General features: G+C 57.2%; 57 protein-coding genes and 2 tRNA genes (1 of these 59 running past the window's edge). 34 read left to right on the top strand and 25 right to left on the bottom strand.

Features of this window, described 5'->3' with window-relative positions; translation table 11 throughout:
• From lptB to BLU78_RS11820, 9 genes are all read left to right on the top strand, one after another.
• Positions 1-783 carry the 3' portion of an LPS export ABC transporter ATP-binding protein gene (lptB, locus tag BLU78_RS11860; protein ID WP_010265847.1) on the top strand. Its footprint begins 12 nt before the window's first position, so 783 of the gene's 795 nt are visible here — the last part of the coding sequence; its start codon lies off the left edge, out of view; its stop codon occupies positions 781-783.
• A gap of 3 nt (positions 784-786) precedes the next feature.
• Complete coding sequence (aroA, locus tag BLU78_RS11855; RefSeq protein ID WP_010265849.1) at positions 787-2,031, top strand: 3-phosphoshikimate 1-carboxyvinyltransferase; 1,245 nt, start codon at positions 787-789, stop codon at positions 2,029-2,031.
• A gap of 12 nt (positions 2,032-2,043) precedes the next feature.
• Entirely contained in the window at positions 2,044-3,018 is a 975-nt protein-coding gene (locus BLU78_RS11850) for a chorismate synthase (RefSeq protein WP_010265851.1), read from the top strand.
• A complete protein-coding gene (prmC, locus tag BLU78_RS11845) occupies positions 3,018-3,857 on the top strand; it encodes a peptide chain release factor N(5)-glutamine methyltransferase (RefSeq protein WP_010265853.1) in 840 nt (279 codons plus the stop codon). Before BLU78_RS11850 ends, prmC begins: the two co-directional genes overlap by 1 nt.
• A complete protein-coding gene (locus BLU78_RS11840; protein WP_010265856.1) occupies positions 3,839-4,351 on the top strand; it encodes a regulatory protein RecX in 513 nt (170 codons plus the stop codon). The genes prmC and BLU78_RS11840 overlap by 19 nt, the downstream gene beginning before the upstream one ends.
• Complete coding sequence (locus BLU78_RS11835) at positions 4,336-6,063, top strand: M23 family metallopeptidase (protein WP_010265859.1); 1,728 nt, start codon at positions 4,336-4,338, stop codon at positions 6,061-6,063. The genes BLU78_RS11840 and BLU78_RS11835 overlap by 16 nt, the downstream gene beginning before the upstream one ends.
• Positions 6,064-6,119: 56 nt before the next feature.
• A complete protein-coding gene (locus BLU78_RS11830; protein WP_010265862.1) occupies positions 6,120-6,500 on the top strand; it encodes a response regulator in 381 nt (126 codons plus the stop codon).
• 199 nt (positions 6,501-6,699) lie between these two features.
• Positions 6,700-8,682, top strand: coding sequence for a sensor histidine kinase (locus tag BLU78_RS11825; RefSeq protein ID WP_010265865.1), 1,983 nt, complete (start codon positions 6,700-6,702; stop codon positions 8,680-8,682).
• The gene (locus BLU78_RS11820; protein WP_010265867.1) at positions 8,679-10,004 is read left to right on the top strand and encodes a sensor histidine kinase; all 1,326 of its coding nucleotides are present in this window, start codon (positions 8,679-8,681) and stop codon (positions 10,002-10,004) included. The genes BLU78_RS11825 and BLU78_RS11820 overlap by 4 nt, the downstream gene beginning before the upstream one ends.
• Positions 10,005-10,054: 50 nt before the next feature.
• Here BLU78_RS11820 and BLU78_RS11815 read toward each other — a convergent pair.
• Positions 10,055-10,128 (bottom strand) — tRNA-Arg (locus BLU78_RS11815).
• Positions 10,129-10,349: 221 nt separating this feature from the next.
• Between BLU78_RS11815 and BLU78_RS11810 the strand changes: the two genes are divergently transcribed.
• The 8 genes from BLU78_RS11810 to BLU78_RS11775 all read left to right on the top strand — a co-directional run bounded on the left by BLU78_RS11810 (position 10,350) and on the right by BLU78_RS11775 (position 18,350).
• The gene (locus tag BLU78_RS11810) at positions 10,350-10,907 is read left to right on the top strand and encodes a 30S ribosomal protein S16 (RefSeq protein ID WP_074712110.1); all 558 of its coding nucleotides are present in this window, start codon (positions 10,350-10,352) and stop codon (positions 10,905-10,907) included.
• Positions 10,908-11,029: 122 nt separating this feature from the next.
• Positions 11,030-11,545, top strand: a complete 516-nt coding sequence (gene rimM / locus BLU78_RS11805; protein WP_010265870.1) for a ribosome maturation factor RimM — start codon at positions 11,030-11,032, stop codon at positions 11,543-11,545.
• A 1-nt stretch (position 11,546) separates the two neighbouring features.
• Positions 11,547-12,749, top strand: a complete 1,203-nt coding sequence (gene mnmA, locus BLU78_RS11800) for a tRNA 2-thiouridine(34) synthase MnmA (RefSeq protein ID WP_010265871.1) — start codon at positions 11,547-11,549, stop codon at positions 12,747-12,749.
• Positions 12,750-13,019: 270 nt separating this feature from the next.
• Positions 13,020-13,259 (top strand): helix-turn-helix domain-containing protein, encoded by a 240-nt coding sequence (locus BLU78_RS11795; RefSeq protein WP_010265872.1) that lies wholly within the window; start codon positions 13,020-13,022, stop codon positions 13,257-13,259.
• Positions 13,260-13,271: 12 nt separating this feature from the next.
• Positions 13,272-14,087 carry an endonuclease/exonuclease/phosphatase family protein gene (locus BLU78_RS11790; RefSeq protein WP_010265873.1) on the top strand — a complete coding sequence of 272 codons (816 nt, stop codon included), beginning with the start codon at positions 13,272-13,274 and terminating at the stop codon, positions 14,085-14,087.
• Positions 14,088-14,250: 163 nt separating this feature from the next.
• Complete coding sequence (gene ppdK, locus BLU78_RS11785) at positions 14,251-16,980, top strand: pyruvate, phosphate dikinase (protein ID WP_010265875.1); 2,730 nt, start codon at positions 14,251-14,253, stop codon at positions 16,978-16,980.
• A 183-nt stretch (positions 16,981-17,163) separates the two neighbouring features.
• Positions 17,164-17,625 (top strand): outer membrane beta-barrel protein, encoded by a 462-nt coding sequence (locus BLU78_RS11780; protein WP_010265877.1) that lies wholly within the window; start codon positions 17,164-17,166, stop codon positions 17,623-17,625.
• Between the two features lie 209 nt (positions 17,626-17,834).
• Positions 17,835-18,350, top strand: a complete 516-nt coding sequence (locus BLU78_RS11775; RefSeq protein ID WP_026020841.1) for an outer membrane beta-barrel protein — start codon at positions 17,835-17,837, stop codon at positions 18,348-18,350.
• Between the two features lie 101 nt (positions 18,351-18,451).
• On the opposite strand, the gene BLU78_RS11770 is transcribed toward BLU78_RS11775, so the two are convergent.
• From BLU78_RS11770 to BLU78_RS11750, 5 genes are read right to left on the bottom strand one after another with little or no spacing between them, the layout of a single operon-like run.
• A complete protein-coding gene (locus BLU78_RS11770; RefSeq protein WP_231290995.1) occupies positions 18,452-18,973 on the bottom strand; it encodes a hypothetical protein in 522 nt (173 codons plus the stop codon).
• Positions 18,966-19,268: a TRL-like family protein gene (locus tag BLU78_RS11765; protein WP_010265882.1), complete on the bottom strand. Its 303-nt coding sequence runs from the start codon at positions 19,266-19,268 to the stop codon at positions 18,966-18,968. The genes BLU78_RS11770 and BLU78_RS11765 overlap by 8 nt, the downstream gene beginning before the upstream one ends.
• Positions 19,269-19,275: 7 nt before the next feature.
• A complete protein-coding gene (def, locus tag BLU78_RS11760) occupies positions 19,276-19,821 on the bottom strand; it encodes a peptide deformylase (protein ID WP_010265883.1) in 546 nt (181 codons plus the stop codon).
• A complete protein-coding gene (gene ruvX, locus BLU78_RS11755; protein WP_010265884.1) occupies positions 19,818-20,231 on the bottom strand; it encodes a Holliday junction resolvase RuvX in 414 nt (137 codons plus the stop codon). The genes def and ruvX overlap by 4 nt, the downstream gene beginning before the upstream one ends.
• Position 20,232: 1 nt before the next feature.
• Positions 20,233-21,777 (bottom strand): glycine--tRNA ligase, encoded by a 1,545-nt coding sequence (locus BLU78_RS11750; protein ID WP_010265887.1) that lies wholly within the window; start codon positions 21,775-21,777, stop codon positions 20,233-20,235.
• Between the two features lie 338 nt (positions 21,778-22,115).
• Here BLU78_RS11750 and BLU78_RS11745 point away from each other — a divergent pair, with 338 nt between their 5' ends.
• Complete coding sequence (locus BLU78_RS11745) at positions 22,116-23,390, top strand: BACON domain-containing protein (RefSeq protein WP_231290997.1); 1,275 nt, start codon at positions 22,116-22,118, stop codon at positions 23,388-23,390.
• A 72-nt stretch (positions 23,391-23,462) separates the two neighbouring features.
• Here BLU78_RS11745 and BLU78_RS11740 read toward each other — a convergent pair whose 3' ends face one another.
• The 4 genes from BLU78_RS11740 to BLU78_RS11725 are packed head-to-tail and all read right to left on the bottom strand — an operon-like array spanning position 23,463 to position 26,424.
• The gene (locus BLU78_RS11740) at positions 23,463-24,101 is read right to left on the bottom strand and encodes a JAB domain-containing protein (RefSeq protein ID WP_026020842.1); all 639 of its coding nucleotides are present in this window, start codon (positions 24,099-24,101) and stop codon (positions 23,463-23,465) included.
• A complete protein-coding gene (gene rnc / locus BLU78_RS11735; RefSeq protein ID WP_010265891.1) occupies positions 24,082-24,858 on the bottom strand; it encodes a ribonuclease III in 777 nt (258 codons plus the stop codon). Before rnc ends, BLU78_RS11740 begins: the two co-directional genes overlap by 20 nt.
• Before the next feature lie 35 nt (positions 24,859-24,893).
• The gene (fabF, locus tag BLU78_RS11730; protein ID WP_010265893.1) at positions 24,894-26,141 is read right to left on the bottom strand and encodes a beta-ketoacyl-ACP synthase II; all 1,248 of its coding nucleotides are present in this window, start codon (positions 26,139-26,141) and stop codon (positions 24,894-24,896) included.
• A 46-nt stretch (positions 26,142-26,187) separates the two neighbouring features.
• Complete coding sequence (locus tag BLU78_RS11725) at positions 26,188-26,424, bottom strand: acyl carrier protein (RefSeq protein ID WP_010265895.1); 237 nt, start codon at positions 26,422-26,424, stop codon at positions 26,188-26,190.
• Positions 26,425-26,602: 178 nt separating this feature from the next.
• Between BLU78_RS11725 and pepE the strand changes: the two genes are divergently transcribed.
• The 4 genes from pepE to BLU78_RS11705 all read left to right on the top strand — a co-directional run bounded on the left by pepE (position 26,603) and on the right by BLU78_RS11705 (position 29,881).
• The gene (pepE, locus tag BLU78_RS11720) at positions 26,603-27,304 is read left to right on the top strand and encodes a dipeptidase PepE (protein WP_010265897.1); all 702 of its coding nucleotides are present in this window, start codon (positions 26,603-26,605) and stop codon (positions 27,302-27,304) included.
• 20 nt (positions 27,305-27,324) lie between these two features.
• Positions 27,325-28,167, top strand: coding sequence for a prephenate dehydrogenase (locus BLU78_RS11715; RefSeq protein WP_010265899.1), 843 nt, complete (start codon positions 27,325-27,327; stop codon positions 28,165-28,167).
• Complete coding sequence (locus BLU78_RS11710) at positions 28,167-28,532, top strand: YraN family protein (protein ID WP_010265903.1); 366 nt, start codon at positions 28,167-28,169, stop codon at positions 28,530-28,532. Before BLU78_RS11715 ends, BLU78_RS11710 begins: the two co-directional genes overlap by 1 nt.
• Before the next feature lie 122 nt (positions 28,533-28,654).
• Positions 28,655-29,881, top strand: a complete 1,227-nt coding sequence (locus tag BLU78_RS11705; RefSeq protein WP_010265905.1) for a 3-deoxy-D-manno-octulosonic acid transferase — start codon at positions 28,655-28,657, stop codon at positions 29,879-29,881.
• A 78-nt stretch (positions 29,882-29,959) separates the two neighbouring features.
• Here BLU78_RS11705 and BLU78_RS11700 read toward each other — a convergent pair whose 3' ends face one another.
• Positions 29,960-31,237, bottom strand: a complete 1,278-nt coding sequence (locus BLU78_RS11700) for a histidine-type phosphatase (protein ID WP_010265906.1) — start codon at positions 31,235-31,237, stop codon at positions 29,960-29,962.
• Positions 31,231-32,517: an L-cysteine desulfidase family protein gene (locus BLU78_RS11695; RefSeq protein ID WP_010265907.1), complete on the bottom strand. Its 1,287-nt coding sequence runs from the start codon at positions 32,515-32,517 to the stop codon at positions 31,231-31,233. The genes BLU78_RS11700 and BLU78_RS11695 overlap by 7 nt, the downstream gene beginning before the upstream one ends.
• A gap of 103 nt (positions 32,518-32,620) precedes the next feature.
• Between BLU78_RS11695 and BLU78_RS11690 the strand changes: the two genes are divergently transcribed.
• Positions 32,621-33,202, top strand: a complete 582-nt coding sequence (locus tag BLU78_RS11690; RefSeq protein WP_010265908.1) for an NUDIX hydrolase — start codon at positions 32,621-32,623, stop codon at positions 33,200-33,202.
• A gap of 46 nt (positions 33,203-33,248) precedes the next feature.
• Here the strand turns inward: BLU78_RS11690 and BLU78_RS11685 are convergent, their stop codons facing one another.
• Both BLU78_RS11685 and BLU78_RS11680 read right to left on the bottom strand, forming a co-directional pair.
• Positions 33,249-33,926 (bottom strand): nitroreductase family protein, encoded by a 678-nt coding sequence (locus tag BLU78_RS11685; protein WP_010265909.1) that lies wholly within the window; start codon positions 33,924-33,926, stop codon positions 33,249-33,251.
• Between the two features lie 58 nt (positions 33,927-33,984).
• On the bottom strand, positions 33,985-34,452 hold the full coding sequence (locus BLU78_RS11680; RefSeq protein ID WP_010265910.1) for an HRDC domain-containing protein: 468 nt from the start codon (positions 34,450-34,452) through the stop codon (positions 33,985-33,987).
• 98 nt (positions 34,453-34,550) lie between these two features.
• Between BLU78_RS11680 and BLU78_RS11675 the strand changes: the two genes are divergently transcribed.
• Positions 34,551-35,405: a 4Fe-4S binding protein gene (locus tag BLU78_RS11675; RefSeq protein WP_010265912.1), complete on the top strand. Its 855-nt coding sequence runs from the start codon at positions 34,551-34,553 to the stop codon at positions 35,403-35,405.
• Between the two features lie 3 nt (positions 35,406-35,408).
• Positions 35,409-35,849 (top strand): GNAT family N-acetyltransferase, encoded by a 441-nt coding sequence (locus tag BLU78_RS11670; RefSeq protein ID WP_010265913.1) that lies wholly within the window; start codon positions 35,409-35,411, stop codon positions 35,847-35,849.
• Here the strand turns inward: BLU78_RS11670 and BLU78_RS11665 are convergent.
• From BLU78_RS11665 to BLU78_RS11650, 4 genes are all read right to left on the bottom strand, one after another.
• On the bottom strand, positions 35,846-36,427 hold the full coding sequence (locus BLU78_RS11665) for a LutC/YkgG family protein (RefSeq protein WP_010265914.1): 582 nt from the start codon (positions 36,425-36,427) through the stop codon (positions 35,846-35,848). The two genes, BLU78_RS11670 and BLU78_RS11665, sit on opposite strands and share 4 nt — an antisense overlap.
• A 147-nt stretch (positions 36,428-36,574) precedes the next feature.
• Positions 36,575-37,939 carry a lactate utilization protein B gene (locus BLU78_RS11660; RefSeq protein WP_010265915.1) on the bottom strand — a complete coding sequence of 455 codons (1,365 nt, stop codon included), beginning with the start codon at positions 37,937-37,939 and terminating at the stop codon, positions 36,575-36,577.
• Positions 37,936-38,676: a (Fe-S)-binding protein gene (locus BLU78_RS11655; RefSeq protein WP_010265917.1), complete on the bottom strand. Its 741-nt coding sequence runs from the start codon at positions 38,674-38,676 to the stop codon at positions 37,936-37,938. The genes BLU78_RS11660 and BLU78_RS11655 overlap by 4 nt, the downstream gene beginning before the upstream one ends.
• Positions 38,677-38,818: 142 nt before the next feature.
• The gene (locus BLU78_RS11650) at positions 38,819-39,256 is read right to left on the bottom strand and encodes an Hsp20/alpha crystallin family protein (protein WP_010265919.1); all 438 of its coding nucleotides are present in this window, start codon (positions 39,254-39,256) and stop codon (positions 38,819-38,821) included.
• Positions 39,257-39,450: 194 nt separating this feature from the next.
• Between BLU78_RS11650 and BLU78_RS11645 the strand changes: the two genes are divergently transcribed.
• The gene (locus BLU78_RS11645; RefSeq protein WP_010265921.1) at positions 39,451-39,975 is read left to right on the top strand and encodes a GNAT family N-acetyltransferase; all 525 of its coding nucleotides are present in this window, start codon (positions 39,451-39,453) and stop codon (positions 39,973-39,975) included.
• Between the two features lie 238 nt (positions 39,976-40,213).
• On the opposite strand, the gene BLU78_RS11640 is transcribed toward BLU78_RS11645, so the two are convergent.
• Positions 40,214-40,648, bottom strand: a complete 435-nt coding sequence (locus BLU78_RS11640; RefSeq protein ID WP_010265923.1) for a hypothetical protein — start codon at positions 40,646-40,648, stop codon at positions 40,214-40,216.
• A gap of 102 nt (positions 40,649-40,750) precedes the next feature.
• Between BLU78_RS11640 and BLU78_RS11635 the strand changes: the two genes are divergently transcribed.
• Entirely contained in the window at positions 40,751-41,758 is a 1,008-nt protein-coding gene (locus BLU78_RS11635; RefSeq protein WP_010265925.1) for a DUF1848 domain-containing protein, read from the top strand.
• Between the two features lie 7 nt (positions 41,759-41,765).
• On the opposite strand, the gene dinB is transcribed toward BLU78_RS11635, so the two are convergent.
• Positions 41,766-42,827 carry a DNA polymerase IV gene (gene dinB / locus BLU78_RS11630; RefSeq protein WP_010265928.1) on the bottom strand — a complete coding sequence of 354 codons (1,062 nt, stop codon included), beginning with the start codon at positions 42,825-42,827 and terminating at the stop codon, positions 41,766-41,768.
• A gap of 321 nt (positions 42,828-43,148) precedes the next feature.
• Between dinB and BLU78_RS11625 the strand changes: the two genes are divergently transcribed.
• From BLU78_RS11625 to BLU78_RS11595, 7 genes are all read left to right on the top strand, one after another.
• Positions 43,149-44,396: a site-specific integrase gene (locus BLU78_RS11625; protein WP_026020843.1), complete on the top strand. Its 1,248-nt coding sequence runs from the start codon at positions 43,149-43,151 to the stop codon at positions 44,394-44,396.
• A complete protein-coding gene (locus BLU78_RS14365) occupies positions 44,380-44,640 on the top strand; it encodes a helix-turn-helix domain-containing protein (protein ID WP_074712108.1) in 261 nt (86 codons plus the stop codon). The genes BLU78_RS11625 and BLU78_RS14365 overlap by 17 nt, the downstream gene beginning before the upstream one ends.
• 761 nt (positions 44,641-45,401) lie before the next feature.
• Positions 45,402-46,268 carry a PD-(D/E)XK nuclease family protein gene (locus tag BLU78_RS11615; RefSeq protein ID WP_010265934.1) on the top strand — a complete coding sequence of 289 codons (867 nt, stop codon included), beginning with the start codon at positions 45,402-45,404 and terminating at the stop codon, positions 46,266-46,268.
• Positions 46,265-46,867 carry a hypothetical protein gene (locus tag BLU78_RS11610; RefSeq protein ID WP_010265937.1) on the top strand — a complete coding sequence of 201 codons (603 nt, stop codon included), beginning with the start codon at positions 46,265-46,267 and terminating at the stop codon, positions 46,865-46,867. Before BLU78_RS11615 ends, BLU78_RS11610 begins: the two co-directional genes overlap by 4 nt.
• A gap of 7 nt (positions 46,868-46,874) precedes the next feature.
• Positions 46,875-47,327: a hypothetical protein gene (locus BLU78_RS11605; protein WP_010265940.1), complete on the top strand. Its 453-nt coding sequence runs from the start codon at positions 46,875-46,877 to the stop codon at positions 47,325-47,327.
• A 167-nt stretch (positions 47,328-47,494) separates the two neighbouring features.
• Positions 47,495-48,646, top strand: a complete 1,152-nt coding sequence (locus BLU78_RS11600) for a DNA-methyltransferase (RefSeq protein WP_010265943.1) — start codon at positions 47,495-47,497, stop codon at positions 48,644-48,646.
• Between the two features lie 10 nt (positions 48,647-48,656).
• Positions 48,657-49,613 (top strand): CfrBI family restriction endonuclease, encoded by a 957-nt coding sequence (locus tag BLU78_RS11595; protein WP_081504117.1) that lies wholly within the window; start codon positions 48,657-48,659, stop codon positions 49,611-49,613.
• Here BLU78_RS11595 and BLU78_RS11590 read toward each other — a convergent pair.
• The 5 genes from BLU78_RS11590 to BLU78_RS11570 form a co-directional block, all read right to left on the bottom strand.
• Positions 49,610-50,080: a DUF6642 family protein gene (locus tag BLU78_RS11590; protein ID WP_315969158.1), complete on the bottom strand. Its 471-nt coding sequence runs from the start codon at positions 50,078-50,080 to the stop codon at positions 49,610-49,612. The genes BLU78_RS11595 and BLU78_RS11590 overlap by 4 nt on opposite strands.
• Positions 50,077-50,979, bottom strand: a complete 903-nt coding sequence (locus BLU78_RS11585) for a tyrosine-type recombinase/integrase (protein ID WP_010265946.1) — start codon at positions 50,977-50,979, stop codon at positions 50,077-50,079. Before BLU78_RS11585 ends, BLU78_RS11590 begins: the two co-directional genes overlap by 4 nt.
• Before the next feature lie 175 nt (positions 50,980-51,154).
• A tRNA-Phe gene (locus BLU78_RS11580) sits at positions 51,155-51,227 on the bottom strand.
• A gap of 198 nt (positions 51,228-51,425) precedes the next feature.
• Positions 51,426-52,904 carry a RagB/SusD family nutrient uptake outer membrane protein gene (locus BLU78_RS11575; protein ID WP_010265947.1) on the bottom strand — a complete coding sequence of 493 codons (1,479 nt, stop codon included), beginning with the start codon at positions 52,902-52,904 and terminating at the stop codon, positions 51,426-51,428.
• Positions 52,905-52,940: 36 nt separating this feature from the next.
• Positions 52,941-55,967 (bottom strand): SusC/RagA family TonB-linked outer membrane protein, encoded by a 3,027-nt coding sequence (locus BLU78_RS11570; RefSeq protein ID WP_026020845.1) that lies wholly within the window; start codon positions 55,965-55,967, stop codon positions 52,941-52,943.
• Between the last annotated feature and the right edge of the window lie 63 nt (positions 55,968-56,030).

Raw genomic sequence — 56,030 nt, 5'->3', positions numbered from 1 at the left:
ACCAGTGAACTCGTAAAAAAATACAAGGCCCGCACGGTCGTGGACCATGTGTCGATCGACGTCAACCAGGGCGAGATCGTCGGACTGCTGGGCCCCAACGGAGCCGGCAAGACCACTACGTTCTACATGATCGTGGGACTCATCAAACCCAACGAGGGACGCATTTTCCTCGAGAGCGACGAAGGACAGACCACCGAGCTGACCGACTACCCGGTCTACCGCCGCGCCCAGCTGGGCGTGGGCTATCTGGCCCAGGAGGCGTCGGTGTTCCGCCGCCTCTCGGTCGAAGACAACATCCGCGCGGTGCTCGAGATGACCTCCTATTCGAAAGAGTACCAGGCCGAACGGGTCGAGGCGCTGATCGAGGAGTTCCGCCTGCAGAAAGTGCGCAAGAGCCTCGGCATCCAGCTCTCGGGCGGCGAGCGCCGACGCACGGAGATCGCCCGCGCGGTAGCCATCAACCCGGCCTTCATCCTTTTGGACGAACCGTTCGCCGGCGTGGACCCGATCGCCGTGGAGGATATCCAGTCGATCGTGGCGACGCTCAAACACAAGAACATCGGCGTAATCATCACCGACCACAACGTCGACGAGACGCTGGCCATCACCGACCGCACCTACCTGCTCTATGAGGGCAAGATTCTGAAAACCGGTACGGCCGAGGAGCTGGCCGCCGACCCGATGGTCCGCAAGGTCTACCTCGGGCAGCATTTCGAGCTCAAAAAGAGCCACCAACTGACACAGGAGATGAAAAACCGCATAGGACAGGAGACAAAAGAGTAATTTATGGACAAAACGGCTGGCCCGGGCCGTGTCAAAGGCACACTGACACCGCCCTGTTCGAAAAGTTATGCCCAGCGCGCCCTCGCGGCGGCGCTGCTCTCGGAAGAGGTCTCGGTATTGCGCAACCTCGAATTCTGCGACGACACCCGCTCGGCCCTGCGCTGCATCGAGGCGCTGGGCGCCCGGGTCCGCCAGGCAGACCCCACGACGCTCTCCATCGAGGGCGGGCTCGCCCCCAGGGTCAGCCGGCTCAACGTCGGCGAATCGGGGCTCGCGACACGCCTTTTCACCCCCTTGGCATCGCTCTGCTCCACGCCCATCGTTATCGAGGGGCGCGACTCGCTGCTGCGCCGCCCGATGGGGATGATGCTCGAACCCCTGCGCCGGCTGGGCGTACAGGTCCGTGACAACGACGGCTTCCTGCCGATCGAGGTCTGCGGCCCGATCCGCGGCGGGGAGGTCGAAGTCGACGGATCGGTCTCGTCGCAGTTCATCACGGGGCTGCTGCTGGCCCTGCCCAAAGCCAAACAAGACACGACGCTGCGCGTACAGGGCGCGGTGTCGACACCTTATTTAGATATGACGCTCGACACGGCGGCCCGTTTCGGCGTGGAGATCAGCCAGCGCGACTACGAGGAGTTCTACATCCCGGGACGCCAGCACTACCGCTCGACCTATTTCAGCATCGAAGGCGACTGGAGCGCCGCGGCCATGCTGCTGGTGGCGGGCGCCACGGCGGGAGAGATCACCGTGCGCAACGTCTCGATGCTCTCCAAGCAGGCCGACACGGCCATCTGCACGGCGCTGGTGCGCGCCGGCGCGGCGGTCATCAACGAACCGGAATCGGTGACGGTCCAGCACCGTCCGCTGCACGCTTTCGAGTTCGACGCCACCAACTGCCCCGACCTCTTTCCGGCGCTCGCCGCACTTGCCGCGGCGGCCGACGGCGTGAGCGAGATCCGCGGCACCTCGCGTCTCGAATACAAGGAGTGCAACCGCGCCGAGGCCATCCGCGACGAATACGCCAAGCTGGGCATCGAAGTCGACACCTCGGAGGAGGACCTGATGCGCATACGCGGCGGGCAGGTGCACGGAGCGCGCACGCGGAGCCACGGCGATCACCGCATGGCCATGTCGCTGGCCGTCGCAGCGCTGCGCTCGGACGGCGAAATCACCATCGAGGGAGCCGAGAGCGTCGCCAAAAGCTATCCCGGATTTTTCGAGGACCTCGAACTCATCCGGTATTAAACCCCGTTGCCCATGAACCAATTCGGACAAAATTTCCGGCTCACCGTCTGGGGTGAGTCGCACGGGACGCAGATCGGCGTCTCGATGGACGGCGTTCCGGCCGGAATCCCCCTTTCGGAGGCGGATTTCGCCGAGGACCTCGCACGCCGCCGCAGCGGAGCCCCCGGAACTACGCCGCGCCGCGAACCCGACCTGCCGCAAATCGTCTCGGGCATCTACAACGGCCATACGACAGGCGCTCCGCTGACCGTCGAATTCGCCAACACCAATACCCGGTCGCAGGACTATTCCAACGTCGTGCGCCACTACCGGCCCTCGCACGCCGACCTGGTGGCCCACCACAAATTCGGCGGGTTCAACGACCCGCGCGGCGGAGGCCATTTCTCGGCCCGCCTGACGCTGGGGCTGGTCGCCGCAGGGGTCGTCGCCAAGAAGCTGCTGCCGGCGGACGTGCGTTTCGCCACGCGGCTCACCGAAATCGGCGGATGCACCGATCCGGCCCGTTTCGACGAAGTGCTGCGCGCGGCGACGGCCGACCGCGATTCGGTGGGCGGCATTGTCGAATGCCGCGTGCAGGGCGTTCCGCTGGGATTGGGAGAGCCGTTCTTCGACTCGGCGGAGAGCATGATCGCCCACCTGCTGTTTGCCGTTCCGGCGGTCAAAGGGGTGGAATTCGGCAGCGGATTCGCGGGCGCACGCCTGCGCGGTTCCGAAAACAACGACTGCTTCACGGATGCCGCAGGCGCCACCGTGACGAACCATGCCGGCGGCATCAACGGCGGCATCACGAACGGCAACGAAATCGTGGTCCGCGCGGCGCTGAAACCCACGCCGAGCATCAGCCGCGAACAGATAACCTATAACCAGGACACCGACCGGGTGGAGCCGCTCGAAATCCGCGGCCGCCACGACGTCTGCGTCGCCCTGCGCGGCGCGGTGGTCGTCGAAGCCGCCGTAGCCATCGCCCTGGCCAACTTCATCCGCTGATGACCCGCCGCGAGACCGTCGACCGCCTGACCGCACGCCTCGTGCCCCTTTACGGGGAGCGCGAAGCCCGCGCGATCGCCCGCAACGCCGTCGCGGAACTCGCCGGACTCCCGCTGTCGGCCCTGCTGACCGACCCCGGAGCGGAACTCGCCGCAGAAGGGCTGGCGGAAGCGGAGGCACAGCTCATCGCCGGAAAACCCTTGCAATATGTCGTCGGACACACCGAATTCTGCGGCCACCGTTTCGCCGTGCGCGAAGGAGTGCTGATTCCGCGTCCCGAGACCGAGGAGCTGGTCGACCGTATCCTGCGCAGCGAACGCGGAAGCAGGAGGATGCTGGACGTGGGAACGGGAAGCGGCTGCATCGCGGCGTCGCTGGCGCTGGGACTTCCCGAAGCGGAGGTCTTCGCCGCCGATATTTCGGACGAAGCGCTGGCCGTCGCCGCAGAGAATTTCCGGACGCTCGACGCCCGGGTCACGCTCCGCAAGGCCGACGCGCTGAACGGACTGGCGGAGGTCTTTCCGGAGCGTTTCGACGTGATCGTCTCGAATCCGCCCTACGTTCCCGAAAGCGACCGCGCGGAGATGCACCCCAACGTCCGCGACCACGAACCCGCCCTGGCGCTGTTCGTCCCGGACGACGACCGCATCCGCTTCTACCGCGCCATCGCGCAGGCCGGGCGTCACATGCTCGCCCCCGGCGGACGGCTCTGGTTCGAGATTTACGAGCACGCCGCGGACGAGGTCGCCCGCATGCTCGGCGACGAACAATATACCGATATCACGGTCTGCAAGGACCTTTTCGATAAACCCCGCATGGTATGCAGCCGGCTGAACTGAAAAAGAGACGCGACAAGACCCCCGATCAGGCGCTCGCCGCGCTGATGCGGCTCTGCGCCCGGGCCGAGAAGTCGGAGAGCGACGCCCGGCGGCTGATGCGCGGCTGGGGACTGGCCGACCGGGATGCCGAACAGGTGCTCGGGAAACTCGTCCGCGACCGCTTCATCGACGACGGCCGCTATGCCGAAGCCTTCGTGCGCGAAAAACTGCGGCTGAGCGGCTGGGGCGCGTACAAAATCCGCACGGCGCTGCAACGCAAAGGCATCCGCAAAGAGCTGATCGACGCGGCATTGGCGCAGGCTGGGGGTACGGACATGGGCGAACGCCTCGCGCAGATGCTCGCCCGCAAGGCGCGGACGGTGAAGGCCGCCACGCCCTATGATTTGAAAACCAAGTTGATACGCTACGGGCTTTCGCTCGGATACGAATACGAAGCGGTGATCGAAGCCGCGTCGGCAATGGAGAGAGAGACAGATACATGCGAAGATTTTTAACCGTTCTGCTGTTTGCCGCGATCGGCCCGGGGGCACAGGCCCAGCGGCTCGATCCCGGCGATTACATTTACCCCATACGCGACGTGGCGCGGCTCTACGCGGCCAACTTCGGCGAGATGCGCCCGGCGCATTTCCACGCAGGCGTCGACATCAAAACCGACGGTGCGGAGGGCAAGCCCCTCGTGGCCGTGGCCGACGGTTACGTTTCGCGCGTGAGCCTTACGGCGGGCGGCTATGGCAGGGCCGTCTATCTCACGCTGCGCAACGGCACGACGGCCGTTTACGGCCACTTGCAGCGTTTCCGCGACGACATCGAGGAGCACGTCCGGCAGGAGCGCACGGCCCGCCGGGCGAACAGCGTCAACCTCTGGTTCGGCCCCGAAGCGTGGCCCGTGAAGCAGGGCGACGTAATCGGATTCTCGGGCAACAGCGGTTCGTCGATGGGTCCGCACCTCCATTTCGAGATCCGCGACACCCCGACCCAGCGGCTCTACAACATCGTCCGCGAGGGCGTCATCCGCCCCGAGGACAACCTCCCGCCCCGCATCATGCGTCTGCATTACGTCGAGGTCGACACCCTGCAAGGCGTTCCGGTCCGCAGCCGCATGGAGAGCTATGCCGTGGTCCGCGAGGCCGAAGGACGCTACCGCCTGACGCGCGAGGAACCCGTCGGCGTGGGGCGCAAGGGGTATTTCGTGGCCGAGGTCACCGACCGCCGCAACGGCGTGCACAACACGTTCGGCATCTGGCGCATCACGGCTTCGGTTGACGGCGTCCCCTATTTCGAATACCGCATGGACGGCTTCACCCACGACCTGTCGCGCTGCTGCGACGCCGTGAGCTGCTATCCGCTCCAACTCGACTCGCGCAACGAGGCGATCCGCCTGGCCCGGCTGGCCGGTTCGCCCGACTGTTTCTATCCCACAATGGAGGAGCACGGCGTGGTACGCACGGACGAAGGGCAGCTGCGGCGCATCCGTATCGAGGCCGAAGACGACTGCGGCAACCGCTCGGCGCTGGAATTTACGGTCCGCGGACGCTCGGAGAGTTTCCGGGCGGAAGCCGACACGGCAGCCGTCGCCATCTATCCCGACCGGACCTCGCTCGTGCAGGTCGGCCGCGAGGCCCGGGCCAGCATCCCCGAAGGGGCGCTCTACGAACCGATATTCGTGAAACCCGAACGCCGGGAGGCCCCGCAGGCCGATTCGGGCGTCGTGGTGCTTTCGCCCGCCTACCGCTTCCTCAACCCCGACACGCCGTTGCGGCATCCCGCAGCAGTCACCATCCGTACCCGCGTGCCGCGACCGCTGCAACTGCAAACCGTGCTGGCCGTGCGCAACCGCAAAGGCCGGCTGTCCAGCATCGGAGGTTCCTATGCGAACGGCGCCGTGACGGCCACGACCTACGCCACGGGCGACCTGGCCGTGGTGGCCGATACGCTGCCGCCTTCGATCCGCCCCCTCTTCGCCGAGGGCGCCGACCTCTCGAAGTCCGAAAGCCTGCGCTTCCGCGTCGCCGACAATTTCTCGGGCATCGCCTCGTGGACGCTGCGCATCGACGGCGAATGGGTCCCCTGCGACCGTTTCCCCATGAAGGGCACGCTCGTCCATTTCTTCGGCAATCCGGCGCAGCGGCGCAAACACGAGGTGCAGCTTTCGGTGAGGGACGGATGCGGCAATACGGCACATTTCAAGGGCATATTTTACCGGTAATGAGCGCGGATTGCAAAATATTTCCTATATTTGCGCTAAGAGCAATTTCTACAAACATGACTGACAACAATACATCAGAACGTAAACCGCTGATACTGATTGCGGAAGATGTCGAAAGCAACTACAAGCTGCTGGAAATAATCCTCAAAAAAGAGTATAACCTGCTGTGGGCCAAGAACGGTAAGGAGGCGGTAGAGTACGCTCTCGCAGAGCATCCCGACGCCGTACTGATGGATATCAAAATGCCCGTGATGGACGGCATCGAAGCCCTGAAGGAGATTCGCCGCCACACGACCGAACTGCCCGTCATCATGCAGACGGCCTATGCATTCGACACCGACCGGCGCATCGCCGAGGAGGCCGGCTGCAACGGATTCATCACCAAGCCCGTCATGCCGCGCGAACTGAAAATGTATCTCGACAAATATCTCAAATAGCGGCTTCGACAAGCCGTTTTCCCGAAAAGCAGGCCGGAAATTTGTCCGGTCTGTTTTTTTTAGTACTTTAGCATCCGCAAAAGCGTCGTTCCTGCAAATGTATTTTTCCCGGCACATATTCTTCGTAATATGCGTCCTGATGTGCTCCGCCCCGGGTGCTCGGGCGCAACATCAATTATCCGACAGCCTGCAACAGGCGTTGGCCCACACAGCCGATCCCGAAGACCGGGTGCAACTGCTTCTCAACCTGAAAGATATCAACGAGGATTCGAACCTCAACCTGGCTTATTCGATCCAGCTCTTCCGCGAGGCGGCCGCCACCGGCGACACCTACGCCATGGCCGTAGCCGCGGTGCCCGTCGTTGCGCAGTATGCCCCCTACCCCGAAAAAGAGGACTCGCTCCGCTACTACATCTCGAAACTGCGGGAAATGACTCCCGGGACTCCCGAGGAGGGTATGGACGCTCTCGCCGAAATGAGCGACGGATTCTACCGCCTGCGCAGCGAATACAACCGGGAAGAGGCGCTGCGGCTGGCACACGCCATCCGCAGGTGGTGCGACGACGACGCGGCACACCCGGACAACGTTTTCCACCAAGTGAAGCGGCTCATGCTGAAAGGCCATGCCGGAGCGACGATCGATTACTACGAAAAAGGCATAAGGCATGCCTTCATTCCTCAGACCCGATTCTGGGAGGAGGCTTTCGAACTCATCCGGCAGATGCCCGACCAGATCGTCCGCCACAACTTCGCCAATCTGGTCTACTATGTCCTCAGCGGCGCCTACAACCAGGCCAGACGCTACGACAAACAGGAGAAGCTGACCTCCGATTATGTCGACATGCTCGACGCCTACTATGCCGCCGAGGAGCGTCTGGGCCGACGCCCCTATCTTTACCGGGACAACAGCTATGTGAATCCTTTCCGGCAGCTGATCCGCTGCACGCTCAACATCAAACGCGACGACCTGGCGGAGATGCATTTCAAACAGTTTCGCCGGCGCATGATGAACGCTGACGGAGAGAACCTGCTGCGCAACAAGACCTACCTCTATGAATTGGGCTATCTCTGGAAAGGCATCCGGGGCGACTATGCACAGAGCATCCTCTACTGCGATTCGCTGATCACGATGATCGGTCAGGGCAAAGGCTATTTCCGCATGAATCCCTCGAAGATCTACCAGGTCCACCGCGACCGGAGCCTGATGCTGGCGCGCGCAGGCCGGTACGAGGAGTCATACGCCGCTTACGAACGCACACGGGAGATACAGGACTCGATCTTCAACGCCGGACAGCTCGAACGGAGCGAAACCATCCGCCTGCGTCACGACATGGACCGTCTGAAACTCGCCGAGACCCGCGCCGTGATCCGCAACCGCACGGCGGCGCTCATCTCGTTCATCGCTTTCGGCATCCTGCTGCTCGGCACGGGCGTCTACCTCGCCGTCGCACTGCGCCGCAACCGCCGTCTGCAGGCCGACATCGCCCGCCACGCCCTCAAAGCGCAGGAAAGCGAACGCATGAAATCGATCTTCGTCAACACGATCTGCTGCCGCATCGGGCCGCCGCTGAAAGCCATCGACCGCACGGCACATACGGTAATGACCACCGAAGCCCCCGTCGCCGACCGGAGGCCGTTGCTCGAAGAGATCCGGGAAAATACCGACCTGCTGCTCTCGACGCTCGACAACATGCTCGAAGCCGCCAGCCTCGACAGCCTGACCGAAAGGCTCCGGGTGGAACCGGTGGATATCGACCGGCTGTGCCGTGCGGAATTGATCGCGGTCCGCCGTCTCCGGCAAGGACAGGATATCGAATACACGATCGAAACCCCGGGAGAGGCGTGCATCGTCCCGACGCATCCCAAATACTTCGCGCTGGTGGTCCGTGCCCTGCTCGACAACGCCCGCAAATTCACCAGCAAAGGACGCATCTCGCTCAGCTACGAGACCGACGCCGCGGCCAACGAACTCCGCGTACGGATCACCGACACCGGCTGCGGAGTCCCTCCCGGACGCCGGGAAGAGCTGTTCGGCCCGCTGGCCGACCCTTCGTCCGAATCGCGCGGCCTGAGCCTCGCGCTCTGCCGCATGATCGCCGAACACCTCGCGGGTTCGATACGCCTCGATGCAGGCTATACGAAAGGGGCGCGGTTCATCTTCACCGTTCCGTTGAAACCATGACCGGATTCATTCGCCATACCCTCGCCGCAGCGGCATTGCTGCTGCTGGCCCTGACGGCCGGACCGCATCCGACAGCCGCACAGCCATGGGCTCCCCGGGACGGAGGCAATCCCTACGGCGGAACCCCGGGAATGCACCTCTTCCTGCCCAGCCGGTTCATCGAATCGATCCGCCGGGACCGGCTGACCATGGCCCGCATCCGCAATTACCGGGAAGCCTACCGCAAGGCCGCCGACAGCGGCGCATACGACCGGGCGCTCGCCTACGCCGACTCGCTGGTCCACATGGCCGAATACCACCGCATACCGGGGGTGACCTTCACGGGCGGCTACCTGAAACGCGCCCGGATGCTCCATCTCCTGCAACGCGACGCCGAAGCCTGCGCGACTTTCGACCGCGCCGTGGCGGTGCAGGATTCGGTCATGCACCTCGAGCAGAGCCAGACGCTACGCGAAATGCAGTCTTCGTATGAACTGGACCGGCTGGAACTCGACAAGGCGCTGCTCACCGCCCACCACCACAAGAGGGCCCTCATCTCACTGGCCCTGCTGATCTCGGCGATCGGAGCGGGAATCGGGTTCATCTACGCCGGGAACCGCCGCACCCAGCGGCTTCAGCGCGAACTGCTGCAACAGATGCAGCAGGTGCACGAAAGCGAGGTCAAAAAGGCGGATTTCATCAACTCGATATGCCACGAGGTGCGCACGCCGCTCAACAGCATCACGGGGTTCTCGGAACTGCTCTCCACCGAGGAGGTGCCGCCCGAGGCCCACGCTCAATACTGCGAAATCATCCAGGAGAGCCGCCGCCAGCTGCGCTATCTGTTCGACGACCTGCTGGAAGTCTCCTATCTCGAGAACCTCACCGAGCCGTTGCAGCGTGATTATCTGGACATCTGCGCCTTGTGCCGCACGCAGCTGCGGGTGATGAAGGTCCGTTACCCCAAGGCGGGTGTGGCTTACGCCGACGGGATTCCCGTGGAGCCGATCGCGGCGATTTCGAGCGAGAAATACCTCACGATCCTCCTCATGGCGCTGCTGGGCAATGCGCAGAAGTTCACCCGCCTGGGAGAGGTTCGACTCGAATGCAGCCGGGACGAAGAGCACTTCAGCATCACCGTCACGGACTCCGGATGCGGCATTCCGTCCGAGCAATACGACCATGTCTTCGAACGTTTCACCAAGCTCGACACCTTCAGCCAGGGTAACGGACTGGGGCTGTACCTCTGCCGCCTGATCGTCCGCCACCTGGGCGGCGAAATCCATATCGACCCCGACTACACCGGCGGCACACGCGTAGTGACGACCCTGCCTCGCAAATAACGGATACGAAAAACGGGATGCCCAAAAGGACATCCCGTTGAAAACCGACGTGATTCCGGAGCGGTTCGAACGCTCGACCCACAGCTTAGAAGGCTGTTGCTCTATCCAACTGAGCTACGGAACCAACATGCACGGCATATAAACGATGCGAATTGCGGGTGCAAAGATAGGAAAAAGTTTTTCATTTTCCATCGACATCCGACATTCAAACCGTAAATTTACAGTCTCAAAATACGGATTTTTACAGCATTTATTTTGCCGGGCGGAATATTTTCCCTACATTTGCAGGCTTAAAAGCCCGAATGGGTGAGCGTTTTAATAACTTATAACAAAATTTTATAGCAAATGGCTGTTAAAATTCGTCTGGCACGTCACGGTAAGAAAGGTTATGCTTTCTATCACATCGTTGCCGCAGATAGCAGAGCGCCACGTGATGGTAAATTCATCGAAAAGTTGGGTACCTACAACCCCAACACGAATCCTGCTACGATTGATCTGGACTTCGTGAAAGCCCTGGATTGGTTACAGAAAGGCGCACAACCTACGGATACTTGTCGGGCTATTCTCTCGTACAAGGGCGTAATGTACAAGAAACACCTGCTTGGCGGCGTTGCCAAAGGTGCGTTCACCGAGGCAGAAGCCGAAGCCCGCTTCAACAAGTGGCTGGAAGCCAAAGCCGCCAAGATCGAGGCCAAGACCAACAAGCTGTCGACCGACGCCAAGTCGGCCGAGAAGGCTCGTCTGGCTGCCGAGGCCAAGATCAAAGAGGAGCGCGCTGCCGCAATCGCCGAGAAGAAGGCTGCCGCAGAGGCCGCTGCCCGCGAGGCTGCTGCCGAAGCCGCTGCCGAGACTGCCGAGGCTCCCGCAGAGGAGGCCGCTCCGGAAGCTCCCGCCGCCGAATAAGGCGCCGCGAGTGAGGGGAAGGGCGCAGCAAGTGTTTCCTGCTCCGATAAAAACGGTAAACTTCCCCTTGGGACGGTTTACCGTTTTTTTTGTATTTTTACACCGTAATTCACAACCCTATTATGATCGTTCCTGCTGGCAGAATCAATAAACTATTCGGCACCGAGGGCGGGGTGATGCTCTCGCTCTACCCCGTTTTTCCCGACGACTTCACGACCGACATCCCGCTGCGGGTCACCATCGACGCACTGGAGGTCCCGCTCTGGTGCGAGCGTTTCGAACGCCGCGGTCAGTCGGGAGCCACCGCCACGTTCGCCGATTTCGACACCGAGCGCCGCGTACAGGAGTTGCTGGGACTGGAGTTCCGCATCGAGCTGGAGGATGATGACGAGGACGACGAGTTCTATCTCGAGGACCTGATCGGCTTTGCCGTGGAGGCCGAGGAGACAGGGGCGCCGGAAAAATTCAAAGGAACGATCTCGGACTATTACGACAGCGACGCCAATCCGCTGTTCGAACTGGAGACCGGCGGACGGCGGATACTGGTGCCCGCCGCCGAGGAATTTATCGCACACATCGACTTCGAAGGCCGCACGATGCACCTCGTGCTCCCCGAAGGACTTTTGACATTGGAATAGAATGGCACGGGTGGTAATCGGACTTTCGGGCGGCGTCGATTCGTCGGTGGCGGCCTGGCTGCTGAAACAGCAGGGACACGAGGTCATCGGCCTGTTCATGATCAATTGGCACGACACCACGGGCACGCTCGAGGGCGACTGTCCGTGGCACGACGACCGGGTCTTCGCCGAACTGGTGGCCAAGAAGCTGGACATCGCCCTGCACGTGGTCGACCTCTCGGACGAATACCGCAAACGTGTGGTCGAGTATATGTTCGCCGAATACGAACGGGGGCGCACGCCCAATCCCGACGTGCTGTGCAACCGCGAGATCAAATTCGACGTTTTCCTGCGCGAAGCGTTGAAACTCGGGGCCGACTACGTCGCCACGGGCCACTACTGCCGCAAGGCGGAGGTGACGCTGCCCGACGGCCGCACGGTCTATAAACTGCTGGCCGGCAGCGATCCCAACAAGGACCAGAGCTATTTTCTCTGCCAGCTCTCGCAGGAACAGCTGCGCTATGCGCTGTTCCCCGTCGGGGATTTGCTGAAGCCCGAAGTACGGCGCATCGCCGCCGAGCAGCATCTCGCCACGGCCAAGCGCAAGGATTCGCAGGGCATCTGCTTCGTCGGCAAGGTCGACCTGCCGACCTTTCTCCAGCAGAAACTCACCCCCAAGCGGGGCAATGTGCACGAAATACTCCCCTCCTGGCCTAAATTCCGCCGGGAAGCCGCTCCTGCCGACGGTTCCGAACCCTCGGACGAACTGTTGGCGGCATTGGCCGAACCGTGGCACTACACCGTGCGCGACGGCAAGAAAATCGGCGAACACAACGGCGCCCATTTCTACACCGTCGGCCAGCGCAAGGGCCTCGGCATCGGAGGACGCAAGGAGTCGCTGTTCATCCTCTCGACGGACGTGGCGCAGAACGTGATCTACGTCGGCGAGGGCGACGCACACCCGGGGTTGTGGCGCCCGGCGCTGTACATCGCCCCGGAGGAGGTGCACTGGGTCAACCCCTCGCGCGAGATGGCGTCCGGCGCGAGCGCCCGGTTCTCCGTGCGCATCCGCTACCGTCAGCCGTTGCAGGGAGCGACGCTCCACATGCGTCCGAACGGCGTGTACATCCTCTTCGACGAGCCCCAGCGGGGCATCACCCCGGGGCAGTTCGCCGCGTGGTATGACGGCGACGAACTGGTCGGCTCGGGGGTAATCCAGGCGTAAAACGCCGGATTTAAAAGCGGTACACGGGTATTAGAATCATATCCGGTTCCGCGCTTCCAACGTACAATCTTTTTCCACCTTTAACAAGCGTCATTGCGAGGCATCGCAGATGCCGCGGCAATCTGAAGGGAACTTACAACACCGCAGATTGCCGCGTCGCTACGCTCCTCGCAATGACAAATATTAAACGCCAACCTATACATAGGCGAATTTAAGTTATAACTAAATCTTTCCGTTGGCATAATTTTTAGTTTTACATCATCTAAACAGATGCTTGTGAAACCGAAAAGTGCATTCGACAAATACGTCAGCGCAGCCGTCCGCAAGGAGCGGATGGCTCAGCGTGTTTCGCAGGCAACATTGGCATACGGAATCGGAGTGAGCGACGGGTTCATCAGTCAGGTAGAGAGCCCCAAAAGTCCTTCGAAATACAACCTCAATCACATCAACGAAATCGCCAAGTTTCTGGGCTGCTCGCCCCGCGATTTCATGCCCGAAAAGCCACTCTAAACCGGCAGAAGTATGTGGCGCCTGCTGATCATTTTTAATTTTTCATGCTTCATTTTTAATTGCACTACCTACGGGCGGCAACCCATAGGAATCGCCTATTACGACGTGGACCGCCTCTACGACACCGTCCCGGCGCTTTTCTACGACGATTCCGACTACACGCCCGAAGGCCGCCTGCGGTGGACCCCGGAGCGTTACACGCGCAAGATACGCAACACGGCCGCCGTTATCGACTCGATGGCCCTGCCGATCGTGGCCCTGTGGGGCGTGGAGAACGAACAGGTCGTGCGCGACCTCGCCGCGGCCTGCCGGGGCGACTACTCCTACCTCCACCGCACGCTCAATTCGCTCGACGGAATGGATTTTGCGTTGCTTTATTACGGAGACCTTTTCTACCCCACCTACGACGAATCGGGACGCCGCTACCTCTATGTCGAGGGCGAGCTGGGGCGCGACACGGTGGGACTGGTGCTGTGCTCCGACCCGCGCACGGCCCGGTGGCTCATCGGCGACCTGCGCGAAGAACGCCCGCATGCGAAACTGCTCGTCATGGGCCGCACGGAATCACTTTTCACAACCGATCACGGGCTCCGCGACAGAACCCTGCGGGCCGAAAAAGCCGGGCGCGGCAACGTCCGGAGCGCCCGGAAATGGCGGATGCGCGACCGTATCTGGGCCGACACGGCGCTGCAAACTTCCGAAGGCGACGTTTTTGCACGCCGCTATCTGGTTGACCAAAAGAGCGGTAACCCACTCACAACCTACTCCCGAGGGGTCTACCGGGGCGGTTACGGATATTCCCTCCCGGTGTTTGTATACATCCGGTAGATTTTTTTGGAAATTTCGAAAAGTTTTCGTATTTTCGCAATCCCTCGGACGAAAATAAAATTTCGTGTTGCGGTCGCGGCGGCGTTACCGCTATTTTTAGGTTCCGGGGAAACGCGTTCGAAAAAAATTTATATACACATACCAATTAAAAAATCAAAAAACTATGGCAGACGTAAAACGGGTCTATACCTTCGGAAACAAAGAGGCCGAAGGAAACGGCAAAATGCGTGAACTGCTCGGCGGCAAGGGTGCCAACCTTGCGGAGATGAACCTGATCGGCATCCCCGTCCCCCCGGGATTCACCATCACCACGGAAGTGTGTGCGGAGTACTACAAACACGGCAAGGAGGCCGTCATCGAACTGCTCCGCCCCGAAGTCGAGAAGGCGATGAAGAACATCGAGAACCTGACCGGCATGAAATTCGGCGACAAGGAGATGCCGCTGCTCGTTTCCGTCCGCTCCGGAGCCCGCGCTTCGATGCCCGGCATGATGGACACCATCCTCAACCTGGGCATGAACGACCAGGCCGTGGAGGCCGTGTCCAAGCGTACGGGCAACCCGCGTTTCGCATGGGACTCGTACCGTCGTTTCGTACAGATGTACGGCGACGTGGTGCTGGGCATGAAGCCCGTCTCGAAAGAGGATCACGACCCGTTCGAGGTAATCATCGAGGAACAGAAGGAGAAGAAGGGCGTCAAGAACGACACCGACCTGACGACCGACGACCTGAAGGAACTGGTGAAAAACTTCAAAGCCGCCGTGAAGAAGCAGACCGGCGAGGATTTCCCGAGTAATCCGTGGGATCAGCTCTGGGGAGCCGTCTGCGCCGTGTTCGGTTCGTGGATGAACGAACGCGCCATCCTCTACCGCAAGCTCAACAACATCCCCGCCGAATGGGGCACGGCCGTATCGGTACAGGCCATGGTATTCGGCAACATGGGTTCGAACTCCGCAACGGGCGTAGCTTTCTCGCGCGACGCCGCGACGGGTGAGAACCTCTTCAACGGCGAGTACCTCATCAACGCTCAGGGCGAGGACGTGGTAGCCGGCATCCGCACCCCGCAGCAGATCACGATCGAGGGTTCGAAACGCTGGGCCGTAGCCCAGAAGGTCTCGGAAGAGGACCGCAAGGCGAAATTCCCCTCGCTCGAAGAGGTGATGCCCGAGGTTTACAAGGAGCTGTTCGACATCCAGCACCACCTGGAGCAGTACTTTACCGACATGCAGGACATCGAGTTCACCATTCAGGACGGCAAGCTCTGGATGCTGCAGTGCCGCAACGGCAAGCGCACGGGCGCCGCGATGGTCAAGATCGCCATGGACATGCTCCGCGAAGGGCTGATCGATGAGAAGACCGCCGTGCTGCGCTGCGAGCCCGCGAAGCTCGACGAGCTGCTCCACCCCGTCTTCGACAAGAAGGCCATCTCCAACGCACAGGTCATCACCAAGGGTCTGCCCGCATCGCCGGGCGCCGCGACGGGTCCCGTGGTGTTCTTCGCCGAGGATGCCGAGAAAGTGCTCGAGAAGAGCGGTACGCGCGCCATCCTGGTACGTATCGAGACCTCGCCCGAGGACCTGAAAGGCATGCTCGACGCGGCAGGTATCCTGACCGCACGCGGCGGTATGACCTCGCACGCAGCCGTCGTGGCCCGCGGCATGGGCAAATGCTGCGTATCGGGCGCCGGCGAACTGCAAATCGACTACAAGGCCCGCACGATCCAGGTCAACGGATTCACGGTCAAAGAGGGCGACTGGATTTCGCTCAACGGCTCGACGGGCGAGGTTTACCTCGGCCAGGTAGCCACCCAGGCCGCCGACCTGAGCGGCGATTTCGGCAAGCTGATGGAACTCGCCGGCAAATACTCCGTCATGAAGGTCCGCGCCAACGCCGACACCCCGAAGGACGCCGCACAGGCATTCTCGTTCGGCGCCGAGGGCATCGGCCTCTGCCGCACGGAGCACATGTTCTTCGAGGGCGACCGCATCAAAGCGTTCCGCGAAATGATCCTCGCCGACGATGAAGCCGGACGCCGCGTGGCGCTGGCCAAGCTGCTGCCGATCCAGCGCGGAGACTTCGAAGGTCTGTTCAAGGCCATGAACGGATTCCCCGTGACCGTCCGCCTGCTCGACCCGCCCCTGCACGAGTTCGTGCCCCACGATGAGAAAGGCCAGAAAGAGATGGCCGCCGAAATGGGCGTGCCCCTCGCAAAGATCGTCGCCAAGGTCGAGTCGCTGGCCGAGTTCAACCCCATGCTGGGACACCGCGGCTGCCGCCTGGGCAACACCTATCCCGAGATTACCGAGATGCAGGCCCGCGCCATCATCGAGGCTGCCATGAACGTCAAAGCTTCGGGCATGCCCGTGCACGTGGAGATCATGGTGCCGCTGGTGGGCAACCACAAGGAGCTGCGCTACCAGAAGAACATCATCGACGCAACGGCCGAGCAGGTATTCTCGGAGCGCAACGACAAGATCGACTACATGGTCGGCACGATGATCGAAGTTCCCCGCGCCGCCGTGACGGCCAACCAGATCGCCGAGGTCGCCGAGTTCTTCTCGTTCGGTACGAACGACCTGACGCAGATGACCCTCGGATTCTCGCGCGACGACATCGCCAAGTTCCTGCCCGTCTACCTGGATAAAGGCATCCTGAAGAACGACCCGTTCCAGATCCTCGACCAGAACGGCGTAGGCCAGCTGATCCGCGAAGCCGTATTCAAGGGCCGCGGCAAGCGTCCGACGCTCAAATGCGGCATCTGCGGCGAGCACGGAGGCGAGCCTTCGTCGGTGGAATTCTGCCACTATGCAGGTCTGAACTACGTGAGCTGTTCGCCCTTCCGCGTGCCCATCGCACGTCTGGCGGCCGCACACGCAGCGCTCAACCAGAAATAACATCCCCGGCGCCGGAAACGGCCCGCTAAAGCCCCGAAAGCCCGCAGCAGCCATGCCGCGGGCTTTCATTTCATCGGTAAAAAACACCGGTTCGTTGAATATGTTTGGCCGTAACGGGAAAATTTTCTATTTTTGTTTGGAAAACAGTTTGAATAACGTTTATTCAATATAAAAAACGGAAAAATGAAAAAGATTTTATTTACGGCGATCGTGGCACTGTTCGCAGTATCGGCAGTGTCGGCGCAGGACAAAGGCAACTGGGCGCTGGGCCCCCGCATGAACATCTACACCAACACGGGTGACGCCGTGGTAGGTTTGGGAGCATTCGGCCGTTACAGCATCTCGGACAACTGGCGTATCGAACCGTCGCTGACGGCTCTGCTGCACAGCGGATGCTCGATCGACATCAGTATCGATGCCCAGTATCTCTTCCACCTGGGCGAAGGCTGGAGCGTCTACCCCGCAGTGGGTTTCACGGCCAACGACATCGGCAAATGGGCCGCAGGTCTGAACATCGGCGGCGGTTTCGACTTCGAAGTGGCCCGCAACTGGGACCTCTCGGCCGGTCTGAAATGGCAGCCCATGTTCGACGACTGGCGCAAGAATCCCGTAGTCATCAGCATCGGCGCAGCCTACAAGTTCTAAAACGGCTCGTCCGGATAAAACGAATCCCGGAAACCAAGATGGTTTCCGGGATTTTTCGTATCCGCAGACACCGGCCATCAAGTCCATCCACCTCGGCACGTGTATTGTACGTCCTCAGAAAAACAAAAAAACAGCCACGGGGTTAATGCCCCGGCAGAAACGATAAATAACCAATTCGTCACTCATGTATAATTTTTAATTGAACAACCATGAAAAAAATTCTTCTTATCGCTCTCGCAGCCTTGTTTGCCTGGACGGCATCGGCGCAGAACAACAACTACCGCAACGCCGCCAATTACCGCGCGGGCACCGCCAACCGCACGGGCAGCGACTACCGCAGCGCGGTAGGTCCGCGTGTGAACTTCTACACCAACACAGACGACGCCTCGGTCGGAATCGGCGCTTACTACCGCTACAGCTTCAACGAGCATTGGCGTATCGAACCGTCGATCTACGTGCTGACCGATAAAGACAGCTCGGTAGACATCAATTTCGACGCCCACTACGTATTCCGCATCGCCGACTGGTGGGGCGTATTCCCGCAGGTGGGCGTCGTGGCCAACGACATCCAGGACTGGGCCGTGGGCATGAGCGTCGGCGTCGGCTTCGACTTCAATATCGCACACCGCTGGAACATATCCCCGGGTCTCAAGTACGAGCCGATGTTCAAAAGCGGCCGCGACAACCCGCTGGTAGTCTATGTAGGCGCCGCATATAGGTTCTGACCACATATCCACCCACCCGTCACGAAAAAGCGAGCCCCCTCACGGGAGCTCGCTTTTACCGTTCCGTCGCGGGAAAATACCCGCCTTCCGGAAGCTCGCCCTTACTGCTCATTGATACGGATCATCTCGAAGATCCGGTACCCGACCGGCGCGTAACTGCGCCATGCCGCACGTTTGGCCCGGTATACGTAGGGCCATCCACCGGCATAGAGCGTCACCTCGGGTACGACCCCTTCGTCGAAGAATCCGCAGAGCTGCGAACCGTCGGCGTCGAAAGTATAACGGTGTTTCCATCCTTTCTTCTCCGGTTCGAGGTATAGCTTCTCCACAGGGCCCGCCAGCACCACTTTTCCCGATGCGAAACGCACCGAATCGACCGGAACGGCCTGCGCCATGCGGCATGTGAAATTAATCGTCGCACGACCGCCGCGATGCTCTTTATAGGTGATGTCGAACGTCAGGTCACCCGTCTGCGGGCTCTCGAAGAGCGTCACCGGAAACGTGTGATAAATCACCCCGTCAGTCTCGGCCTTCGAGACATAATGGCTGCGGATGTTCTGCGCCGGAACCATAGACACGGCCCCGATGACACAACATGCAGCCAGCAGCAGGCGTTTAGTCACCGTAAACGATGATCGTATAGATCGTGTAGACCCCGACATAGGACTTGGCCTGATAGTCTACGTGATGGATGCGCGTGATGCCGGCCTCACGGGCTGCGGCCTGAATGCTCGCATCGCCCAGCGCAACAACTCCCAGATAGCCCTTGGCCTCGGCGGTGCCCACCTTGCTCGACCCGGCGTTGCCCGTAACGGCCAATCCGTCCTTCACATCGGTATAGATGCCTCCCACGAGCGGCGACTTGACGCATCCGACGAACATCATGGCCGCGAATGCCAGCGTAAAGATTTTTTTCATAGTCACATTATTTGGTTTTGTAGGCGCAGCGGTATTTCCCCTTCGCCAGATTCAACAGTTTTCCTTTGAGCAGCTGACGGCGCAGCGGGGCGATCCGGTCGGTGAAGACCACGCCTTCGATATGGTCGTACTCGTGCTGGATGACCCACGCCTTGAGCCCCGTGAACTCCTCGTCGTGCTCGACGAAATCGGTGTCCAGGTAGCGCATGCGGATCGCCAGCGACCGCGACACGTCGGCACGGATGCCGGGAAACGAGAGACAGCCCTCGTTGTAGGTCTTCTTCTCTTCGGAATAGGCGTAAATCTCGGGGTTGATGAAGGCGCGCTTGTAGTCGGCGCACGAGGGGTCCTCTTCGCCCCACGGCGTGCAGTCGATGATGAACAGGCGGATGTTCTTGCCGATCTGGGGAGCGGCCAGACCGACGCCTTCGGCCTCCTCGAGCGTGAGGAACATGTCCTCGGCCAGTTTTTTCAGGTCGGGGTAATCGGGCGTTATCTCCTCGCAGTGTTTGCGAAGCGCCTCGTCCCCGTAAATTACAATAGGATAGATCATTTGTTAAATTCCATATAACTCTGCAATATGATCGTTGCAGATATTTTATCCACCAAAGCCTTGTCGCGGCGGGCCATCCTGCCGATGCCGCTTTCGAGCATCGTGCGGTGGGCCATCACCGAGGTAAAACGCTCGTCGTGGAAAACCACCTCCTTGTCGGGCCAGGCCCGCCGCAGGCGTCCGGCCAGCGGTTCGATGAACCTCCACGTTTCGGACGGCGTGCCGTCCATCCGCGAGGGCTTTCCCACAACTATCGTACTAACGTTTTCCCGGGCGAAATATTTCGCCAGCCACGTCTCCAGCTCCTTCGTCGGAACCGTCTCCAGACCTCCGGCGATCAGGCGCAGGGGATCGCTCACGGCAATCCCCGTGCGCTTCGTGCCGTAGTCTATGGCGAGAATGCGGCCCAAATCAGAGGTTCAGCATTTTGAACAGCCTGCGGTAGGAGCACTCCTCCTCGACCATCGCATGCAGGGCCTCGATGCTGACGCGCTCCTGCTGCATCGTGTCGCGGTGGCGGACCGTCACGGTTCCGTCCTCCAACGTCTGGCCGTCGACCGTCACGCAGAACGGCGTACCGATGGCGTCCTGACGGCGGTAGCGCTTGCCGACGGAGTCCTTCTCGTCGTAAACGACGTTGTAATCGTATTTGAGTTCGTCGACGATCTTCCGGGCCACTTCGGGCATGCCGTCCTTCTTCACCAGCGGCAGCACGGCGACTTTGATCGGAGCCAACGCGGGCGGGAATTTCAGCACGACGCGCGAATCGCCGCCGTCCAAAGCCTCCTCGGTATAAGCCGCCGACATCACCTGCAGGAACATGCGGTCCACGCCGATCGAGGTCTCGACCACGTAGGGAACATAGCTTTCGCCCGTCTCGGGATCGAAATACTGCATCTTCTTGCCGGAAAGTTTCTGGTGGCTGCCCAGATCGAAATCCGTCCGCGAGTGGATACCCTCGACCTCTTTGAAGCCGAACGGGAAGTTGTACTCGATGTCGGTGGCGGCATTGGCGTAATGCGCCAGCTTGTCGTGGTCGTGGAAACGGTAGTTGTCGTCGCCGAAGCCCAGCGCACGGTGCCAGGCCATGCGGGTGTTCTTCCACTCGTTCCACCACCCCATCTCGGTCCCGGGGCGCACGAAGAACTGCATCTCCATCTGCTCGAACTCGCGCATGCGGAAGATGAACTGACGGGCCACGATCTCGTTGCGGAAGGCCTTGCCGATCTGCGCGATACCGAACGGAATCTTCATGCGGCCGGTCTTCTGAACGTTCAGGAAGTTGACAAAGATACCCTGCGCCGTCTCGGGACGCAGGTAAATGGTATTCGCCCCCTCGGCCGTGGAACCCATCTGGGTCGAAAACATCAGGTTGAACTGACGCACGTCGGTCCAGTTGCGGGTGCCCGAGATCGGGCAGGCGATCTCGCAGTCGACGATGATCTGGCGCAGCTCCCCGAGGTCATTGGCGTTCAGCGCATCGGCGAAGCGCTTATGCACCTCGTCACGCTTGGCCTGCAGTTCCACGACACGCGGCGAGGTTTCGCGGTACTTGGCCTCGTCGAAATCGGCGCCGAAACGCTTGCGGGCCTTCTCGACCTCCTTTACGATCTTTTCATCCTGCTTGGCCAGCCACTCCTCTACCAGCACGTCGGCACGGTAGCGCTTTTTCGAATCCTTGTTGTCGATCAGCGGGTCGTTGAACGCCGAGATGTGTCCCGAAGCCTCCCAGGTCTTGGGGTGCATGAAAATCGCGGCGTCGATGCCGACGATATTCTCGTGCAGTTTGACCATCGAATCCCACCAGTAGCGTTTGATGTTGTTCTTCAGCTCCACGCCGTTCTGACCGTAATCGTACACGGCACCAAGTCCGTCGTATATCTCGCTCGAGGGGAATACGAAACCGTATTCCTTGCAATGGGCGACCAGCTTTTTGAAAAGTTCTTCCTGAGTCATCGCAATCTATTTTACTTTACTGATTTACCGAATTACAAAAGTACAAAATAAATGGAAAAAGCCCTCGTCGGTACGGATTTTATTTCTATATTTGTGTCGGCAGCCTGCGAGGGCCGCCGACATACGACGATAAAAAGCGCATCGGCTTTTTTCTTACAAGTGAAAATTGGACACTTTCGCGTAAGGTAAGGAATTAGGTTGGTGCTCTCGCTGTTTTTCAGCGTGGGCATATTCCATCATTCTACCTTACGGGTCGTCCAATACCCCACTTGTGAATGTGGAATTTTGCCTGCGCCTTTTGTTAGCGGAAAAGCAACAACTCCTTTAACAAAATAAAAATGAAACCAGCAAAATTCTTCATGGCCTTCATGGCCGCCGCGCTGCTCGCGTCATGCAGCGACAAAGACAACGATTATTCGGGCGATTTCGGGCAGATCAAAGTCCCCGACACCCGGCAATTGGAACAGACCGTCACGGCCAACGACACGCAGACCGCCCGGGGCGTGACCTTCACCACCGAAGGGGCATGGACCTCGACAATCGCCGAAAAGACCCGCGCCGAAGCCCCCGACTGGATCGGAATCTCGCCTGACCACGGCGACGCCGCAGGCAGCTACACGCTGAAAATCACCCTCCAGCCCAACGATTCCGAGGAGTCCCGCACGGCGACGATCGTCATCAACTGCGGCACGTCGAAAATCGAAATCACCGTCACGCAGGAGGGTACGGACAACCCCGTCGAACCGATGCCGGCCAACCGGATAACACGTATCGAAAGCCGCCAGCAGACAATCCGAAACAGCGGCGATTCGGACCCGGAGCGATGGACTTCGACCAGCCACTTCGCATACGACGATGCCGGACGTCTCACGAGTTACGAATGGGACGACACTCCGGAGAACACGGACAACGCCATGGATGAGGTCCTCCGGATCAGCTATCCCGACGCCAAGACCCTGAAACTGTCCGCCGAAACGACGGAATCGCCCGAAAAGGAATCGTACACCGTCACGCTCAACGATGCAGGGCGCGCCGTCGCCGCCCGCAGCGACGACGGTCCCGAACGCTGGACCTTCGCCTACGACGGCAACGGCTGCTGCAAGGAGTGCACCTACGAGGGCGACGAAACCCACTACTACCCGCGCACGGTCTGCCGCTGGAGCGGCAACGACCTCACCGGTCTCGACATCTACCGAGAGCAGGACCTCGATTTCAGCTACGAATTCGAATACCACACCGACCGGCCCAACACGCCCGCATTGTGCAACCTCGACCTCAACGCACTCCTGTTCGACGTATGTCCCGACATCGAGGACGCCGATTTCTTCATGGGGTCGGTACTTTCCGGAATCGGACGTCTGGGCAACCGCAGCGCCCATCTGACGAACACGAACCCGGACGAGAGCGTGTTCGTGGTCGAACAGTTACCCGACGGATCGTTTCGCCGTTTCAGAGTCCTGAACGAGCGGATCGAATGGAAGCAGGTCGACGGACGGATTACCGAGGTTATCTGGTCTCAGGAGGTGGAATGTTTTCTGGAAAAAGACGGCAAGGAGACAGTCATCCCCGAACAAGGCTACAAGGAGACCGAAACGCACCGGATTTTCTATTGACGGACTTTCCTCCCGAAAACCGAACGGCGGTCTTTGTAAGACCGCCGTTTATTTTACCCCCTCCCGGGAGACCTACCGTCCCATCAACCCCTCGCGGCGGAACGAGAAATCCCCTTCGCGGGCGATGATGATGTGGTCCAGCAGACGGATGTCGAACAGCTCCGCGGCACGTGCCACACGTTCGGTCAGCGTCTTGTCCTGCCCGCTCGCCTCGGGAGTGCCCGACGGATGGTTGTGAATCAGAATCAGTTGCGTGGCGAGCAGTTCCAACGCCCGTTTGACGATCAGCCGGTGATCGACCACCGTGCCCGTCACCCCGCCCTGACTCACGCGCTGGCGTTCGATGATGCGGTTCGACGCCGTGAGGTAAACCACCCAGCACTCCTCGTGCGCGAGCCGTTCCAACAGCGGCCGGAACAGCCGCACCACGTCGTCGCTCGTCGTCACGAAATCGGCCTCCGCAGCTTGGTCCGCCGCCACGCGGCGTCCGAACTCCGCGGCGGCCAGCAGCATCCGCGCCCGTTTCAGACCCAGTCCGCCGACCATGCGCAGGCGGGCTTCGGACTCCCCGGCGATGCGCGCCGGCGAACCGTCGTAAGCCTCCAGCAACGCCCGGGCCGTCTGCCCGTCCTCGGTGAGCAGGGTCAGCAACTCGGCGTCGTCAAGGGCATCCGCACCCCGTGCGGCCATTTTATCGTGTATGTTTTTCATGGGCTCTCAGACGATCGACCTTGTCCAGCAGCGAGGCGCACTGCTCGTCGCTCAGGTATTGCGACACGGAAAACGACGCGCGCTGCTCGGCCTCTTTTTTCGAGTCCCCGGCGCCGTGTCCCACCTCCATATCGTCGATCAGCACCGTACAGCAGAATACCGGGTGATTCGACGCATACTCCTTGTCGTGCTCCGTGCGGAACTCGATCCGGTGGCGGTGCTTCTGGCTCCACTCGATCAGACGGCTCTTAAAATCGGTTTCCGACTCGGTGAGCTCCTCCAGGTTCAGAAAACGGAGGTAGATATCGTTTATCAGCAGGCGGTTGACGAACTCATAACCCTGATCCAGATAGACCGCGCCCATCATCGCCTCGAACGCGTCGCCGTAAATATGCTTCTGGGCGATGCCCGCACCGCCGTTCGAGATCACGTGGACATCCAGCCCCAATTTCACGGCCAGCGCATTGAGCGACTGCCGCGAAACGATCTTCGAGCGCAGCTGGGTCATAAACCCCTCGTCCCGATCGGGGTATTCGATGAACAGGTAGTCCGAAGTCACGGCCTCGATCACCGCGTCGCCCAGATACTCCAGGCGCTCGTTGTTGATCGACCGGCCATCCTCCAAAACCAAAGAAGCTGACTTGTGAATCAAAGCCAGCTTGTAAAGTTCGATGTTGTGCGGAATGAATCCGAACAGATCATCGACAATTCTGTAATACGCCCGGTCACGCCCGTAATTCCGCCGCAGCGGACGCAATAGAAAATCAATCACGGCACGGGTCGTTATCGGGGTTAGAGCTTCCGGAAAATGACCGTCGAGTTATGACCGCCGAATCCGAACGTGTTGCTCAGCGTGCACTTCACATCGCGTTTCTGTGCTTTGTTGAGCGTCAGGTTCAATTTCTGGTCGATCTCGGGGTCGAGATTCTCGCAGTTGATCGTGGGGGGCACCACGCCGTGCGTCATCGCGAAGATGCAGGCCAGGGCCTCAACGGCTCCGGCGGCACCCAGCAGGTGGCCCGTCATCGATTTGGTCGAGGAGATGTTGACATTGTAAACGTGCTCGCCCAGAACGCCTGCTACGGCCTTCAGTTCGGGAATGTCGCCCGCGGGGGTCGAGGTTCCGTGTACGTTCACATAGTCGATGTCCTCGGGTTTGATGCCGGCGTCCTTAATGGCGTCGCGCATCGCCTTCATAGCGCCCTTGCCCTCGGGATGGGGAGCCGTAAAGTGGTAAGCGTCGGCCGAAGCGCCTCCGCCGACAACCTCGCAGTAAATCTTCGCGCCGCGTGCTTTGGCGTGCTCATACTCCTCGAGGACCAGTGCCCCGGCGCCTTCGCCGATCACGAATCCGTCGCGGTCCTTGTCGAAGGGACGCGAAGCGTGCTGCGGATCGTCGTTGCGCGTCGAGAGCGCCTGCATGGAGTTGAAGCCGCCGACAGCGGGCTCGTTGACCGCTGCCTCCGAACCGCCCGTGACCATGACGTCGGCCTTACCGTAACGAATGGCGTCGAAAGCGGCCGTGATGCCGTGATTCGACGAAGCGCAGGCCGACACGGTGCAATAGTTCGGGCCCATGAAGCCGTACTTCATGGAGATGAAACCGGCTGCGATGTCGGAGATCATGCGAGGAATAAAGAATGGGCTAAACCGAGGGGTTCCGTCCCCTGCGGCCCAGCCCAGACATTCATCGAAGAAAGATTTGATTCCTCCGATGCCCGAGCTCCAGATAACACCCACCTGCTCCTTGTCGACCGTCTCGAGATCGAGGGCCGAATCCTCCACGGCCTGCGTGGCCGCGATCAGGGCATACTGGGTGAACAGGTCGTATTTGCGAACCTCCTTGCGGTCGAAATACTGGCCCGGGTCGTAATTCTTTACTTCACAAGCAAATTGGGTCTTAAATTTTTCGGCATTGAAATGAGTAATCGGTGCGGCACCGCTGACTCCCTTCTCCAGATTCGAAAAATACTCCTCTATATTATTACCGAGCGGGTTGATCGTACCGATGCCCGTAACAACTACTCTTCTTCCTGTCATAAATTTAAGGCTTTGTTGGCCGTGAACGAATTTCTAAAAGAAAAAATTATTTCTTGTGCTCCTCGATGTAGCTGACAGCGTCACCTACGGTAGCGATCTTCTCAGCGTCCTCATCCGGGATCTGGATATCGAAAGCCTTCTCGAACTCCATGATCAGCTCTACAGTGTCGAGCGAGTCTGCGCCCAGGTGGTTGGTGAAGCTTGCTTCGGGTACTACCTCCGACTCCTTAACACCCAGCTTGTCGACGATGATCTCGACAACTTTTGATTGAACTTCTGACATAATTTTAATTTTTTAGTTAAACAATTATTTGGAAATAGTTCTCATGCATTTCCAGAGCAATTTTGCGCAAAAGTAACACTTTTTTTATTACTTTTGACAAAACGGCGTGATTTTTTATTCACAACTTTTTCGACATTTAGCACACTTTTTTAATTAATACATTCAAAACCATAGCCTTATGAAATTGCTTCTGATCTCGAATTCGACCAATGCCGGCGAGGAATATCTGCGTTATCCGCTGCCCGAGATAGGTCGGTTCCTCGACGGGGTGCGCGAAGTGGTCTTCGTGCCCTATGCCGCGGTCACCTTCTCCTACGCCGAATACGAGAAGAAGGTACAGGCGCGTTTCGCCGAACTCGGCATCCGCGTACGCTCGGTGCACCGGGCCAAGGACCCTGCGGCCCTGATCCGCACGGCCGAAGCCGTCTGCGTCGGCGGCGGCAACACCTTCGCCCTGACCAAAAAGATGCAGCAGCAAGGGCTGATGAAAGCCATACTCCGCAAAATCAAAGCCGGAACACCTTATGTCGGCTGGTCCGCCGGCAGCAACGTCTGCTGCCCGACGATCTGCACCACAAACGATATGCCCATCGTCGAACCCGAATCGTTCAGCGCCATCGGGGCCGTGAAGTTCCAGATCAACCCCCACTACCTCGACGCCAATCCCGAAGGACATGCGGGCGAGACGCGCGAACAGCGCATCCTCGAATACATCGAGGCCAATCCGCGCCGCTGGGTGGCCGGACTGCGCGAGGGATGCATGCTGCGGCTCGAGGACGGAAAACTGGAACTGATCGGCAAGCGTCCGATGCGGATGTTCCGCAAAGGCGTGGAAACCTTCGAGGTAGAGCCGGGCGGCGACCTCTCTTTTTTGTTATAATATAAATAGGTATATCTGCCATGAAAGTACTGATTGCGGGCATGGGTCTCATCGGAGGCTCGTTCGCCTTGGCCCTGCGCGACCACGAGCTCGCGGAGGAGATACTCGGCGTTGAAAACACCGAGGAACATGCGGTCGAGGCCCTGCAACTGGGGCTGGCGGACCGCATGGTCGGCTTCGAAGAGGGCATCGCCGAGGCAGACCTCGTGGTGCTGGCCACCCCCGTCGACACCATCCCGCTGATGGCCGTCAAAGCGCTCAACCGCGTGAACGACAAACAGGTGGTGATGGACATGGGTTCGATCAAAGGCGAGTTGTGCGAAGTGATCTCGATGCACGCGCACCGCGGACGCTTCGTCGCCGCACACCCGATGTGGGGTACGGAGTACAGCGGTCCCAGGGCCGCCCAGCAAGGCGCTTTCACGGGACGCAGCGTCGTGCTGTGCGACACCGTCCGCAGCGACAAGGACGCGCTGGCCGTCGTGGAACGGATTTTCCGCTCGCTGGGCTGCCCGGCAGTCTACATGGACCCCGAGGAGCACGACCTGCACGCAGCCTACGTTTCGCACATCTCGCACGTCACGTCGTTCGCGCTGGCCCTCACGGTGCTCGAAAAGGAGCGCGAGGAGCGCCACATCTTCGACCTGGCGGGCGGCGGTTTCGAAAGCACGGTGCGCCTGGCCAAGAGTTCCGCAGCGACGTGGGTCCCGATCCTGCTGCAAAACAAGTACAACGTGCTGGACGTCCTGCGCGAACACATCCACCAGTTGCAGATCATGCGCCGGATGCTCGAACGCGACGATGCCGAAGGGCTGAAAAACGCCATGGACCGCGCCAACACCATTCAGCGCATCATCCGCTGATGACCGCCGCAGCCGAGACGGGACAGGCCGGCGAACGCGCCGCGACCGAACACCTCCGCCGCGCGGGATACGACATCTGCGCCCTCAACTGGCGGCAGGGCCGCGACGAGCTGGACATCGTAGCGCTGAAAGACGGCGTTCTGCATTTCGTGGAGGTCAAAACCCGCCGGACGGGGTCGCTCACGCCGCCCGAGGCTGCCGCCACGCAGCGGAAATTCCGGGCCCTGAGCCGCGCCGCCGCCTGCTACCTGCGCACGACGGGCTGGGAGGGAGAAGTGCAGTTCGACCTGGCCTCGGCCGAGGCGTTTCCCGACGGAACGGTCCGCGTCGAGCTGATCGAAAATGCGCTGGAATACAACTGGTAATTTTGCAGTTCCGACAAATTATGCTATCTTTGCCGGACTGAAAAAGAACTTCCTGATGCTGAGCCGCAAGCGGATAGGGCACAGGAGGCAAGAAACTGAAAACCTCAACACCGTAAATACCGATGTGGTTCTATAATTTCGGTCTGCTTCTCTATGTATGGGCCATACGCCTCGTAGCGCCGCGTCATCAGAAGGCCCGGCTCTGGCTCGAAGGCCGCAAAGACCTTTTCCGACGCATGCGGGAAGCCATCGACCCCTCCGCCCGAATCGTCTGGGTGCATGTCGCGTCACTCGGGGAGTTCGAGCAGGGGCGTCCCATCATCGAACGAATTCGCAAGGACTATCCCGAATACAAAATCCTCGTCACCTTCTTCTCGCCCTCGGGCTATGAGATCCGCAAGAACTACAAGGGCGCCGACTACATCTTCTACCTGCCCCTCGACACGCCGCGCAACGCCCGCCGGTTCCTCGACGCCGCCCGCCCCGAAATCGCAATCTTCGTCAAATACGAATACTGGCTCAACCTGCTGCGCGAACTGCGCCGCCGCAAGGTCCGCACCTATGTCGTATCGGCCATCTTCCGGCGCAATTCGGTCTTCTTCCGCCCCTACGGCGGCATGTGGCGGCAGGCCCTCGAGTCGTTCGATGTGATGTTCGTGCAGAACGAGGAGTCGAAGAAACTGCTGGCGACGCTCGGTTTCGACAACGTGCTGGTAGCCGGCGATACGCGCTTCGACCGCGTCGCCGAGATCGCCCGGGCAGCCAAGCACATCGACATCATCGACCGCTTCAAGGCCGACGACCGGCTGTTCGTCGCGGGGTCCACGTGGGAACCCGACGAGGAGCTGCTGATACGGCTTATCAACGACAATCCCTGCGTGAAATTCGTCGTTGCCCCCCACGAGATGGACGAAAGCCGCATCGCACGCCTGATGTCCGAGGTCAAAGGCGGCGCCCTGCGCTACACGCAGTGCACTCCCCGTACGGCTTACGGCTCACGGCAAGTGCTGATCCTCGACACCGTGGGGATTCTCGCGTCGGTCTACGGCTACGCCACGTGGAGCTACATCGGCGGCGGATTCGGCGTCGGCATCCACAACACGCTCGAAGCCGCGACGTTCGGCCTGCCGGTGGCATTCGGCCCCAACTACCAGAAATTCAAGGAGGCCCGCGACCTGGTGACGCTCGGCGCGGCCCGTTCGGTCAGCGACTATGAGCAACTGCGGACGTGGTTCGTCCCCCTGCGCGACAACGAGGAGTTCCTCCAGAAGACCAGCCGCATCGCCAAAGACTACACCACGCGCCACCAGGGGGCAACGGACATCATCGTCAAAACGATCTTCCACTGAACCGCCATCCGGTGACATCCATAAAAACGTGCAGCCTCTTGCGGGGCTGCACGCTTCTTTTTCCGTGATCCGGGAGCATCATCCGTAAAGCGACTCACAGTATTCTTTCAGCTCCGCCCACGGGTAGTAGGGACCGCCGGATATCGGCAGCCGGGCGTCGCGCTCGTTGTGCAGCACGCGAACCCGCACATCGCCCGTCGCGGGATTGCGGAAGAAGACGAACTGGATGTTGGTGCCCATCGGCGTCACGGTCTGGGCATTCCACGCCGCGGCGATGTCGTCGAGCGACTCCACGCGCGTCGAAGCGCCCTCAACGCCCAGCAGAGCCAGCATCGGCGTTATGCAGGTGTCGTGCCCGAAGCGCAGCGAAGCCGAAAGGCCCGACTCACCCCGGACGACCTTGTCGGCCGTCTCGACGATATTGCGCAGCAGCGCCCCGGCATCGGCGACGATCGGCCCTCCGAAGCGAGCCGAGGGTCCCATCTGCATATAGCGAAGGGCGTTCTCGCACTCCCAGAGCGAGTAGAGTTCCTCGTCGGTAAAGATGTCGTAGAACGGTTCAATGCCCAGATGGCTGACATCTTGGACGATGCCGGCGAGCAGGAAAAGGTCCTGCATCAGTTCCAGCGGATCGGCGACGACCCGGGAATCGGTGACCAGCGACCGCACCAGCCGGTCGGGGTTCAGCCGCGCACGGCTCAGACTGTCGGCGACCGCCGCAATCGCCTCTCGGGCAAGCGCCTGCGAATTTCCCCGCGCCATGTAATCGAGGTAGCGCCCGCTCGCGTCGCGAGTGGTCGAGATCGCGGGATTGAGTTCTTTGAGACGTTCGTTGAAAGCCGCCATGCTCAGAATACAGCGCGGCACGAGCGTCGAGCGGCTCTCGACACGGCACACGCGGCCGCCGTCGGTCGAAAAGACCCCGGGCCAGGCCGCATACATGCGCTCGGCTATGCCCCGGTGCTCGGCAACTCCGCGGGGCGAAAGATCCCCGTAACGCAGGCGGGCGTCTTCGGCCAACGCCTCGGCCTTCGCCAGCACCTCCTGCCCCTTCGGGGTCAGCTTGCCGGCCTCAGCGGCCCGGCGCAGCACGTCGAGAGGCTGGGCGTAGGCCTTCTCCTTAGAGTGGTAGCGGCTGCCGTGACGGCCGTAATGGCTGATGTAGAAAGGTTCGTAACCTGCGGGAATGGGGACGTCGGGCCCCGGCAGGTATTCGTAGGAATGGTAAATTCCCGCCGAGCGTTCGGGATGCGCGGCGAGTTCGGCAGGGGTGGGCTGCGCCGCGGCGCAGGTTCCGGAGAGCAGCAACAGCGCCAGCAGCCGGATTTTCAGTGTAAGATATCTCATAATCAGCATTTATTGGTCATTATTCGAAGCACGAGCCGGTCGGTTTCGTCCATGCCCTCACGGCCGATAGTCGTCAGGTTGCGGATGCAACGGTCCACATCCTCCTCGATGATCCCCTCGACCGGACTGACACAGCGGCCGTCCATAGCCATCATCGCCGAGAGCACGGCCGTCGAGACGCCGCTCGTGAGTTTCATCGCACAGCTGGGTTTGGCGCCGTCGCAGATCATGCCCGTCAGGTTGGCGATCATGTTCTTCACCGCCGCGGCCGCCTGGTCGTAACCGCCGCCCATCAGGTAGGTGATGCCGCAGCTCGAACCCGTTGCGGCCACCACGCAGCCGCACAGGGCCGACAGCCGCCCGAGGCTCTGTTTGATGTAGATCACCGTCAGGTGGCTCAGCGCCAGCGCACGGATCGTCTGCTCTTCCGTGGCCTGCATTTCATCGGCGTAGACCGCCACGGGAAGCGTCGCGGCAATGCCCTGGTTGCCGCTGCCCGAATTGCTCATCACCGGAATCATCGCCCCCGCCATACGGGCGTCGCAGGCCGCCGAGGTATAGGATAGAATCCGCGTGAAGATGCTGTCGCCCATCACCTTCCGTTCACGGTCGCAGCGCAGCGTGCGGCCCACGCAATGACCGTACTCGCCGGCGAACGACCGCTCGGCGGCAGCCATGTTCAGGCGGCGGGTCTCGAGGATGAAGCGCAGTTCGTCCACGGGCGAGGTCATGGCGAAATCCCACACCCGGGCCAGGGTCAGGGGCACCTCTCCGGCCTCGTCGTCACACTCCGCGGGGGTCCGTTTGTCGAACAACACCTCGCCGTCGCGGCTCACGAAGACGAAATCCGTATGCCCGCCGGCAATGACCGCCACGGCCCGATGTCCGTCCGCTTCGACCTCCGCCTCGATGTAGAGCTTTTCGCAGACGCCCTCCTTCAGCCCGATCGAGATGCACCGCCGGTCGATCATCTCCCGGCCGCGTTCGACGGCCTCCGGCGTCACGTCGCGCAGCACCTCCAACCGGTATTCCGAACGGCCGATCAAAGCCCCGAGGGCCACGGCGATCGGCAGTCCGATCATCCCCGTCCCGGGAATCCCAACGCCCATGGCGTTTTTGAGGATGTTGGCGCTCAGGCGCACGGTGATCCTTTCGGGCTCCGCACCCAGGGTCTCCGCAGCGCGCGCCGTGCACAGCGCCACGGCAATCGGCTCGGTGCACCCGATGGCGGGCACCACTTCGCAGTTGATGAGGTCGATGATCTTTCGGCGTTCGGATGAAGAGAGCATTGCGGTTGTTTTTAGGATATGACAAATGAAAGTGCCGTTACGACACAGACCATCAAAGATAACAAATTTTCGCTATTTTTGCCAACAGACAACAAGCTAAATCATGGAAAATCTGAAAAACCGGAAGTGGAAAGTCCTGACGAGCGAATACCTCGCGCGCAAACCGTGGTTCACGGTCCGCCACGAAAGCCTCGAGTTGCCCGACGGACGCCGCATTCCCGACTATTACGTTCTCGAATATCCCGACTGGATCAACGTCATCGCCATCACGCGCGACGGACGGTTCGTCTTCGTCGACCAATACCGCCACGGGCTCGGAGAGACCTCCTACGAGACGCCCGCCGGGGTGTCGGAACCCTCCGACGGGTCGATGCTCGCCGCGGCGCAGCGCGAGCTGGCCGAGGAGACGGGTTACGGCGGCGGCGAATGGCGGCTGCTCATGACCGTATCGGCCAACCCCTCGACACACTCCAACCTCACCCACTGCTTCCTCGCCACGGGAGTCGAGAAGATCGGCGAACAGCACCTCGACCCGACGGAGGACCTGCGCGTGCATCTCCTGACGCGCGCAGAGGTATTGGAACTGCTCCGCACCGACCGCATCCGGCAATCCCTGATGGCCGCGCCGCTGTGGCGGTACTTCGCTGAAAACCCCGCTTCACCCGAGGGATTCCGGGCGAAATGACATCGAGCGGTCCCCGGGGACCGCTCGACGCATTCGAAAAGGCCGCCTATCTGCCGACGGTCTGGGCCAGCGCCACGAAATAACGCGCCGGATCGAGCCCGAGGGCGGACATCAGCTCCGCTTCGGGGGCGCTGCCGCGCGTGATCGAGCGCAGGCCGTGACCTGCGGTGTAGAGGTTGACGTTCTCGGCATAGCCCGCAGCATCCTGCCCGCAGAGGTAACGGGTATGCTCCGCGGGAATGTTCTTCCCTTCATAGACCGCGAGATCGGCGACATAAACCAGGTTCAGGGGCGCCGTAAAGACGAAATCCTGCATCCCGGCCAACTTGCGGCGGTCGCCTTCCGCGACGCGCACGAGTTTGTTCGCCTTGGCATCGTAGGCATACACGCCCTCGGCGAAGAAGGCGTAGACCCGGATCGGATAGAGCGCCAGCGCCGAGGGGGCCGTCAGGCGATCCGTTCCCGGACGATTGACGCCGGCGGCAGCCCACATCACGCCCGAAAGCTCTTCGAGCGTCAGCGGTGCAGCGCTATACTCGCGCCACGAGCGACGATCGGCCAAGGCCTGATTGATGGTCGCTCCGCCCACGGTGTCGGGAGTCAGAAGGACGATTTCGGGACCGTGCTTCACTTCGGTCCGGGTCACCGCGGCCTTCCGGGCCGACGGGGCGCCTCCGCACGCCGCCAACAGCAGCGCGGCACAGGCAAACAGTTTCGTTTTCATAGTCTTGCGTGTTTTTAGTTCCAAACAAAAATAATGCACGCGGAGCACAATACCAAATTTATCCGCACGCATCCTCCAGCGAATCGAGCACGGCGACGATCTCCGCACCGTAACGCTCCGCGCGGCGGGGTCCGAAGCCGCGGATTTCGAGCAGGTCCTCGGGCGTTGCGACGTCGTTCCGGGCGATGTTGAGCAGGTCGCGGTTCGAGGCGATGACGAAAGGCTTGCGCCCCATGGCTTCGGCCCTCCGGTCGCGCCACAGGCAGAGCGCCTCGTAACGTTCGCACTCCTGCCCGGTGAGGTCCGTCGCGGGAGGCAGAAAATCCCCGACCAGCGCCGGAGCCGCGGCGATCTCCTCGTCGGTAGGGTCGTGGAAGATGACGATGACCGTCCACGACGACCGCCCGCGCAGGCATCCGCAATGGAGGCGCGAAACACGGACGGCGGCCAGAAATTCGTTCACGATCCGTTCGTCGCGCTCCCGCACGGCGGGATCGACGCGGATCTCAAAGGTTTTGATCTTCATAGTCGTTGTTTGAAGTTGCGTCCTCAAATATAGGCCAAAGAGCCGGATTCCGCAAAATCGCACCCCGAAACACGGGATTTTTATGTAACTTTGCCTGCATGAAGCCCGAAACCATCCACACCGTCGTCTTCTCGCCGACGGGAACTTCGAAAAAGATCGCCTCGGCCGTGGCCCGGGGCATCGCCTCCGCGGCCGGAACGGACCCCGCCGAAACCGCCCCGCTGAGAACCATCGACCTGACGCATACCGCCGGAGCGTCCGTGACGCTCCCCGCCGACACCGTGGCCGTGATCGCCGCACCCGTCTATGGGGGACACGCAGCCCCGACAGCCGTGAAGCGGCTCGAAACGCTCCGGGGCGAAGGCACTCCCGCCGTCGTCGTCGCGGTTTACGGCAACCGGGCGTTCGAAAAGGCCGTTGCGGAACTCGCCGGGCTGGCCGTCCGGCAGGGATTCGTCCCGGTGGCCGCCGGGGCGTTCGTCGGAGAGCATTCGTACAGCACCCCCGAGACCCCCGTCGCCGCAGGACGCCCCGACGCGCAGGACCTCGCTGAGGCCGCGGCATTCGGCGCCGCAGTGCGCAAAAAGCTCGACGCCGGGAACCTCACACCGGTCGACGCCGCCCGATTGAAAGACGTGCGGACGCCGCTGCTGCCGATGCTTCGTTTCATCCGCTTCGTGCTGGGCTACCGCCGCCGGCAGAAGAAAAATCCCGTCGTCTACCTGCCCGCAGGCGATGCCGGCCTTTGCACCCATTGCGGCCGCTGTGCGGCGATCTGCCCCACGCAGGCCATCGCCCGCGGCGACGAAGTGCACACCGACCCGGCACGCTGCATCCGCTGCTGCGCCTGCGTCAAAGGATGCCCGGTCAGTGCACGGAGTTTCCACACGCCCTTCGCCGCAGCCCTCGCGCGCAGTTTCACCCGGCGCAAACCACCCGTAATCCATTTATAACCCATGATAGAAAGACTCGAATCTCCGGCTCCGGCCGAACTGGATGCGCTTACCGCCTTGTGGGAAGGATCGGTACGCGCCACGCACGATTTCCTCGCTCCGGAAGACATCGCGTTTTTCCGCCGCATGGTGCGCGAAGAGGCGCTGTCCGGCGTGGAAGAACTCTATGTCATAAGGGATTCCGAAAACCGCTTCGCGGCCTTTGCGGGCATCGAAGCCGGGAACCTCGAGATGCTGTTCGTCGCGCCCGGGAAGCGCGGCAAAGGGCTGGGGCGAGAACTCGTGGAGTACCTCGTCGCACATCGCGGCGTGCGGCGCGTGGACGTCAACGAGCAGAACGCACAGGCCACAGGATTCTACGCCCGGATGGGCTTCCGCGTCGTCTCACGCAGCGACACGGACCCTTCGGGCCGTCCCTACCCCATTCTCCACCTCTCGCTTTAGGCCCGGATCACCACCGTCACGGACATCGGCCCGTGGGCGCCGAAGACCAACGCCTGCTCGATGTCGGCGGTCTTCGAAGGCCCCGACATGAAACATCCGTAACCGAAGTCGTCCACTTCGGGACGCACGACCGCCTCGTGCATGGTATCCACGATCGCGTCCTTCGGGATGACGACCATCAGCGCCGTAGCCCCGAAATAGAGGGCCTTGTGGCGAATGTCCTGCGCAATCCACACCGCGCCGTTCTCCGCAACGCCGAACGAACCCGCCACCACGCCCAGGTCGACGTCGACCAGTTCGCGCGCATCCTCCACAGCGTCGGGGTCGAGCGTGGCAACGGTCACGCCGGGCATCGCCGAAGCGATCGTCCGCGCATCGGGATAACAACGGCGGATCACGTCGTCGAGCGTCTCGCCCGGCGCCATTTGCACCGCCCGGCCGCCTGCGGCCCCGAGCCGTTCGGCGAATGTCGCCGCGGGATCGTCGAAGCGCTGAGGCGCGAAATCCGGCGCGGGATGCGGGTATTCAGGCATCCCGTCGGCCGAAAGTTTTTTCAATATGATCTCTTTGCTATTCATTGTCTTGCTTTTTTCACCGGCTTTTCTCATCGCACGGTCGTTATCGCCGCCTCCGGCGGCGTTTGCAAATCCGACCCACCCCTAAATCCCCTCCTCAGGAGGGGACTTGGTGCCGCCATGCGGCAAGAAGCGTTGCGGACAGCCTTGCTACTTATTCGTCTTTTTCCACCAACCATTGAATGTTTTCGGGGCAAAGGGCGGCATGGCGCGGCCGGGAGCGCTCCACGGGTTGAGCCCGTTCTCAAGCACGAAGCGCGGCAGTTTCTCCGCCGCACGGGCCAGGGCGATGCCGCCGTAGAAGCGTCGCCGTCCGCCCATGACGAAATCCATGCCTTTGACCGAGAGCTTCTTCACCGGATCGGCCAGGTGCATCCCGTCCAACTGCTGCCGCCACATGTAGATCTGCTCCCCGAGGTCGATCTGCGCCGGGCAGACGTCCGAACAGGAGTAGCACAGCGAGCAGGCCGAAACGTTGCCGTGGTACAGCTTCGGCGAACGCAGCATTCCGAGGTTGATGCCCAGCGGTCCGGGGATGAAATAGGAGTAGGTATGGCCTCCCGAACGGCGGTAGACCGGGCAGGTGTTCATACAGGCCCCGCAGCGGAGGCATTTGAGCATGTTGCGGTGCGCTTCGTCGGCCAGCCATTCCGAACGGCCGTTGTCGACCAGAATGACGTGAATCCGCTTGCCCGGGGCGGGTTTGCGGTAGAGCGAGGTGTAACTCGTAATGGGCTGTCCGGTGCCCGAGCGGGCCAACAGGCGCGTGAAGACCGCCAGCGCCTCCATGTCGGGAATCACCTTCTCGATCCCCATGATGGCGATGTGCAGGTCGGCGAACGAGGTGCCCAGATCGGCGTTGCCCTCGTTGGTGCAGACGGCCAGCGCCCCCGTGGAGGCCACAGCGAAATTGACACCCGTCATCGAAACGTCGGCCCCGAGGAATTTCGGACGCAGGGCCTTGCGGGCCGCATGGGTCAGGTATGTGGGGTCGCTGTTGCCCGGCTCGGTGCCCATCTCGCGCTCGAAAAGAGCCCCGACCTCCTCGCGCCGCACGGCGATCGCCGGCAGGACGATGTGGCTGGGCGGCTGGTGCAGCAGTTGCATGATCCGCTCCCCGAGGTCGCTCTCCACGGCATCGACGCCCCGTTCGCGCAGATAAGGCGTCAGTCCGCACTCCTCCGAGAGCATCGACTTGCTTTTGATGAGGTTCGTGCCGCCGTGCTCGCGGACCAACCGCCAGACCGTCGCGTTCATCTCCGCGGCATCCTTCGCCCAGTGGACCACCATGCCGTTGGCCGTGGCGTTGCGTTCGAACTCGCAGAGGTAATGTCCCAGGCGGCTCAGGGTGTGGCGTTTGATTGCGGACGACAGCCGCCGCAGTTCCTCCCACTCGGGGACCGTCGTCATCATCCGGTCGCGCTTCTCGCGCACGGCATACAGCGCCTTGTCGTGCCAGGCCATGCGTTCGGCGTCGGCGACGAATCGTTTCGCGGCTTTGGAATGGGTGCTCATAACTTCGAATTGAGGATTTCAACGATGTGGAGGGTCTTCACCGGCAGTTGCTCGCGGTCGATGATCCCCTGCATGTGCATCAGGCACGACGAATCGGCCCCGGTGATGTACTCGGCCCCGGTGTCGATGTGCCGCCGGACTTTGGCGCGCCCCATGGCCACCGAGACGGCATTCTCCTCGACGGAGAACATCCCGCCGAAACCGCAGCACTCGTCCCGCCGCTCCGGCTCCATGACCTCGACGCCCTCGACCAGCGACAGCAGGTCGCGGAGCTTCGAACGGTAGGGAACGTTCATCTCGCTGGGCGACGAGAGGCCCATCTTGCGCACCCCGTGGCAAGAGTTGTGCAGGCTCACCTTATGGGGAAAACGGGCGTCCAACCGCGCAGGCTTCACCACGTCGTGCAGGAACTCGCAAATTTCCCAGATGCGCGCGTCGACGCACGCATGCTCCCTGTAATTATCCAGCAGACGCGGGTAACCCTCGCGCACGAAGACCACGCAACTGGCCGACGGGCCCACGACATAGTCGTATGTTTCGAACAACGCATTCATGCGTTCCGCCAGCGCTTTGGCGTCTTTTTCGAAGCCCGCATTGGCCATCGGCTGACCGCAGCAGGTCTGGTCCAGCGGGTAGTCGACCTCGCAGCCGACCTTGCGCAGCAACTCGTACGACGCCCGCCCCACCTCGGGATAGACCGCATTGATGTAACAGGGAATGAACAATCCGACTTTCATCTGTTTTAATTTTAACACCAAACTAAACCACACCAAAGATACGGATTTTTTCCGAGACTTGTGCATGGAGTGACTTTCCTTCCGCTAAATTACAAAAAAAGAGGGCCCGGTATTCCGGTCCCTCTTCATTTCCGACACATTTTTACTTAATCTCGATCTGCCGGGCGGCGGAAGCGGCTTCCGTCACCTTGCGTTTCGGAATCTCAATGGTCATCACGCCGTTCTCGACCTTGGCCGAAACCTTGTCACGCTCGATATTGTCGGGCAGCAGCAGGCTTTGCTGGAACTGCGTGTAGGAAAATTCGCGGCGCAGGTAAGTGCCCTTGCGTTCCTTGTCCTCCTCCTTGGTTTCGTTCTTCTTCTCCACCGAGATGATCAGTTCGTTATCCTCGTTGAGATGCACCCTGAAGTCCTCCTTAGTCATCCCCGGAGCGGCGACCTCGACTTTGTATTCGTCGTCGTTCTCCAGGATATTGACGGCAGGAGCCGTGGTGTTGCGGCGCTCGACGAGCCAATCGTTACCCAGAAAATCATTGAAAATGCTCGGCAGCCAGTTCTGATTACGTCTTGCAGGTACCATAGTTTTGTCCTCCTTAGAATTATTTGGTTTAACATTCGTTTCATCTTTCCCGCCCCTCAGGAGCGGATTCACCTATATACGGTCAAATCCTGTGCCACGTCCAATTGGATGAAAAAATGTCACAAATTGTCACACATGCTGAAAAATTGTCCTGACAGGACGACATTGTAATAACATTTGTTTACATTTGCAGCATGGACAAAGAATTGGTATTCCGGCAGGCGGTGCCCCACGAGGCGCCCCTCATCATGCAGATCATCCGCCAGGCACAGGCCCGGATGCACGCGGCAGGCAGCCGCCAGTGGCAGGACGGATATCCCGCCCCGGGGCATATCTCGGCGGACATCGGACGCGGACGCGGCTACGTGCTGTGCAGACCCGACACGAAGGAGTGCCACGCGATCATCGCCTACGGCGCAGTGGTATTCGACGGGGAACCGGCCTACGAAGCCCTCGAAGGCAAATGGCTCACCGACGGCCCCTACGTGCTGGTACACCGCATAGCCGTCGCCGACGGCGAACGCGGCAAAGGCGTGGCGGCGGAGTTCCTGCGCCATGTGGAGGAGATGGCCCGCGAACGGGGCATCGGTGCATTCCGCATCGACACCAACCACGACAACCACCCCATGCTGCGGCTGCTCGAACGCACGGGATTCACCCCCTGCGGAAAAGTCGTCTACCGGAGCGGCGAACGGCTGGCTTTCGAAAAAGAGATCTGAGCCCGCTGCCCACGGACAGCGCCGCCCGGAGTAAAAGTACAGTAATTATGAAAAAGCAACGAATCACCGAAAAGGATTACCTCAAAGCCCACCGCAAGGCGAGCCGCGAAGAGGAGATCGCACGGCACGGCCGGACGGCCCTGTGCCGCGCCGTCCACAAATCGAAAAAGACATACGATCGCAAACGCGAAAAGGCAGGTCTCAGAAACCTGCCTTTTTCATTTCATATCCTTGTGTCTCAGAGCTGCGCCGGCAAGACCGGTTCTTCGACGGGCCCGGGCTGTATGCCGAGCGGATCGACCGGTGCGGGACGCGCGGTGACGATGCTGTCGACGATGAATTTCGTGAATCCCCGCCAGGGCAGCGCGCCGAAATATTCGCGGTAATGCAGTTCAAGGGTCTTGCCGCCCTGCAACATCAACTCGCGGGCGAGCGCCTCGTCTTCGACCGAAAATTCGAATTCGTAGGATTGGATCGACCCGGCGCTCTTCGAGCGGATACCCGTCTGGATCAGCTTGCCTTCGTAAGTTTTGAAGACGAGCCCCTTATAAACGACATAGTTCAACTCCCCGCTCTTCACCCCCTCGCCGAAGACGAAGTAGAAACGGAAATAGAAGAACACGGCCAGTCCGACAGCGACCAGGACCGTGATGATGCCCCAATATTTTTTCATAATCTTTTCTGCTCGGCCGCACACGGCGGCAATCCTTTACAAAGGTAGCAAAAAGCACGACTGTTCCAAAACAGAATCGTATCTTTGCAGAAAACACCGGTCATGGCCTGGGAGAGGATCGACATAACGACGGAATCGGGCGAAACGGTGCGGGCGCAGGCGCCCGTGATCGTCTCGGCGAGCCGTGCCACGGACATTCCGGCATTCTACGCCGACTGGTTTTTCGACCGGCTGGAAAAAGGGTACTCCGCCTGGACGAACCCGTTCAACGGCGTGAAGTCGTATGTCTCCTACGCCCGGACGCGGCTGATCGTCTTCTGGTCGAAGAATCCCCGCCCGCTGCTGCCGCATCTGGAAAAACTGCGCGAAAAGGGCATCCGCTGCTACCTCCACTACACGCTCAACGACTACGAGACCGAAAGACTCGAACGCGGCGTTCCGCCGCTCGACGAACGGATCGAGACCTTTCTCCGGCTTTCGGAACTGTTGGGCAAAGAGCTGGTCATCTGGCGGTTCGACCCGCTGATACTGACCGAACAAACCGGCGTGGAGGAGTTGCTGCGCAAGGCGGAACGAATCGGCGACCGGCTCCGCGGGTATACCGCAAAGCTGGTTTTCAGCTTTGCGGACATCCGCATCTACCGCAGTGTGGAGAGCCGGCTGCGGAGAGACGCCCTCCCCTGCCGCGAATTCGACGGGCGGCAGATGTCCGACATGGCGGCCGGACTGGCGGAGCTGAACGAAAAGTGGGGTTATACGCTGGCCACGTGCGGCGAACGGGTCGACCTGTCGCAGTTCGGCGTCCGGCACAACAAATGCATCGACGACGAACTGATCGTCCGGCAATTCGCCGACGATCCGCTGCTGATGGATTTTCTGGGCGTAAGCCAAAAGGGGTTGTTCGGCCCGGGAACAGAGGTTCGTAAAAGCCTAAAGGACAAAGGGCAACGGGCTTTCTGCGGCTGTATCGCCAGCAAGGACATCGGCGAATACGACACCTGCCCGCACGGGTGCGCCTACTGTTACGCCAACCGCTCCGGCGGAAAGGCCGCCGAAAACTACCGTCTGCACCGGACCCGCCCCACCGCCGAAACGATCTCCGGCCAATAGGGTTCCGTCACTCCTCCCCGAAATCGAACCGGAGCTGCACGCAGCCCTCGGCAAAATCCGGAACGTTGCCCACCGTGACCCCGATCAGGCGTATCCTGTGACCGCCGAAATCGACGCCCGCCAGCAGTTCCCCGGCGACAAGACACAGCCCGTCGTGCGAATCGACCGGGCGGGACAGCGTGCGCGACCGCGTGATCTGGCGGAAATCGTCGAACTTCAATTTCAGCACCACGGTCCGTCCCCGGAACTTGTGGCGCACAAGCCGCCGCCACACCTCCTCACAAACCTGTTCCAGCTCCCCGAGCAGCACCTCGCGGTCGGCGGTGTCAGCCTCGAAGGTGGTCTCGGCACCGAGGGACTTGCGGATGCGGTTCGGGACCACCGGACGCGGGTCAATGCCCCGGGCATAGCCGTAGTAGCTGCGTCCGGCCTTCCCGAAATGCCGGACCAGTTCGAGCTCTTCCCACTGCCGCAGGTCGGCGCCGGTACGGATACCCAGCGCGTGCATCTTCTCGGCCGTGACCTCCCCGATGCCGAAAAAGCGCTCGACGGGGAGCTCCGCGACGAAAGCGTCGATCCGGTCGGGCGGGATGACGAACAGTCCGTCGGGCTTCCGGTAGTCCGAGGCGATTTTCGCCAGCATCTTGTTCACGGAAATGCCCGCCGAAGCGGTGAGCCCGGTCTCGGCACGGATGCGGGCTTTGATCTCCCGGGCCACGAGCGTCGCCGAGCGGACATGCGAAACGTCGAGGAAAGCCTCGTCCAGCGAGAGCGGCTCGACGAGATCGGTATAGTCGTGAAAAATGTCGCGTATCTGCTGAGAAACGGCCTTGTAGACGTCGAAGCGGGCCGGAACGAAGATCAGAGCCGGACAGAGGCGCCTGGCCAGCACCGAGGAGATCGCCGAACGGACACCGAACGGGCGGGCTTCATAACTGGCCGTGGCCACGACGCCGCGCGGTCCGTCATAGCCCACAGCGATGGGCCGCCCCCGGAGTTCGGGACGGTCGCGCTGTTCGATGGATGCGTAGAAAGCATCCATGTCGACATGTATGATCTTGTTCTGCACCCGGACAAAAATACAAAAATAATGCGGTGAATTTTACCGGAAAGACAGATACAAAAAAATCCCTGAATTTTCCATTCAGGGATTCGTGCTAATTCACATTTCGTGGTACCACCAGTTTTAATCAGCGGTTCCGCTTCTTTCGTCATTTACCTGAAAAAAAGTTGTAAATGCCTGACGTTCAAATTAGGCGTTTGGAACTTTCATTTCTTTTTTATATATTCAAATCAATCGGGAACGGTAAAATTGTTTTACCTATGTTTTACCCCCTCATCCCGCAGAAATCCCACAAAAAATAATATAACCAATTAAATTCATCGACGTATGAAAATTACTGCGAGCGCCGTATTACGGCAAGACAAAGTGAACGCGCACAATGAAGCGCCGGTCTGCATCCGAATTACCGCAGACAGAAAAACAACTTACAAAACTCTATTCCGCATACCGATTACAGATTGGGATGCAAAAAGCAAAGAAGTCAGAAAAACAGCGACAAATGCAGGTGTCTTAAATCTCAAATTAAAAACAGCATTGGCTGAATATACCAAAACAGCCTACATGTGCGACGTGGAAAATGCAGACGCCGGAATTACGGCAATCCGGGATAAAATACACCAAAGTTGCTCACTGGATTTATTTCAGTATGCCGAAACATATGTACAACGGCTTGCAGAAGTCGGAAAGTTCGCGCACCATGCGAAAGTAAGTTCGACAATGGAACGGTTCCAAAAATTTACAGGCCGAACTACATTCCCGGTAAATGCACTTACGGAAAAAACATTGAAAGACTATGAATATCACTTAGCTACCGTTCGTAAGAATAAACCGAATACGATTACGGCAAACATGAAAATCATAGGAAAACTCGTGAATGATCTTTACAAAGAGTACCGTTTGGACAATACACTCAATCCGTTCACCTATTATAAAAAACGTTATGTACCCGTAGAACGGGTGTTTTTGGACGAAACCGAAGTCGCGGCAATAGAAAACTTAAAAATAAGACCGACAAATTATCTGTATGACATACGGAACATATTTTTATTTGAAATCTATACCGGATTACGCATCTCGGATATTCTTACGTTGAAATGGAAAAATTTTGACGGGAAACGTCTTCATAAAACCATCAAGAAAACCAAAAAAACAATTCATCTGCCGCTACAAGACAAAGCGATTGAGTTGATCGAGATACGGAAACGGTGTGTCTTACGGCGATTCGAAATAAATCCCGAAGATTATATTTTCCCTTATCTCGAATACGATTACGAACAAGTCCCGGCAAAAACAATATTCACAGCCATTTCAACAACGACAGCCCGCATAAACAAGGCATTGAAAAGAATCAAAGAAAAAGCCCAAATCGAAAAATCGTTTTCCACGCATACCGGACGGCATACATTTTCCGCAATTTTCCTATTGAAATGCAATGGAAATTACTATGCCTTAAAAGAATTTCTCGGACACGGCGATATGAAAACCACGCAAACTTATGCGCACATGCTCGACAAATCAAAAGACGATATTATCGAACAGTTAAACACTCCCACAAGCCATGAGGTTAGATGTTGATATTAAATCCGGATTTTTCACTTCGAGAGAAGTAGCAGACGGTTTGGGCATCAGCCTACGAACCTTAAAAAATTACAGAGACGAAGGGCGCATACAATATCACAAGTTCAGCCCACGTAGAATCGGCTATGCCAAACAGCATATTTGGGCGTTCCTGCAAACGACGCATTGCTCGTTTTACATGAAAGAACGCGCAAAAAAATTGTTGCAGGAAAGCATCGTCAAATATAACTCATCGGACTAAAATAAATCGTTCGGAACCAAGAAAATTACAAACCAAAGAGGTTGCATTAAGTCAACCTCTTTTTTGTATTTTATAAGGACCAAATTTTCGGGCTTTCAAAAGGCTATTTTACAAAGCCTGCAAAAAGACGTTTAATTTATTCATGTATAGCGCATTATAGCGTTTTATTGAAATCAGGTTAACCGTAGCAACCAGTAGAAAAAGGGGTAAAAAGGCGGTTGTGTTTCAGTGCGCATTTGAAATCAAATTTGCAGATACAGCTAATTTGAAACAGATCGCGGCAAGTAATTTAATGTGTGTATTTATCAATACGAAATGCATATATATACAAAGATTGTATAAATCCGTGTCAACCTAATTCGCAGGTAAGGGGTATGCAGGTAGCACTGCGAGCGGATGCGAATTACAGACCCCACCCCTTAAATTGGAATAAATTTCAAAATAGGTACGGGTAGTCTGTATAGATAAGACCGGATTTTTGGAAATCCAGCCATTGCATTTTTTTCTTGCACTCCCGCAGAAAATTTCTAACTTTGTTTTCAGAACCAATTAAAATTACAATAAGTAGGGAAATTTAAGCAACTGACATATTAAGATAAAGCGTTAGCTTTCATTCTTGCTGTTGAAACTTCGACAATTTCAAACAATCTAACAAGAGTAAGGCGTAAACGCTCACGTTTCACGACGTGGGCTTTACTCTATTTGTTAGATTAGGTAGTCGAAGACCTCAACAGCAAATAACAGTTTAGTCCACGTTTTTTATGCCTACACCCGAACAATTCCATGAACTTACAGCGAAGCTGAAAATCCTTGTCGAAAAAGACAAGGAACAGCGAATTCTTGCGGAGGCATCATTGGTAAACAGCCAACTCGACGCCCTCGCAAAAATCAAAGCACTCTACCCGCATGAGGTTGACAAGAATTACAACAGATATGTTGCACCCTTTTTAGATCGCTATGCTTTTCTGAAACGGCCGTCATGCTTAGCTATTATTAAAAAGCATGCTTACGAGCCTGCGCATACATTATATCTCGCTCATCTGTTCGAATCCAACAAGGCTATTTTATCGGCATTAATAAAATCTGCGGAATGTTTATCCGGCAAAGACGAATTGTTGCAACACATTCAGGCCAGTGAAACGTATCAGGTGAAAGCCGAGGAGCAGATCAAAGACTGCGGAAAAATTACGGGCCGGATTCCCGATCTGACAATTACGGATGAACGGAACCGGTGGGTGTTAATTATCGAGAATAAAATCGAAAGCCGCTTTTCGGACGGGCGTATCGGGAAAAATCAAATCGACGATTATCGGATTTATGCAGAACGGACATTCCCTGCATACGACAGGTATTATTTGACCGTCAGCTATTCGGACTGCAACCGAAAAGATGCATTGGATAACCAGTGGGGCTATTGCGATTACTGTTCCGTATTTAACGCGATCATCCAGTGCGAGCCATTGGATCGTATTGCAGAAGATTATTTATCGGCTTTGATGCAGTTGTTATGCAACGGGCCGCACAAGCGGATACAAAAGCCGGATACGGAACAAATACCCCGACAATTAGTTAGCATATATCAGTTTTACACGAACGTAATCACCCAATTAAAAAATATCGCCTTATGAACAAATTAACACAATTAACCAATGAATGTCTGGCAAATATGCCGATGCTTGCCGACGCTATTTGCCACACGACGATTGCTATAGGAGAAATATTCGGATCGTATTATAACAAGGTTCAAGATCGGGTTCAACAATTTTTGAACGACAAGCCGGAATTGAAATATGAAATTGACGAACGGAATTCCGAGCAACTCTCAATCACCTTCTTCCCGTATATAAAGGTAAAAGGCAGGAAACAAATGCCTCAGTTGCATAACGTGGTCAATATCTATTCCGTCTTAATATTTTACAATCAATTCCGGCGAAAGACTGTTAATGCATTTTATGTGGAATTTGGCTATGCGATGTCCGGCAACAAAGAAAATATCATTTACTTCAATTTAACTGTTGGAGAAATGAATCCCGATATATCCGTGTTCAACAAAATCACAACGAATATCGAAAAGGAGCTGATAGAAAAATGGGATATTCAAATCGAAGATAAATTTATCGAACTGCATATCGTTCCCGATCAAAATTTAACCGAGGAAACGATAGAGAACTGTTTCAATGATTTCATGGCACACATCTTAAATCCACTATTAACCGATCTAAATTAGAAACCCTATGAAAAGATTTATTCTTATCCTCGTTGCGCTCTTGGTAGTAGCTACCGGATTCGCACAACCCAAGAAAGTCAATCTCGACATTAAGGCACTGAAAGAACTTGTCGGTGTCGCTACCTATGAAAAGGTTGACAGTCTGCTCGGATTCCAAACTACCCTTGAAAGCGGTGAAAAAGTTTTTCAGGGTCTCAACGAATACGAGAAAATGCTTTTAGCGTATCGTTGCCGGTTCAACGAGAAAAACATCCTGCAAAGTGTAGAGTTTGTTTCCCGGTCATTCTTCGGCTACCACATGGATTTAGTTATGACCTATAAGATTAAACCCAAGTGGGAACGGTACAATTCCGAAAACATGCCGACATTAGCCAGATTTGAATGGGAAGGTCGGAAAATTGTCATTGATTTCGATGCGCAAACAATTATAGTATATAAGCCAAAATCCGATGCCCGCTAAAAAATTAGAGGGCTAACAATTCGGCCTAACATTTTCGATATATATAAAGGCGATCTTTCGGGATCGCTTTTATTGTTACTTTTCCAATGTTCTGTAATTACAGTTATCGAACATCAAATAAGCTTTATTCAAATTTTCTTTTTATATTTGTGATATATACTATTACCATGAAATTTGAAAAAGGAACAACTAGCCGAGCCCGATTGCTTACAAATGATTGGATTAAGTCTACTTTACCAGACTTATTTGACTTTATTAAGTTAGGCCTTCCAGAGTATGATGATAGACTCGAACTTTGGCGTGTATCTTTGAATACAAAGAATTCTAAACAAACTATTATCGGAGAAATAAAATTAGATAAGGCAGTAACTAAAATTGTAGACTGGACAAAAAAAGACCTTATTATTAAACGTTTGAATAAAAGCAGATTAGATAAAAATAAAGATGTGAAAAAAGCAAAAAACACATCCTTAATTTATCCGGCACCAATTCCTAATAAAATTATTTTAGGAGATTGTATTCAAGTTCTAGATGATTTTCCTCCCGATACAGCTCAATTAATAATAACATCACCTCCTTATTATAATGCTAAACCCGAATATTCTGAGTATATTGATTACCAAGAATATTTAGATTTTTTGCGACGTGTTATAGTTCGGTGCCATAATATACTTTCTGAAGGTCGTTTTTTTGTTATTAATGTTTCTCCAGTTTTGATTAAACGAGTATCAAGAAATTCTGCTAGCAAAAGAATTCCTATACCATTTGATATTCACAAAATTTTAGATTCAGTTGGATTTGATTTTATTGACGATATAATGTGGGTAAAACCTGAAGGGGCTGGGTGGAATTTGGGACGAGGTCGACGTTTTGCTGCGGATAGACAGCCCTTACAATATAAGCCAGTACCTGTTACTGAATATATTTTAGTTTATAGAAAGAGAACAGATAAACTTATTGATTGGAATATTCGAAATCATTATAATCAAGAGTTAGTCAAGGAATCTAAAATAGTCGGGGATTATGATAAAACAAATTTATGGTATATCCACCCAAGCCACAATAAGTATCATCCGGCTACATTTCCTGATGAATTAGTAAGTCGGGTTATTAGATATTATTCGTTTGAAGATGATTTGGTATTAGATCCATTTGGTGGATCAGGAACTGTAGCAAGAGTTGCGCTTCAAATGAAAAGGAGATTTTTATTAGTCGAAAAAGAACCTGAATATTTTCAATTAATGAAAAAAACTCTATCTCCTCTTTTTTCTCCTGACTTACGAGTCGATTTTGATATTTTTGAAAATGACAAAATTTAACTATTAAAATATGAATTATAATATAGAGCAATATCGACAGTGGTTAACAGAAAATATAACTTTAACAGATGCATATTCTCCGGCATCTCTAAGAATGTTAACATATCACCTTTTAAGAGGGCAAAATTATCGTTTGGTTACAGAGAAGAACACAAAAGACAAATTATTATTAACTTATGTGTGGTTATCTGATATCGTTAATGACGCTAAAAACGAATATGGCGAAAATTGGCAAACTGAATTAGTTAGTGATTTATTCTCAATTAGGAGTAGAACACCAGAACAAAAGAATTTACTTTATTGGCTTATTGGTTTAACCGCAAAAACATCTGTGAATTTAGGTGTATCCACTAGGGATATACCATCTGTGATGACGGATTTATTGGCTCATGTAAAATCTTTATTTGATCAAATTGGACGACAGAATCAAATTGATGATACTTGGTTATTATTAATGGCGGGATCTGCGACTTTAAATATTCGGGGATCTGAAAAATCGAAAATTGGCAAAGTATTAGAGAAGGTTATGATTCGTTCAATTTTATCAATTCTTGGGTTAGTAGAAAATGTTAATTTTTGGATTAATATAGACCGTGATTTAGAGGTTGATCGAGAGGCTGATGCTGAAATAGCCACAAATAGGGGGCGAATTAGGGTCGAAGTTGGATTGATATCATCTGGTAATCAAGAAGTAACTGAAGATAAAATTTCTCGGGTTGGTCGTAATGGTATCATATTATTTGATAAAGTTGGACAACGAACGCGTATATATCAAACGGCAGAACGTCATGCTGTAAAACTTGTTCAAATTAGGAATAATCAGCCTTTAGTCGAGATATATCGCCATATTAGACCTCTAGTTGAACAAAATATTAATTTAATTGAACCCCCTACATTGGAGCAAGATATTTGGCAAAAAATATCAGAACTTCCAGATCAAGTGTTTTCTATAGAGGGGTTGCATTAGTTTTTCGTCAGCCACATCATCTCCCACGCTGTGGCTTGAATAAAATCGACATCCTTGCGGTAGCCTGCGAGGATGTCTGCTTTTGTACGATGCAGGAAATCGTCGATATTCGCACGTTTCGTGCGCATGGTGCTACAACTTCCGAAGTAAACGATCCGATGCGCTAAAAACCCCTCCAAAACGTTCGCAATTTCGCGTAACGTCACGAGGTCCCGCCCGATCTGTATTTTATTCGGTCTGCCGTGAAAGGCAATGTATAAAATCATATAATTCCGGTAACGCTCGAACGTGTATTGCCGCAGATATTCGAAAAACTCTTCCCGCGTGTTGCACTTGCGGTAAATGTATTTTATCCCTGCGGCATCCCGCAATATGTCGAGCATCGGACGCACGCTTTGCCTGCACCGCGGGTTCGTCCTCCAATTTCCCTCCAAACAATAGATATTCCGGGGTGATTGCTTCTTCATATCCGTATCTCGTTAAAGACTTCGTAAAACCGGGGTAAATCCTGCTCGCGGATAATCTCGTCGTTGTAAACTTCGAGCATCTGAATACTCCGGTGACGGCTGTATTTCGACACCATCAATAATTCCCCTTTATAGGATTTGATTAATTTGGTAATAAAGAAATGACGGAAGCCGTGCGTGCTTCCGTCGATCTCCAACTCTGCGAATACCCGTTTTATGATCTCCCGGACCGATTTGGTCGTAAGCCTTTCGCCCCGGCAATGGTTGCTGCCACTGCGGAACAGTGCGCCGCTTCGGAATCGGTAACAGTTGAGATATTCCCGCAGTACCCGGACCGTTGAGGGGTGCAAATGAATCGGCTCTTTATCGTCCCGGCCTTTGCCGCGGATAAATGCGGTCTTGTTCCGCAGGTCAATATCCGCGACATCCAACCGGACGGCCTCGATCTGCCGAAGCCCTTGAAACAAAAAGAGAGCGACAAGCGCTCTCAATCTCAAATTTTGCGGGGTAGACGGTAAGTCGGAACAATACCGTTGTAACTTTCCGATGTCGGCATCCTGCAAGCCCTCTTTACGGTGCAGCCGGCTCTGCGTGAATCCGCGAATATGATCCGTGATTTTCTGCGGAATCAAATTCAACCGATGCAACCCGTCCAAAAAGATTTTCGCCGCAATCAGGTATTTGTTTTTGGTCGATACGCTGAATGTGTCGATACTGGCTAAATACCGTTTATAATCCAAATAAGAATTGCGGTTGATGCCGTGTGTTTCCGCATACCGAATAAAATGCGTGATCCGCCCCCGGTATTCGTTGCGTGTTGCATCCGTGACATCCAGTGCGCCGAATACCTCGTTTTTCAGTAATTCCAACCGATTTGACCGAATAATCTCGTTTGTCATGTAGTTTTTAGTGATTTGTTACCGTAAAACTACAAAATAAATTCTATATTTGCAAATGCAAGTATTTGATTAATAGGTATTTAGAAACAATCAACTGTTTTACCTATGTTTTACCTCAGACAAAGAAAAAACGTTGTAAGTTATTCACCTACAACGTTCTATTTAATCTTAAAAGTGGTACCACCAGGAATCGAACCGGGGACACAAGGATTTTCAGTCCTTTGCTCTACCAACTGAGCTATGGCACCATCCCGATAAACGAAACGTTTCGTATTATCGTGGTGCAAAGGTAAGCAAAAATTTTAATTCTGCAAATGCCTCGGGATATTTTGTCGATTTTTTATGCCTCCCTGCATGGCAAAATCCCCCATTCCGGCTGCTGGCACGCCAAAAAATGCCGGTTCCCGCGGGAACCGGCATTTGAAAATCCGTCGTCCGAACAAACACTACCGGCTCGGCAGCGTGCTGCTCCAACCCTCGTTCTGGGCAACGCCGAAGCCCGAGGTAATCTCGTCATTCGGAATAGGATAAACCAAATCCGAAATCTTATAGTTGGTATAAGTGAACGAAATATTGGGAGCTCCGGTCGCATATACCTGAGCCTGCACATCCCAGCGGCGCAGGTCGTACAACCGCAGTCCTTCCTGGAACAATTCGCGGGCGCGCTCATCCTTAATGAACGTCATAAGGTCCGCCTTGGTCGACGGCAGGTCGCTTACCGAAGCAATCGCCGAATTGCGCTTCGCCACGGTCAGCAGGGCGTTCTGGGCATCGGAAACCGATCCGGTGGAGCTCTGCGCATTGGCCTCGGCGATAATCAGGAACATCTCGGGAGCATTGACGATGTAGCAGGTACCGTACGTATTGTTGCCCGACGAGAAGTGAGCGAATTTACCGCCGTTGAACTCCGGCGAGTTGGCCGTTCCCGAAAGAACCCAAACGCTGGTGCGGCAGTCCGTACCCTCGTAAATCGACTGTAACCACGGGCTGGGGCTGTAATCGTAGGTCGACCAGATCGTACCGCACGACTGGGCCTGCCAGTTCTGCGACGAGTTGATCGCCAGTGCGAACATGCTCTCGGTGTTCGAGGCACCGCCGTTGTAAAGTGCCTTGTAGGTATCCTTGCCATAGGTCAGCGTCGTGATACCCTTTGCGTCGAGCGCATTCTGGGCCTCGGCGGCGGCATCGTCCCACTCCTCCATATAGAGGTAGGTACGCGCCAGGAGTCCGTGAACGGCCGCTTCACCGAAATAGAAAAGATCACCCCGGTCGCCGCCGGCCGCCGTGAAGTGCGTGAGAGCATCCTTCAGGTCGTTGACAATGGCCGTATAGCTTTGGCCGACCGTCGAACGCTCGACTTTCTCCAGGGGTTTGATCGGCTTATCGACCAGCACGATGCCGGGCTTCGACGAGAAGTCGGTGCCGTTCACTTTGACCTGGTGCGCAAAGATGTTGACCAGCACCAGCTGGGCATATCCGCGCAGGGCGTAGGCTTCGGCCTTGCAGAGGTCCAACTGCGCCTTTTCGTCCTCCGTGCTGTCGGCATAGAGTGCGTCGACGGCCTCGATCAGGCGGGCGGCGTTGTCGATCACCTTGTAGCCGTAATTCCAGATCCAGTAGAGATAAGTGTCGGTATCGACGACCGTATAGGCGTAAATATCGTTGAAATGCTGAGTCCCCTTGTTCCAATAGGCCAGGTCGGTGGGAATATCGCCGATCGTCGTGGCATAGTTGCCGGCGAAATAGTAGCGGTACAACTGGTAATAGGCGCCGTTGAGTGCCGTGGAGATGTTGTCGACCGAATTGAGGGCCGTTTCCTGGTCGATTCCTTTGTAATAGTCGGTTTCGAGGAAACTGTTCCCGCAGCCCGCAACCCCTCCGGTCAACACCGTCAGTGCAAATGCTTTCAATATCAGTTTTTTCATAATCGTTCGTTTCTTAAAGTTATCACACTGCATACGTTAGAAAGTAAGCTGAATACCTCCCGTAAAGGTGCGGTTGGCAGGCGACTGCCAGGCCATAATGCCCGAAGTAAACGTTTCGGGAGTGTAGCCCACGAAATCGTCGGCCATGACCGTATAAACGTTGTCGAGCGACACGTAGACACGCAACTTCTGAATGAAAGCCTTTTTGGTCCACTTCGCGGGCAGCGTATAGCCCAGCGTGATATTTCCGATTTTCAGATAGTTGCCGCTGTACAGGAAGCGCGAGGAGTCTTTCGTCGCATTGTACGGGTCACCGGGGATATACTGCGGATGCTTGGCGCCCTTGTTGTCCTCGGTCCATGAATCAACGGCCACTTCGCGGAGCGGCGACATCAGCGACATGCCGTAACCGGTGAACGGAGCTCCGTAATTGTAGACCTTGCCGCCCAGACGGTAGGTGAAGTCAATGTTGAAATCGAGGCCCTTCCAGTTGACGCTGGTTCCGAAACCTCCCAGCACCTTCGGATCGGCAGAACCCACGTAACGCTTGGCGGCCGCATTGTAGTCGCCGGTGGTTTCGTCGCCCGACTCGTTGAGGTACCACAGCGGTTTACCGGTATCGTAGTCCACACCTGCATACTCTTTCATGTAGAACTGGCGGTAGGGACGCCCCTCCTCGATAATCTGGAAATCCGTTTCGATCGGATCGTCCGTGGCGAGCTTTACGACACGATTCTGGTTGTAGGTGACGTTGGCATAGGCGTTCCAGCGGAAATCGCGCTTCTGCATCACCGCAGCGTTGACCGAGAATTCGATACCGCGGTTGCGGATCGTACCGATGTTCTGCATCATCGTCGTAGTGCCGGAGGTCATCGACAGGGGCACTTCGTAGAGCGCTTCGCTGGTCTCCTCGTTGTAGTAATCGAAGGTCAGGTGTATGCGGTTAATGAACGAGAGGTCGAAGCCCACGTCGAACTTCTTGGCGACCTCCCACGTCAGCTTTTGGTTCGAGACGCCCGAGGGAATCATACCCGGAGTGCTGTTGTAGTTGTAGCCGGCCACATAGAAACTGCGGGCCTGGTACCAACTGATGTCCTGGTTACCCACCGTACCGTAGGAGAGACGCAGCGCGGCGTTGGTCACGATCTCGTTGTCTTTGAGGAACTCCTCGCCCGTGATGCGCCACTTGGCACCCACCGACCAGAAATTACCCCAGCGGTTGTCGGAACCGAACACCGACGAACCGTCGCGGCGGAACGAACCCGACACGTAGTACTTGTCGTCGTAAGCGTAGTGTGCGTCCACGAAGTAGGAAGCCAGCGTCGCCTCGGACTTGTAGTAGGCCGAATCGTTCCACGAACCGGCCGTCGACAGGTCGCGCATACCTTCGCCCGCAAAGGGGAAATCGGTCCCTTCGAGCACCGAATAGTTATAGAACTTGCGCTGCATCTCCTGACCGAGCATCAGGTTCACGGCGTGCTTTTCGTTGAACGTATAGTTCCAGCCCAGCACGTTGGTCCAGGTGATAACGCTCGTCTTCGAGGTAAAATCGGTCCCCAGACCATTCGAATCAACGCCGTTCGGATCGTACAGAGCGCTGTAATAGGTGTAGATATTCTGGTCGGTGATATTCACGCCGAGGGTGGTCTTGGCATAGATACCCTTGCCGAAATCGACCTGCAAATAGGGATTGGCATTGACCGTCTGAACCTTAGTGCGGTACAGACTGCCCGTCTTGGAATCCACGACCGCCAACGGGTGAGGATAGTTTCCTTCCAAGTAATCGCCATTCTCGTCATAGAAGGGGTCCAGCGCCGTCCGGCCGGATATGGCCAGCGTAACCGGGCTGTTCATCGAACCGGCCGTGGACTGCGAAAATCCATTCTGAATCGAATAGGAATACGACGAATTGACGCCCAAAGTGAGGAACTTGAATTTGCTGTCGAGGTTCACACGGCCCGAAAAACGCTCCAAGTCGGAACCGATCACCAGGCCGTCGGTATTCAGGTACCCCATGCTGGCGTAGTAGCCCGTCTGTCCGACACGGCCCGACGCGCTCAGGTTGTAATCCTGATAATAACCGTGACGCGTGATGGCGTCGATCCAGTCGTAGGACGACTTGCCGTCCCAGCCATAATCTGCCGCGATATAATCGTCCCAGTTATCGAAGGGAACCCCGAGATCGGAAGGTTTCATGCCGGGATAGGCGGCGCTGTATCCCCCGGCGAAGAGTTTTGCGGTCTCCTGCGCATTGGCCAGCTCCATGTTGTTGTTGGCCATCGAGACGAAGCCCTGCTTGATGTCGACGTTGAGGTTGAAATTGCCCTGCGCACCCTTCTTCGTCGTGATGACGATCACGCCGTTTGCAGCGCGCGAACCGTAAATGGCCGTTGCGGCAGCGTCTTTCAGCACGGTAACGCTCTCGATGTCGGCGGGATTGACCGAAGCCATCGGGTCGAACCAGATATTGCCAGAGCTGTCGAAATTATCCTCGATGTCAGAGTTAACCGGCATGCCGTCGATCACGTAGAGAGGCTGGGTGCCCGAACTGAGCGATCCGCGGCCGCGCACGTAAACCGAACCCCAGACACCCGGCGAACTGGTCGAGTTGTTCATCTGGAGCCCCGGCACGGAGCCTTCGAGCGATTTGACGAAGTTGGCATCAGTCCGCTTGGCGAGAACATCGTCGCCGACGATGGACGCGGCACCGGTGAACGAAGCCTTGCGCTGCACACCGTAACCGGTTACCACGACGTCATCGATCGCGTGCGCGTCTTCGACCAGCGTAACATTCACGGTCGTCTTGCCGGAAATGGCAACCGATTGGGTTTCAAAGCCGATGAAAGAGATCACCAACGTTCCGTTTGCCGGAGCGGAGATGGAGAAACGGCCGTCGGCCGCAGAAGTCGTACCGGTCGACGTTCCGTCGATCATGATGGTTGCGCCGGCAACAGGCTTTCCCTGCGCATCGGCAACCTTACCGGTAACCTGCCGATTCTGGGCAAAACCATATGCACAGAGTCCCAGGACGGCAATTAACGTCAGTAGAATTTTTCTTACCATAAGCGTTAATTAATTAGTTTTTTAAAATAAAAAACAAGCAGCAGCAGTAATCAGGAATAAACG

Origin of the sequence: Alistipes timonensis JC136, assembly GCF_900107675.1 — a bacterium.
GTDB lineage: Bacteria > Bacteroidota > Bacteroidia > Bacteroidales > Rikenellaceae > Alistipes > Alistipes timonensis.
Note: the sequence above shows the minus strand (reverse complement) of the source record. Positions and strands in the feature narration are given on the sequence as shown.

What these genes read in the sequence shown, in the direction of transcription:
- BLU78_RS11615 (WP_010265934.1), top strand. Translation starts at nt 45,402, where the DNA reads ATGCCTACACCCGAACAATTCCATGAACTTACAGCGAAGCTGAAAATC.
- def (WP_010265883.1), bottom strand. Translation starts at nt 19,821, where the DNA reads ATGATCTATCCTATTGTAATTTACGGGGACGAGGCGCTTCGCAAACAC.
- BLU78_RS11665 (WP_010265914.1), bottom strand. Translation starts at nt 36,427, where the DNA reads ATGAATAGCAAAGAGATCATATTGAAAAAACTTTCGGCCGACGGGATG.
- BLU78_RS11715 (WP_010265899.1), top strand. Translation starts at nt 27,325, where the DNA reads ATGAAAGTACTGATTGCGGGCATGGGTCTCATCGGAGGCTCGTTCGCC.
- BLU78_RS11600 (WP_010265943.1), top strand. Translation starts at nt 47,495, where the DNA reads ATGAAATTTGAAAAAGGAACAACTAGCCGAGCCCGATTGCTTACAAAT.
- BLU78_RS11655 (WP_010265917.1), bottom strand. Translation starts at nt 38,676, where the DNA reads ATGAAAGTCGGATTGTTCATTCCCTGTTACATCAATGCGGTCTATCCC.
- BLU78_RS11795 (WP_010265872.1), top strand. Translation starts at nt 13,020, where the DNA reads ATGCTTGTGAAACCGAAAAGTGCATTCGACAAATACGTCAGCGCAGCC.
- BLU78_RS11820 (WP_010265867.1), top strand. Translation starts at nt 8,679, where the DNA reads ATGACCGGATTCATTCGCCATACCCTCGCCGCAGCGGCATTGCTGCTG.
- BLU78_RS11660 (WP_010265915.1), bottom strand. Translation starts at nt 37,939, where the DNA reads ATGAGCACCCATTCCAAAGCCGCGAAACGATTCGTCGCCGACGCCGAA.
- BLU78_RS11595 (WP_081504117.1), top strand. Translation starts at nt 48,657, where the DNA reads ATGAATTATAATATAGAGCAATATCGACAGTGGTTAACAGAAAATATA.
- fabF (WP_010265893.1), bottom strand. Translation starts at nt 26,141, where the DNA reads ATGACAGGAAGAAGAGTAGTTGTTACGGGCATCGGTACGATCAACCCG.
- ppdK (WP_010265875.1), top strand. Translation starts at nt 14,251, where the DNA reads ATGGCAGACGTAAAACGGGTCTATACCTTCGGAAACAAAGAGGCCGAA.
- BLU78_RS11750 (WP_010265887.1), bottom strand. Translation starts at nt 21,777, where the DNA reads ATGACTCAGGAAGAACTTTTCAAAAAGCTGGTCGCCCATTGCAAGGAA.
- BLU78_RS11645 (WP_010265921.1), top strand. Translation starts at nt 39,451, where the DNA reads ATGGACAAAGAATTGGTATTCCGGCAGGCGGTGCCCCACGAGGCGCCC.
- BLU78_RS11775 (WP_026020841.1), top strand. Translation starts at nt 17,835, where the DNA reads ATGAAAAAAATTCTTCTTATCGCTCTCGCAGCCTTGTTTGCCTGGACG.
- BLU78_RS11690 (WP_010265908.1), top strand. Translation starts at nt 32,621, where the DNA reads ATGGAAAATCTGAAAAACCGGAAGTGGAAAGTCCTGACGAGCGAATAC.
- BLU78_RS11695 (WP_010265907.1), bottom strand. Translation starts at nt 32,517, where the DNA reads ATGCTCTCTTCATCCGAACGCCGAAAGATCATCGACCTCATCAACTGC.
- BLU78_RS11635 (WP_010265925.1), top strand. Translation starts at nt 40,751, where the DNA reads ATGGCCTGGGAGAGGATCGACATAACGACGGAATCGGGCGAAACGGTG.
- BLU78_RS11835 (WP_010265859.1), top strand. Translation starts at nt 4,336, where the DNA reads ATGCGAAGATTTTTAACCGTTCTGCTGTTTGCCGCGATCGGCCCGGGG.
- aroA (WP_010265849.1), top strand. Translation starts at nt 787, where the DNA reads ATGGACAAAACGGCTGGCCCGGGCCGTGTCAAAGGCACACTGACACCG.
- BLU78_RS11790 (WP_010265873.1), top strand. Translation starts at nt 13,272, where the DNA reads ATGTGGCGCCTGCTGATCATTTTTAATTTTTCATGCTTCATTTTTAAT.
- BLU78_RS11625 (WP_026020843.1), top strand. Translation starts at nt 43,149, where the DNA reads ATGAAAATTACTGCGAGCGCCGTATTACGGCAAGACAAAGTGAACGCG.
- BLU78_RS11585 (WP_010265946.1), bottom strand. Translation starts at nt 50,979, where the DNA reads ATGACAAACGAGATTATTCGGTCAAATCGGTTGGAATTACTGAAAAAC.
- prmC (WP_010265853.1), top strand. Translation starts at nt 3,018, where the DNA reads ATGACCCGCCGCGAGACCGTCGACCGCCTGACCGCACGCCTCGTGCCC.
- BLU78_RS11610 (WP_010265937.1), top strand. Translation starts at nt 46,265, where the DNA reads ATGAACAAATTAACACAATTAACCAATGAATGTCTGGCAAATATGCCG.
- mnmA (WP_010265871.1), top strand. Translation starts at nt 11,547, where the DNA reads ATGGCACGGGTGGTAATCGGACTTTCGGGCGGCGTCGATTCGTCGGTG.
- BLU78_RS11700 (WP_010265906.1), bottom strand. Translation starts at nt 31,237, where the DNA reads ATGCTGATTATGAGATATCTTACACTGAAAATCCGGCTGCTGGCGCTG.
- BLU78_RS11710 (WP_010265903.1), top strand. Translation starts at nt 28,167, where the DNA reads ATGACCGCCGCAGCCGAGACGGGACAGGCCGGCGAACGCGCCGCGACC.
- BLU78_RS11810 (WP_074712110.1), top strand. Translation starts at nt 10,350, where the DNA reads ATGGCTGTTAAAATTCGTCTGGCACGTCACGGTAAGAAAGGTTATGCT.
- BLU78_RS11780 (WP_010265877.1), top strand. Translation starts at nt 17,164, where the DNA reads ATGAAAAAGATTTTATTTACGGCGATCGTGGCACTGTTCGCAGTATCG.
- BLU78_RS11675 (WP_010265912.1), top strand. Translation starts at nt 34,551, where the DNA reads ATGAAGCCCGAAACCATCCACACCGTCGTCTTCTCGCCGACGGGAACT.
- pepE (WP_010265897.1), top strand. Translation starts at nt 26,603, where the DNA reads ATGAAATTGCTTCTGATCTCGAATTCGACCAATGCCGGCGAGGAATAT.
- BLU78_RS11670 (WP_010265913.1), top strand. Translation starts at nt 35,409, where the DNA reads ATGATAGAAAGACTCGAATCTCCGGCTCCGGCCGAACTGGATGCGCTT.
- BLU78_RS11575 (WP_010265947.1), bottom strand. Translation starts at nt 52,904, where the DNA reads ATGAAAAAACTGATATTGAAAGCATTTGCACTGACGGTGTTGACCGGA.
- BLU78_RS11680 (WP_010265910.1), bottom strand. Translation starts at nt 34,452, where the DNA reads ATGAAGATCAAAACCTTTGAGATCCGCGTCGATCCCGCCGTGCGGGAG.
- BLU78_RS11830 (WP_010265862.1), top strand. Translation starts at nt 6,120, where the DNA reads ATGACTGACAACAATACATCAGAACGTAAACCGCTGATACTGATTGCG.
- BLU78_RS11765 (WP_010265882.1), bottom strand. Translation starts at nt 19,268, where the DNA reads ATGAAAAAAATCTTTACGCTGGCATTCGCGGCCATGATGTTCGTCGGA.
- BLU78_RS11740 (WP_026020842.1), bottom strand. Translation starts at nt 24,101, where the DNA reads ATGAAAAACATACACGATAAAATGGCCGCACGGGGTGCGGATGCCCTT.
- BLU78_RS11650 (WP_010265919.1), bottom strand. Translation starts at nt 39,256, where the DNA reads ATGGTACCTGCAAGACGTAATCAGAACTGGCTGCCGAGCATTTTCAAT.
- BLU78_RS11590 (WP_315969158.1), bottom strand. Translation starts at nt 50,080, where the DNA reads ATGAAGAAGCAATCACCCCGGAATATCTATTGTTTGGAGGGAAATTGG.
- BLU78_RS11725 (WP_010265895.1), bottom strand. Translation starts at nt 26,424, where the DNA reads ATGTCAGAAGTTCAATCAAAAGTTGTCGAGATCATCGTCGACAAGCTG.
- BLU78_RS11705 (WP_010265905.1), top strand. Translation starts at nt 28,655, where the DNA reads ATGTGGTTCTATAATTTCGGTCTGCTTCTCTATGTATGGGCCATACGC.
- BLU78_RS11840 (WP_010265856.1), top strand. Translation starts at nt 3,839, where the DNA reads ATGCAGCCGGCTGAACTGAAAAAGAGACGCGACAAGACCCCCGATCAG.
- BLU78_RS11605 (WP_010265940.1), top strand. Translation starts at nt 46,875, where the DNA reads ATGAAAAGATTTATTCTTATCCTCGTTGCGCTCTTGGTAGTAGCTACC.
- BLU78_RS11570 (WP_026020845.1), bottom strand. Translation starts at nt 55,967, where the DNA reads ATGGTAAGAAAAATTCTACTGACGTTAATTGCCGTCCTGGGACTCTGT.
- BLU78_RS11850 (WP_010265851.1), top strand. Translation starts at nt 2,044, where the DNA reads ATGAACCAATTCGGACAAAATTTCCGGCTCACCGTCTGGGGTGAGTCG.
- BLU78_RS11745 (WP_231290997.1), top strand. Translation starts at nt 22,116, where the DNA reads ATGAAACCAGCAAAATTCTTCATGGCCTTCATGGCCGCCGCGCTGCTC.
- rimM (WP_010265870.1), top strand. Translation starts at nt 11,030, where the DNA reads ATGATCGTTCCTGCTGGCAGAATCAATAAACTATTCGGCACCGAGGGC.
- BLU78_RS14365 (WP_074712108.1), top strand. Translation starts at nt 44,380, where the DNA reads ATGAGGTTAGATGTTGATATTAAATCCGGATTTTTCACTTCGAGAGAA.
- BLU78_RS11640 (WP_010265923.1), bottom strand. Translation starts at nt 40,648, where the DNA reads ATGAAAAAATATTGGGGCATCATCACGGTCCTGGTCGCTGTCGGACTG.
- BLU78_RS11685 (WP_010265909.1), bottom strand. Translation starts at nt 33,926, where the DNA reads ATGAAAACGAAACTGTTTGCCTGTGCCGCGCTGCTGTTGGCGGCGTGC.